General features: G+C 55.8%; 47 protein-coding genes and 5 pseudogenes (1 of these 52 running past the window's edge). 24 read left to right on the top strand and 28 right to left on the bottom strand.

The genetic code is table 11. The annotated features are described in order from the left end of the window. From gorA to AC1RJ3_RS02895, 13 genes and pseudogenes are all read right to left on the bottom strand, one after another. On the bottom strand, positions 1-1,071 hold the 5' portion of the coding sequence (gene gorA, locus AC1RJ3_RS02955; RefSeq protein WP_493077379.1) for a glutathione-disulfide reductase. It extends 288 nt beyond the left edge of the window; 1,071 of the gene's 1,359 nt are visible here — the first part of the coding sequence; the start codon lies at positions 1,069-1,071; its stop codon lies beyond the left edge, outside the window. A gap of 337 nt (positions 1,072-1,408) precedes the next feature. Then, positions 1,409-2,161 (bottom strand): alpha/beta hydrolase family protein, encoded by a 753-nt coding sequence (locus AC1RJ3_RS02950; RefSeq protein WP_493077377.1) that lies wholly within the window; start codon positions 2,159-2,161, stop codon positions 1,409-1,411. Between the two features lie 285 nt (positions 2,162-2,446). Then, on the bottom strand, positions 2,447-2,779 hold the full coding sequence (locus AC1RJ3_RS02945; protein WP_493077375.1) for a carboxymuconolactone decarboxylase family protein: 333 nt from the start codon (positions 2,777-2,779) through the stop codon (positions 2,447-2,449). Positions 2,780-3,027: 248 nt separating this feature from the next. Then, positions 3,028-3,183, bottom strand: a complete 156-nt coding sequence (locus AC1RJ3_RS02940; RefSeq protein ID WP_493077842.1) for a DUF7693 family protein — start codon at positions 3,181-3,183, stop codon at positions 3,028-3,030. Between the two features lie 103 nt (positions 3,184-3,286). Beyond that, positions 3,287-3,646: a hypothetical protein gene (locus AC1RJ3_RS02935; protein WP_493077373.1), complete on the bottom strand. Its 360-nt coding sequence runs from the start codon at positions 3,644-3,646 to the stop codon at positions 3,287-3,289. A 42-nt stretch (positions 3,647-3,688) separates the two neighbouring features. Further along, positions 3,689-3,883, bottom strand: coding sequence for a hypothetical protein (locus AC1RJ3_RS02930; protein WP_493077371.1), 195 nt, complete (start codon positions 3,881-3,883; stop codon positions 3,689-3,691). Between the two features lie 34 nt (positions 3,884-3,917). Further along, entirely contained in the window at positions 3,918-4,109 is a 192-nt protein-coding gene (locus AC1RJ3_RS02925; RefSeq protein WP_493077369.1) for an antitoxin Xre/MbcA/ParS toxin-binding domain-containing protein, read from the bottom strand. Between the two features lie 33 nt (positions 4,110-4,142). Continuing rightward, positions 4,143-4,589 (bottom strand): hypothetical protein, encoded by a 447-nt coding sequence (locus tag AC1RJ3_RS02920; protein ID WP_493077367.1) that lies wholly within the window; start codon positions 4,587-4,589, stop codon positions 4,143-4,145. 20 nt (positions 4,590-4,609) lie between these two features. Continuing rightward, positions 4,610-6,616, bottom strand: a complete 2,007-nt coding sequence (locus tag AC1RJ3_RS02915; RefSeq protein WP_493077365.1) for a hypothetical protein — start codon at positions 6,614-6,616, stop codon at positions 4,610-4,612. Further along, positions 6,613-8,520 carry a hypothetical protein gene (locus AC1RJ3_RS02910; RefSeq protein WP_493077363.1) on the bottom strand — a complete coding sequence of 636 codons (1,908 nt, stop codon included), beginning with the start codon at positions 8,518-8,520 and terminating at the stop codon, positions 6,613-6,615. The genes AC1RJ3_RS02915 and AC1RJ3_RS02910 overlap by 4 nt, the downstream gene beginning before the upstream one ends. Before the next feature lie 2 nt (positions 8,521-8,522). Further along, on the bottom strand, positions 8,523-9,950 hold the full coding sequence (locus AC1RJ3_RS02905) for a tyrosine-type recombinase/integrase (protein WP_493077361.1): 1,428 nt from the start codon (positions 9,948-9,950) through the stop codon (positions 8,523-8,525). Positions 9,951-10,403: 453 nt separating this feature from the next. Further along, positions 10,404-10,980: pseudogene (locus AC1RJ3_RS02900) on the bottom strand (DDE-type integrase/transposase/recombinase); the annotation flags it as partial. A 161-nt stretch (positions 10,981-11,141) separates the two neighbouring features. After that, positions 11,142-11,846, bottom strand: a pseudogene (locus AC1RJ3_RS02895) (mechanosensitive ion channel domain-containing protein); the annotation flags it as partial. Between the two features lie 193 nt (positions 11,847-12,039). Between AC1RJ3_RS02895 and AC1RJ3_RS02890 the strand changes: the two are divergent. The 7 genes and pseudogenes from AC1RJ3_RS02890 to AC1RJ3_RS02860 form a co-directional block, all read left to right on the top strand. Continuing rightward, complete coding sequence (locus tag AC1RJ3_RS02890; protein WP_019692457.1) at positions 12,040-13,386, top strand: DEAD/DEAH box helicase; 1,347 nt, start codon at positions 12,040-12,042, stop codon at positions 13,384-13,386. 209 nt (positions 13,387-13,595) lie between these two features. After that, on the top strand, positions 13,596-15,314 hold the full coding sequence (locus AC1RJ3_RS02885; protein ID WP_347929276.1) for a ShlB/FhaC/HecB family hemolysin secretion/activation protein: 1,719 nt from the start codon (positions 13,596-13,598) through the stop codon (positions 15,312-15,314). 25 nt (positions 15,315-15,339) lie between these two features. Then, positions 15,340-25,068 (top strand): two-partner secretion domain-containing protein, encoded by a 9,729-nt coding sequence (locus tag AC1RJ3_RS02880; RefSeq protein WP_493077358.1) that lies wholly within the window; start codon positions 15,340-15,342, stop codon positions 25,066-25,068. After that, the gene (locus AC1RJ3_RS02875) at positions 25,065-25,565 is read left to right on the top strand and encodes an Imm70 family immunity protein (protein WP_493077356.1); all 501 of its coding nucleotides are present in this window, start codon (positions 25,065-25,067) and stop codon (positions 25,563-25,565) included. Before AC1RJ3_RS02880 ends, AC1RJ3_RS02875 begins: the two co-directional genes overlap by 4 nt. Before the next feature lie 60 nt (positions 25,566-25,625). Next, on the top strand, positions 25,626-25,793 hold the full coding sequence (locus tag AC1RJ3_RS02870) for a CHC2 zinc finger domain-containing protein (RefSeq protein ID WP_493077354.1): 168 nt from the start codon (positions 25,626-25,628) through the stop codon (positions 25,791-25,793). A gap of 136 nt (positions 25,794-25,929) precedes the next feature. Further along, positions 25,930-26,319 (top strand): annotated as a pseudogene (locus tag AC1RJ3_RS02865) (IS4 family transposase); the annotation flags it as partial. Then, positions 26,270-26,527, top strand: a pseudogene (locus AC1RJ3_RS02860) (DEAD/DEAH box helicase); the annotation flags it as partial. The pseudogenes AC1RJ3_RS02865 and AC1RJ3_RS02860, both read left to right, overlap by 50 nt. A gap of 68 nt (positions 26,528-26,595) precedes the next feature. Here AC1RJ3_RS02860 and AC1RJ3_RS02855 read toward each other — a convergent pair. Next, the gene (locus tag AC1RJ3_RS02855) at positions 26,596-28,035 is read right to left on the bottom strand and encodes a HEAT repeat domain-containing protein (protein ID WP_347929277.1); all 1,440 of its coding nucleotides are present in this window, start codon (positions 28,033-28,035) and stop codon (positions 26,596-26,598) included. A gap of 221 nt (positions 28,036-28,256) precedes the next feature. On the opposite strand from AC1RJ3_RS02855, the gene AC1RJ3_RS02850 reads away from it, so the two are divergent. The 9 genes from AC1RJ3_RS02850 (at position 28,257) to AC1RJ3_RS02810 (ending at position 33,944) form a co-directional block, all read left to right on the top strand. Continuing rightward, positions 28,257-28,838, top strand: coding sequence for a hypothetical protein (locus AC1RJ3_RS02850; protein ID WP_347929278.1), 582 nt, complete (start codon positions 28,257-28,259; stop codon positions 28,836-28,838). A gap of 140 nt (positions 28,839-28,978) precedes the next feature. Further along, the gene (locus tag AC1RJ3_RS02845; protein WP_493077351.1) at positions 28,979-29,422 is read left to right on the top strand and encodes an RDD family protein; all 444 of its coding nucleotides are present in this window, start codon (positions 28,979-28,981) and stop codon (positions 29,420-29,422) included. Positions 29,423-29,540: 118 nt separating this feature from the next. Next, complete coding sequence (locus AC1RJ3_RS02840) at positions 29,541-29,759, top strand: EndoU domain-containing protein (RefSeq protein WP_367576146.1); 219 nt, start codon at positions 29,541-29,543, stop codon at positions 29,757-29,759. A gap of 1 nt (position 29,760) precedes the next feature. Then, positions 29,761-30,135, top strand: coding sequence for a hypothetical protein (locus AC1RJ3_RS02835; protein WP_493077348.1), 375 nt, complete (start codon positions 29,761-29,763; stop codon positions 30,133-30,135). A gap of 178 nt (positions 30,136-30,313) precedes the next feature. Continuing rightward, positions 30,314-30,763 (top strand): SMI1/KNR4 family protein, encoded by a 450-nt coding sequence (locus tag AC1RJ3_RS02830; protein WP_493077346.1) that lies wholly within the window; start codon positions 30,314-30,316, stop codon positions 30,761-30,763. A gap of 170 nt (positions 30,764-30,933) precedes the next feature. After that, positions 30,934-31,641, top strand: a complete 708-nt coding sequence (locus AC1RJ3_RS02825) for a transposase (protein ID WP_103316264.1) — start codon at positions 30,934-30,936, stop codon at positions 31,639-31,641. Between the two features lie 99 nt (positions 31,642-31,740). Then, positions 31,741-31,995 carry a DUF8617 domain-containing protein gene (locus AC1RJ3_RS02820; protein ID WP_493077343.1) on the top strand — a complete coding sequence of 85 codons (255 nt, stop codon included), beginning with the start codon at positions 31,741-31,743 and terminating at the stop codon, positions 31,993-31,995. A 557-nt stretch (positions 31,996-32,552) separates the two neighbouring features. Beyond that, positions 32,553-33,731, top strand: coding sequence for a hypothetical protein (locus tag AC1RJ3_RS02815; protein ID WP_347929282.1), 1,179 nt, complete (start codon positions 32,553-32,555; stop codon positions 33,729-33,731). 9 nt (positions 33,732-33,740) lie between these two features. After that, entirely contained in the window at positions 33,741-33,944 is a 204-nt protein-coding gene (locus AC1RJ3_RS02810) for a hypothetical protein (RefSeq protein ID WP_347929283.1), read from the top strand. A gap of 315 nt (positions 33,945-34,259) precedes the next feature. On the opposite strand, the gene AC1RJ3_RS02805 is transcribed toward AC1RJ3_RS02810, so the two are convergent. The 5 genes from AC1RJ3_RS02805 to AC1RJ3_RS02785 form a co-directional block, all read right to left on the bottom strand. Next, positions 34,260-34,526 carry a short-chain dehydrogenase gene (locus tag AC1RJ3_RS02805; protein WP_103316269.1) on the bottom strand — a complete coding sequence of 89 codons (267 nt, stop codon included), beginning with the start codon at positions 34,524-34,526 and terminating at the stop codon, positions 34,260-34,262. After that, positions 34,523-34,807 (bottom strand): DUF3077 domain-containing protein, encoded by a 285-nt coding sequence (locus tag AC1RJ3_RS02800; RefSeq protein ID WP_493077341.1) that lies wholly within the window; start codon positions 34,805-34,807, stop codon positions 34,523-34,525. Before AC1RJ3_RS02800 ends, AC1RJ3_RS02805 begins: the two co-directional genes overlap by 4 nt. Before the next feature lie 670 nt (positions 34,808-35,477). Further along, a complete protein-coding gene (locus AC1RJ3_RS02795) occupies positions 35,478-36,086 on the bottom strand; it encodes a hypothetical protein (RefSeq protein WP_493077339.1) in 609 nt (202 codons plus the stop codon). A gap of 9 nt (positions 36,087-36,095) precedes the next feature. Continuing rightward, the gene (locus AC1RJ3_RS02790; RefSeq protein WP_493077337.1) at positions 36,096-36,695 is read right to left on the bottom strand and encodes a papain-like cysteine protease family protein; all 600 of its coding nucleotides are present in this window, start codon (positions 36,693-36,695) and stop codon (positions 36,096-36,098) included. Positions 36,696-36,962: 267 nt separating this feature from the next. Beyond that, entirely contained in the window at positions 36,963-37,700 is a 738-nt protein-coding gene (locus tag AC1RJ3_RS02785; RefSeq protein ID WP_493077335.1) for a DUF899 domain-containing protein, read from the bottom strand. A 192-nt stretch (positions 37,701-37,892) separates the two neighbouring features. On the opposite strand from AC1RJ3_RS02785, the gene AC1RJ3_RS02780 reads away from it, so the two are divergent. Then, positions 37,893-38,285, top strand: coding sequence for a hypothetical protein (locus tag AC1RJ3_RS02780; protein ID WP_054596229.1), 393 nt, complete (start codon positions 37,893-37,895; stop codon positions 38,283-38,285). Here AC1RJ3_RS02780 and AC1RJ3_RS02775 read toward each other — a convergent pair. Together AC1RJ3_RS02775 and AC1RJ3_RS02770 are read right to left on the bottom strand one after the other, a co-directional pair. Then, positions 38,282-39,151 carry a DUF6279 family lipoprotein gene (locus AC1RJ3_RS02775; protein ID WP_493077331.1) on the bottom strand — a complete coding sequence of 290 codons (870 nt, stop codon included), beginning with the start codon at positions 39,149-39,151 and terminating at the stop codon, positions 38,282-38,284. The genes AC1RJ3_RS02780 and AC1RJ3_RS02775 overlap by 4 nt on opposite strands. Positions 39,152-39,327: 176 nt before the next feature. After that, on the bottom strand, positions 39,328-39,516 hold the full coding sequence (locus tag AC1RJ3_RS02770) for a PFL_1563 family small protein (protein WP_017337097.1): 189 nt from the start codon (positions 39,514-39,516) through the stop codon (positions 39,328-39,330). A gap of 352 nt (positions 39,517-39,868) precedes the next feature. Between AC1RJ3_RS02770 and AC1RJ3_RS02765 the strand changes: the two genes are divergently transcribed. Then, positions 39,869-40,705: a CvfB family protein gene (locus tag AC1RJ3_RS02765; RefSeq protein ID WP_019692453.1), complete on the top strand. Its 837-nt coding sequence runs from the start codon at positions 39,869-39,871 to the stop codon at positions 40,703-40,705. A 102-nt stretch (positions 40,706-40,807) separates the two neighbouring features. Then, entirely contained in the window at positions 40,808-41,737 is a 930-nt protein-coding gene (locus AC1RJ3_RS02760; RefSeq protein WP_493077839.1) for a DMT family transporter, read from the top strand. Here AC1RJ3_RS02760 and AC1RJ3_RS02755 read toward each other — a convergent pair. Continuing rightward, the gene (locus AC1RJ3_RS02755; RefSeq protein ID WP_493077329.1) at positions 41,685-42,863 is read right to left on the bottom strand and encodes an MFS transporter; all 1,179 of its coding nucleotides are present in this window, start codon (positions 42,861-42,863) and stop codon (positions 41,685-41,687) included. The genes AC1RJ3_RS02760 and AC1RJ3_RS02755 overlap by 53 nt on opposite strands. Positions 42,864-42,966: 103 nt before the next feature. On the opposite strand from AC1RJ3_RS02755, the gene ptrR reads away from it, so the two are divergent. Beyond that, positions 42,967-43,893, top strand: coding sequence for a putrescine utilization regulator PtrR (ptrR, locus tag AC1RJ3_RS02750; protein ID WP_489111735.1), 927 nt, complete (start codon positions 42,967-42,969; stop codon positions 43,891-43,893). A 205-nt stretch (positions 43,894-44,098) separates the two neighbouring features. Then, positions 44,099-44,227 carry a PA1414 family protein gene (locus tag AC1RJ3_RS02745; RefSeq protein WP_009042667.1) on the top strand — a complete coding sequence of 43 codons (129 nt, stop codon included), beginning with the start codon at positions 44,099-44,101 and terminating at the stop codon, positions 44,225-44,227. A gap of 73 nt (positions 44,228-44,300) precedes the next feature. Here AC1RJ3_RS02745 and AC1RJ3_RS02740 read toward each other — a convergent pair whose 3' ends face one another. From AC1RJ3_RS02740 to speB, 3 genes are all read right to left on the bottom strand, one after another. Then, positions 44,301-45,026: an MBL fold metallo-hydrolase gene (locus tag AC1RJ3_RS02740; protein WP_103315559.1), complete on the bottom strand. Its 726-nt coding sequence runs from the start codon at positions 45,024-45,026 to the stop codon at positions 44,301-44,303. Positions 45,027-45,113: 87 nt separating this feature from the next. Next, positions 45,114-46,493: a sodium:solute symporter family protein gene (locus tag AC1RJ3_RS02735; RefSeq protein WP_493077326.1), complete on the bottom strand. Its 1,380-nt coding sequence runs from the start codon at positions 46,491-46,493 to the stop codon at positions 45,114-45,116. A 385-nt stretch (positions 46,494-46,878) separates the two neighbouring features. Continuing rightward, positions 46,879-47,829 carry an agmatinase gene (speB, locus tag AC1RJ3_RS02730; protein WP_054596236.1) on the bottom strand — a complete coding sequence of 317 codons (951 nt, stop codon included), beginning with the start codon at positions 47,827-47,829 and terminating at the stop codon, positions 46,879-46,881. A 198-nt stretch (positions 47,830-48,027) separates the two neighbouring features. On the opposite strand from speB, the gene AC1RJ3_RS02725 reads away from it, so the two are divergent. Continuing rightward, complete coding sequence (locus tag AC1RJ3_RS02725; protein WP_054596237.1) at positions 48,028-48,921, top strand: LysR family transcriptional regulator; 894 nt, start codon at positions 48,028-48,030, stop codon at positions 48,919-48,921. A 12-nt stretch (positions 48,922-48,933) separates the two neighbouring features. Beyond that, on the top strand, positions 48,934-49,536 hold the full coding sequence (locus AC1RJ3_RS02720) for a tRNA-uridine aminocarboxypropyltransferase (protein WP_347929291.1): 603 nt from the start codon (positions 48,934-48,936) through the stop codon (positions 49,534-49,536). 83 nt (positions 49,537-49,619) lie between these two features. On the opposite strand, the gene AC1RJ3_RS02715 is transcribed toward AC1RJ3_RS02720, so the two are convergent. The 3 genes and pseudogenes from AC1RJ3_RS02715 to AC1RJ3_RS02705 form a co-directional block, all read right to left on the bottom strand. Next, positions 49,620-50,975 (bottom strand): HlyD family type I secretion periplasmic adaptor subunit, encoded by a 1,356-nt coding sequence (locus AC1RJ3_RS02715; protein WP_493077323.1) that lies wholly within the window; start codon positions 50,973-50,975, stop codon positions 49,620-49,622. Between the two features lie 9 nt (positions 50,976-50,984). Further along, positions 50,985-53,144, bottom strand: coding sequence for a type I secretion system permease/ATPase (locus AC1RJ3_RS02710; RefSeq protein ID WP_347929293.1), 2,160 nt, complete (start codon positions 53,142-53,144; stop codon positions 50,985-50,987). A gap of 18 nt (positions 53,145-53,162) precedes the next feature. Further along, a pseudogene (locus tag AC1RJ3_RS02705) lies at positions 53,163-53,423 on the bottom strand (TolC family outer membrane protein); the annotation flags it as partial. 1,291 nt (positions 53,424-54,714) lie between these two features. Here AC1RJ3_RS02705 and AC1RJ3_RS02700 point away from each other — a divergent pair. Next, positions 54,715-57,671 (top strand): cadherin-like domain-containing protein (locus AC1RJ3_RS02700; RefSeq protein ID WP_493077320.1); only part of this gene is annotated, 2,957 nt, incomplete at its 3' end.

Raw genomic sequence — 57,671 nt, 5'->3', positions numbered from 1 at the left:
CTCTTCCTCGCTCAAGCCGACCGTGCCGATGTTCGGCAAGCTGAACACGGCGGTCGGGATCATTTTGTAATCCACCGGGCGATATTGCTCAGGCTTGAACAAACGGCGCGCCACGGCCATGCCTTCAGCCAGAGCAACCGGCGTCAGTTGTACTCGACCGATCACATCGCCAAGCGCCAGGATCGACGGCTCTGCGGTCTGATACTGATCATCGACCTCGACGAAACCTTTCTTGTCGAGTTTGACGCCGGTATTTTCCAGCCCGAGATTATCGAGCATCGGACGGCGACCGGTGGCGTAGAACACGCAATCCGCCTCCAGCTCGCGGCCATCCTTGAGCGTCACCTTCAGGCTACCATCGGACTGTTTGTCGATGCGCTCGATGTCGGCGTTGAATTGCAGGTTCATGCCGCGCTTGGTCAGCTCTTCCTGCAAGTGCTTGCGCACCGCACCGTCAAAACCGCGCAGGAACAAATCGCCGCGATATAGCAACGTGGTCTCGGCGCCCAACCCGTGGAAGATCCCGGCGAATTCGACTGCGATGTAACCACCACCCACCACCAGAACACGTTTTGGCAGCTCTTTGAGGAAGAATGCCTGATTGGAACTGATCGCGTACTCATGACCCGGAATCTCCGGGATCTGCGGCCAGCCACCGGTAGTGATCAGGATGTTCTTGGCGGTGTGACGCTCACCATTGATCTCGACCGTGTGCGGGTCGACGATCTTGGCGTGGCCTTCATGCAAGGTCACGCCGCTGTTGACCAGCAGATCGCGATAGATGCCGTTCAGTCGATTGATCTCGCGATCCTTGTTGGCAATCAGCGTCGCCCAGTCAAACTTCGCCTCGCCCGGCGTCCAGCCAAAACCTTGCGACTGCTCGAAGTCTTCGGCGAAGTGCGCTCCGTAGACCAGCAGTTTTTTTGGCACGCAGCCAACGTTCACACACGTACCACCCAAGTAGCGACTCTCGGCCACAGCCACTTTCGCGCCAAAACCGGCGGAAAAACGCGCAGCCCGCACACCACCGGAACCGGCACCAATCACATAAAGGTCAAAATCGTAGGTCATTCTCAATTTCCTCTGCAGGCAACCAGCATAACGACGCGGTTGGCTAATAGCGTGCTGGACAGGTCGTAGGATGTGAGCAGCTTATTCATGAAATATCTTGCAGTTGATTGGCTGGACGGAGGGCTAGTCAGCCATTTGTACTGATGCTCCCGCAGTGCCCTGTATTAAGTTCTGTCGAACGCATCCCAAACTTGAGTGCTGTAAACAATTGCAGCACCGACGTTTTATAATCGTGACGCTTTCTCTCTTTTCCAAGCTCTTTTCAGAGCCAATATTGAGCAGTACCGCATATGAGTAGAACTTATAATGGTAGTTTTGGCTGGAGGCAGAATCTAGGTTATAGGTACCTAGAGCTCCAGGCGGTAATGCATGACGCTACATAATCCGCATCCTGATTGTTAGTAAGCAAGTGGTCAGCTGAATCGAGCGAAATGAAGCTCTTGGGGTGTTTAGCTGTTAGGTAAATTTTCTGGGCTTGCTCTATTGATACAACGCTGTCTCCTGGCGAATGAAAAACAAGCAGTGCGCGTCGTAGGTTAGCGATATTTGTATCCTGCTGTTGGGCTTCAATATCATCGAGAAACTGTCTTTTGATATTAAATTCTCTTCCTGCCAGCATTACTTTATGTTCACCAATGTCTCTGATCGTTTCTACGTGCCCTTTGAACTGCTTCAGGACATGGGTTGCATCAGCAGGGGCACCGATTGTTACCACGCCTTTTGCCTCCGGGATATGCTTCGCCGCTGCTATGACTGCGGCTCCACCCAAGCTATGGCCAATCAAGATGGATGGAGCCTGATATGTATCACGCAAAAACTCCGCCGCAGCTACCAAGTCGGCAACGTTGGAGGAAAAATTGCTGTTGGAGAAGTCGCCATCACTGCTGCCTAGACCTGTGAAATCAAATCGGAGTACAGCGATGTTATTATCGACTAACGCCTTAGCAATTCTCGCGGCAGCTTTAATATCCTTCCCACAGGTGAAGCAGTGGGCGAACAATGCATAGGCTCTGGGCGCCCCCGGCGTCTCAAGCAGACCTGACAGGCTTATACCCAGGGCGTTTCGGAACGTTATCTTTTGTTTGCTCATGATGAGTTTTCCTTGAACGACTCTGCTACCTGGTCTCGTGCGAACCGGTAGGCGCGCAGATTGCTTCTACCAGATACTTGTGCTCAAACCTGCTCAGGGGCTGCTTCAAAAGCGGCGCTTAGCAATCCAGCATCAAGGGCAGACGTAATCTGACCACACATGAACTTGAATCGGCTTTTGCGACTTTCTCATATCAGCCACTCTCGATCGTGGCAGCCAATCCTCAGAATTAATCAGTGGACGGACTGCCTCAGTAAGAGCCTATCTTCAGATAAGCGCTCCCAATTACCCTTTGTCGAAGGCGTCCAGCACGTGAGTGCTGTAAACCAGAGCGGCGCCCGCATTCATGTTGATTGCTACGCCTAACGCTTCTGCAACTTCCTCCGTTGTGACCCCAAGCTTTTTGGCCTCAGCAGCGTGGAAAGCGATGCAGCCATCACAGCGGGTGGTCACCGCTACTGCGAGCGAAATCAGTTCACGAGTTTTGGCGTCGAGGTGGTTTGTTTTCGCTCCGGCACTTCCCAACGAAGCCACACCTTTCATGGTCTCTGGCGACAGGCCATTCAGTTGCACCAAGCGGGTGGTGATGTCTTTACGAGTTTGCTTCCAATCTTGCATGGGATACTCGCTTAGGCGCAAAGCCCTGTAGGTTTACGGGAGGTGCTATAAATTCCAATAAACCATACCATCTAGTTGGTAGGCTTGCAATGGGCGCGGTAACCAGCTTGATCGTATGTGGAGCGAGGGCGTTGCTGCGTATCTCTGCTTATACGTAGGCGGTGATCTGCGACGGATCAAGGAGTGAAGCAGCCAGTCGCGTGAACGTCCTTCGCCAAGGTGTCGGAGTCATTGAAAAGCGTGAGGTATCAGCCGTCAATCTCAACAGTTATGAGACCGTTGTAAATCTCATTCCAAGTCTGCTGAGAGGCCCGATGCATGGTGCGTGTGCCCAGCGCGACGTCCTTCAGTACCTGGTAGACCTCGCGGGCGGTGAGAGCAGATTTTGTGTTCGAATTTTCCATCGTCTTGATTGCCGATACTCGTCTTGAGGTGTCCAAAATCATTAGGCCAGTTCAATGGCACTCGCTGAAGCGCGCTTCAGACACAAAGAGGCGCAAAATAGAATCACAACCCAAGATCGAGTTGCATACGCCACTCAAGTAAGTTTTCTGGCAACACATCGGGAGGCAAAGTTTGGACGATGCCTCGCAAAAGGTGACCGGAATGACAGTGGAGTATCGCGACTTTACTCGGGTCATCCCCAAAAAATGCTAGCTCTGCTCCTGCCCGGCGCTGACCGTTGCGCAGGGCTTCTAATGCCTCCTGACCGAGCCATTCGAGGCGTAGAAATCCATACATGTTCACCGCGCGTGCCCTCACATGACTCTTTAGCAGTTCAGCCACCAACTGCTCCAAGCCTTGCGCGCCGAGCGTGGCCACAGCCAATTGCCAAAGCTGCCCTTCGAGAGGGGTCGTGATCTTCATACGCACGCCAGGATGATGATGTGCTTGAGCTCCCGTTTCGACCTAAATCCGTCGCTCTGGTTTAGGGGTAGCTGGAGTGCTGGTGTCTTCCAAATGCGACACCAAAGCTTCTTTCAATTCCAACAACGCTTCTTGCAGTCGAGCGTCCTCGCGCCGGTCGCCCGAACTCGGCTTGAATTCTTCGACGTGTCTGAGCAAGGCTTCGGCATCGTTTGTGTTGAGATCAAATGTGATCATGTTGAGTCCGGGACTTGGAGGTGGGGAGCTCGCACTAGCAGGCGAATCCGTGACTGAGTTTTTCAAGCTCAGCCTTTACCAGCTCGTATCCGGCTTCAGTGTGAACGAGCTCCAATGGTGTGCTGCCACCGAAGGTGTTTTTCGGTTGGGACAGCCAAGTGTCGGCTTTTTCTTTGTTGCCAAAGACCTGCTCGGCTTGGCGTTGGATCAGCTCAACGTAATTCAATTTCGGGCCCCCGTGAGGATTGCTGGCATTCGTTCACTCCTCACTAAGATCGTACCTGACATTTTTCGGTGGAAACGGGTATACATTCTCATCATTTCGCAAGAGATGTTCCGCTTCGTCTAATTGGTGCAAAAGCATCACTTCTCGTGCCAATGACTGATGGTAGAGCATCTTCCAACGCTCCGCTTCTTCCTTCCTACGTCGAATGGATTCATTTACCAGCTTCTTCGGTTGAGCACGCAGCTTCTGTTCGGCGGCAAATCGCATTACCTCTTTGATAAGCTCGCCATAGACGGGGCGTTGTTTTTTGATACTCCCGGCACTTTTTCCCGCCTCTAAAGCAACAGCATTGAGGGTGATTGCTGTTCCAATCGGAACGCGGGAAGGTCTTCCTTCCACCAGCCGCTGCAACGCCTCGAAATACTGAAAAACGCTGTCTGAACGGGTACCGCCGTCTTTAGTCATATTGTTGTTTGTCATATCACGCTCGAAATGTTTAATCAGCTCGCTTTCGCAACCAAGCGGTCGCGCATTTTTTCCAAGTCCTGGAGGTTTTGTGCATCCATACGATATTCAAAAGATCCGGGGTCAAGCGTTTCTAGATCCAAGCGCAGTACTTCAATTACGTAGTCGAGCTTGCTAAGTTTTATTACTGACTCGCTGCATCCGTCACAAGTAGAGAAATCGGCATGTGCTCGCTTCTCGCATGGCAGTATCGAAAGGCACAATCCCACAGGCGTCGTCGTGCAAGCGATCAATCCCTTCTTCTTTCGGATGAGCAGTTGATCAATCGTTTCCTCTAGGACGATCGCCTGTTTATCTTTATCGTTTTGAATCCTCCGACCTTCAACTCCGTGCAGCTTTTCTTCGGAATAGAGTATATCTCTGATATAAATAGCGTTGCTTGCATCAAGAGCAGCTTCTTTGAATTCAGCTACCATTTCAGGTGACCACTCACTCATTTTCATCAGCCCAGCTGAACACCCTTTTTGGTAGTGTTCAGAGGTTGTTGCTGACAAATGACCCAGCACCCTTTTGAGAGGGGCTATGTCCATAAGGTCGTCTTCGGCGCAGTAGACTGTCATAGTGCGTCGAAACTGGTGAGTAGTGAAACTCCAAGGTTTACCGATCTGAAATTTTTTTTCGGAGCGCCAGTCTCGACTAGGGTCGATTAGCTCTAGGCAGAAAAGATCTTCCTCTTCGATGGGAATCGGAGGTAGGCGAGTCTCATAGTTAAAAGAAACACATTTATTGAATAAGCCAGGCTGCTTTTGCCTGGTAATCGGGATATGAGTTGGATTAATAAAAAAATTTTTTATGCCTTTATGCTCGATTGGCAAGTAAGGGTGGATGATCTCATAGATGTCAACGAGGGTCTGAAGAGGGGTCTGAATATGTTCAGTTGTGATCCATCTGGTGTCAACGGCTCTTCCAGTCGCCTTAGTTGAAATTCCAACTACATAAACACCTTCTTCGCACCAGCCGGTAGCTTTTTCAAGGCATTCATGCTCAAGCAACAATGCCTCGCCGCTGCGCATAAATGTCAATATATGAACTAAAGCTTTGGCGCAATATTGTGCAACACCCAAAAAATTTGGGGCAGACGCTACATCCAGAATTTTATATTTCCGGAATAAATGATCGAGACCATGCATACTCGTAGCTTCATTGAAGTCAGGTTCGCCTGCCGCATCTTGGCTAACCTCATTACTCATCTTGATCATGTACTGAGAATGTGTGCTTCTTGCGTAGAGGCGATTGCTCGCGGCTCGTTGGAGAAACTCAGTCAGCTGGGTGCGGTGTTGTTTAAAGTCTTCTAGGACTTCATGATAGTGACCCCAACGAAAGTTCAAAATTCGAGGTGGGATTACTGGGTGTTGTTTTTTACTCTTATGCGACGAGCCCCTGAAAACATTTTTCAGCGCCTTCATGAAGGCGTTTGGTATCAAAAACCAGTGTTTTGGGCACTTGGTGATATTGAATATCCTTAAAATTTGCCACAAAACGCTCGCGCGCGCATGAGCCATGCTTGCCAGCATAGGTTTGTATAGATCCGGTTTGTGTACAAGATCGCGGATCAGAATGTCATGATCATCGGCATATCTGCATAGATATAATAGTGAGTAAAACCCACCAAACTGGCTGCTAGCACGAAGTGTCTTGGTCGCTCCTTTGTTAGAGAACATACGCATCAGGAAAAAAATCTGAACCAGAAGGATGTTTTCACTGTTTGTAGGCTTATTGCACTTCAATCCGGCAAAAGAATATGTGATGTTATCGGTGATGACGAGTTTGAATTGGGTCATCTCCCAAATAAGATCACTTAGCTTCGACAAAGGCTGTCCGTGCTCATCAATCGATAGAATCAAGTCTTTAGATATATTGTTGAAAGACATCCCATAATAAACCTGAGGTTTGGCAACTTCCGGTTTTGTCAGTGAAGAGGCTTCGTCCTTCATAATAGGAAGTCGTGGGTTGGCCATTACAGTGTCTTTTGTTGATGTCATCGGATGGCTCCAATTTTGATGAAACGCTCAAGGTATTTCGTCCAGTACTCGGTGAGTTCACGCTCTTCATAAACTCGCTTCCGGATGATTTTCGAGCCAGCTATAGCTGTTGGGTTAAGTTCGTGAATTCTGTTCAAAAGTTTCTCGATGATTTCTAGCGCAGGCTGATGTATAAGGTTGAAATGATCAAGGTCGTTACAGGTTCCTAGGAATTTCTTGATGACATATTCCAGGCTGTAAAGTTTGTGGATACTTTCAGGCTCAGTTGTCACGCGGAATTCATTGCAAAAAAGGCATCCTCGGCTGTTTTTGCAGTCTGGTTCATAGCCTGATGGGATTGAAACTGCGCTTGTTGGTTTTGCGCCGCTGCATAAACCTGATGGGACTCTGAGATCCTCTGCGCTATCGAGCATTTTGACAATTTTTCTGACTGCCTCAACTATTCGGTCTATGGCCTCTTTTTCTTCAACGTTTGTGTAGTTTGCTCGCTGAGTTTTGTCTGAATGATGTAAAAGAGCAGCTGCAGTATCTTGGTCGTAGTTTTTTACCAGCCATGAATCCTTATACGCCCGAAGCTTTTTATAGCTCAACATCGGAAATGCTGGGTCAACCATAGCCTGCATTTGCACACAAAGATTTCTAAGCAGGTTTTCATCGAGTTGACGGAACTCGGAGATCGTTCGGTAATCGAATCCTATAAATAATTTGTCGAATTGGTGCCCATTAAGAATGTGCTTGCGTAGTTCAATGAATTTTTTGAAATGCTTGACGAATGGCGCAGCTACGGTAAAGGTGATGGGTTGCACTCCTCCTCTCTGCTTGATGCTGATAATACGAGTGCCTATGCTCCCCTTCGAAATCTCGTAAACGCCATTCCAAGGAGTGGATATAATAGTTGACTCATTCTCCCCGCTATTGAGTGCGAAAAGTGCTACGAAGCTGTCATGCGCTAACTTGTGCAGTCGAACCATTCTTTGGCAGTACATATCAGAGTTGCCCTCTGCGAGACGGTTAGCAGATTTATAAGCAAAGGATTGATGGTTTTTATAGTTTGCATTCGGATTCTCTTTGTTGACTTCAGACCAAAGCTTGCATTTTCCGGTTTCGTAGTCGACGTATCGACTTATATGCCCGCTGCGAGCTTTGTTCGTTACAACGCTGTCGGTAAGGAATGGATAAGCCTCCGTAGTAAGAACTGCCCGTTCGTTGTCGATCTTTATAGCATGCGGAAAAAGATGTTTGCTTAGAGTGAAATCAGCCAGTTCATTGAACACGCTTGTGAAAACATTGACAAACCGCTTCACCGGAGCCTCTGGCGGCGGCTTTGTAGACGAAGATTTATCAGTGATGGACTGAATTCGTTCGATGCCTGCACTAAAATCAATTTTTGACTCCGGAAAAAGATACGAGCCACACTCTATCGCCACCGATTGAAGTTTCGCTTGTGTAACTTCCTTTCGGTCGCTTTCTTTGAGGTGTGTAGTGAATGCTTGTAATGCACACTGATAGCTTTCAGGTGACTCAAGGAAGCCTATGAGATCACTGTTATTGCAGAAGTTGACAACCAACGCAAAGTCAGCAAGTTTTGAACCGGCTCCGGCAGCAGTCTTATCTGAACATGCCATCGTAATTACTTCACTTACCAAATTTTGGATAGGCTTTGCCCGCTCTGGTCTATGGAGTGATACCTCCACAGTTTTAGGCAAGCGCACGCTTTTTTTACCTGTGAAGCACCAGGCACCAACGTCATGGTGTTTTCGATGCGCCGAGCGAACTACGATGTTCTCTAGAACATTGGACTTCAACAGCGCCTGCAGGTAAACCGAGGTGCGCACACCATATTTTTTTGGCTGTTGTGTATCGATGTGTAAGTCAATGGTTGAAATATTATCTAGGTTGCGCATGTCTAAATCTCGTTGTTGCACATGTCTATGATGTGCTGTTGGTACTCCTTATCTGCTTGGTAAATAATGTCCTTATTTTGCTGGAAGTTTAGGTAACCTTGGGTTGTTTTTGAGTTGCTGTGATTCATACGCTTGCGTACATAATCAATCAATTGCATATAGTTGATCTGCCCTCGGTTAAGCATTTCGCGTCGTTCCTCCACCAAATTCATTCCAAAGGTTGCACGGAGGTCGTGAAAACTAAAGTCCACGTCACACTCCAACTCTTGCATTAAAGGTTTCAAGTATTTTGAAATGAAGCTACGTACATATGAGCCTTTCTCGTTGCTTTCGAATCTGCCTCTATCGCTTTTCGCAACATAGTAAGGGGTGCCAGTCTTGCTCAAAAAAAGATACTGCGCGCCCTCAGGTTGCTCAGGAGCTAACGCTGCTCGATGTAAATAGCGATCGGAATTGATATAAATGCTCAACTTATGGTGTAACCATTTGGGCATCATGATGGTCTGAGGTTTGTCGTGCTTCGCGTCTACCAGTGAACCTCTCCCCGCGCGCACTGGTACAAGATCGAAGCTATTAGATTCGCTTGGTTGAATTGATGAAACTCGAAGCGTTAATATGGTTTGAATGCGCATCCCCGTCACCAAAGCAATCGTAAAAATTAAGAGCATTTCGGGATGCCCGGTTTTTATTAAGGCTTCGAGCAGTGCCAGCTGTTCTTTCTTACTCAGCGGTATCAGCTTTCCACCGTCAATAATGTACTCGCCCGTGGAGTTAGGTCGGGTCGCGGGGAAAGTTAGATCCGTGTACGTAATGTACTTGGTGCGCTCGTATCCATAAGCATCTTCAAATTTTATCGTGGACTTCTTGGTTTTCCATGGGGGCTGTTCAGGAGTGAAGTTTCTATTCTCCATCAAGTCCTTATAGAACGTTATCATTGTCCGTATTTTTGCGTTTGCAGTTGCTTCGGAGATCAAAAGTTTTTTTGTTGGTAGATTGAATTTCTCTTTGTAGATGTAAGTTGGTCGCTCGAAGCGATACCCGCTAAAGTCGAGAAAATGCCGGCCTTCACTAGCTAGCGTGTTCATGAAGTCTGCCAGGTGTCCCGCCATGGCGAGCAGGGTTTCTGGGTCTTTTGAATCATCATCAAGAGCCAAGCGCAACAGGAAAAGTGTTCCCTCCTTCCATATCGAGCCATCAGGACTAAGAATGACAGGCTGGGATTGTAGAACTTGAACTGTATGATCAATGCAAGTCACAGGATAAAGAGTTCCGCCATGCTCACTCGGTTGAATCCAGCCTCGCGCCTCAGACTCGTCGCAACGTTTGAATAGGTCAACGTTGAATAATTTTTGTGCTCTGAATACTGTTGCGATATTTGTGTTATCGCTCTGGCTAACTTTTTCAGTGGCAGCAGGGGGCTTCAAAAGCATTAGCACTTTCCCAAAATTTGGCAAAAAAGGATTTCTCAGTTGGTTTTCATCAGCTGTCTTGAAATGCAACTTGTGTTAGTGGAGATCAAGAATTGAAGGTGGGTGGGGCTCGGTCTTTGTTATTGGCCCCGTTGTCCTTTAGTTGTGTCCATCGTATTCAACTCACCAGCCGCTGTCGCGTCGTCCTGACGAGTGGTAGTTGTTTTTATCATATATTGATGAGCGAATTTTTTTGGTGATTTCGGTTTTTTTCACGTAATTATTTATTTAGGTTCGAGTTTGGTTATTAAATTACAAGGAATACAGGGATCCCGGAGTAATGAGAGTTGACGGGTTTGTCATATATTGATTTTGGTTTGCGGTGGTGAAAACTGACGTATTTCGGAATCGACGGCGTCTCAAGCTTGCATGTTTCGTTCTGAATTAGAATAGGATCTGTCAACGCCCGCACAATCAGGCCCGATGACGAAATGGTCTATTGTAGTGGTCAACTAATTCCGACACGACGTTAAGTTTTTGCGCGGCCTGAGCTGGGGCCAGCCCATTGTAGAATTGGTGCGGTCGAATCCAGTTGTATCGGTGCATCAGGTAATGACTGATGTCTCGGTGCGCTTCTTGTGCCGTCATATAGCCCACGGTCGGTATCCATTCAGTTTTCAAGCTACGAAATACGCGCACCATCGGCACATTATCCCAACAGTTTCCACGACGACTCATGCTTTGACGCATTCATTCGGTAACGCCTGAACCGTTGGCGAAACTGGCGACTGACATATTGCGCGGCCTGATCCGCGTGAAACAGCAGTCCTTGAAGCCTGTCACGCTGTACATAAGCCATGTCCAACGCCTTGATCACCACCTCGGCATCTGGCTTGTTCGGCAGCGCCCAAGCCCACAATTCGGCCCACGAAAGATCCAGAACGACAGCCAGGTAATGCCATTTCCCTTGAGGCCAGATGTCTACATATACACAGAGGGGGAGATTGGAGGGAGGGTAGGCGGGGATTGTCAAGGGGTTGGGAATAGGGGGTAATTGCGAATCGAGCGTTGTGTTGACGTCGGTGTCCATGGAGGAGCTGGATTCGAGGTGGGATTGGGAGAACAGGGTGGTAGATTCCTAGGTATCGCACTCCTCGGCTGTCCATTTTTGTTGTGAGGTCACACGATGCGTGTTTTGGGCAAAGGTCACACGTAGTTCTGTACTTTGACCGTGTGCAGGGTGATATCCACCACGTCACCGTCGGCACCCACTTGTGGCATTTCGATCCAGTCGCCAACCCGTAGCATGTCATTGCTGGTCAGCTGCACGCTGGCGACGAACGACAGCAGGGTGTCCTTGTAGACCAACAGAATCACCGCCGACATGGCGCCCAGACCCGACAGCAGCAACAGCGGCGAACGGTCGATCAGGGTCGCGACGATGATGATCGCGCCAAACACGAACAGAACCATTTTCGCCAACTGCACGTAGCCTTTGATCGAGCGCGTGCGGGCATGTTCGGTGCGTGCGTAGATGTCCAGCAAGGCGTTGAGCAGGGCGCTCAGGGCCAGCACCAAGAACAGAATGGTGAAGGACAGGGCGACGTTACCGAGGAAATTCTGAACGGTTTTGCTCAGTTCCGGCACCAGGTTCAAACCGAACTGGATCACCAGCGACGGGGTCATTTGCGCCAGGCGATGGAACACCTTGTTCTGGAACAAATCGTTGAACCACTGCATCGCCGGTTGCCGGCCAAGCAATTTGACGGCGTGCAGCACCACATAACGCGCCACTCGTCCGAGCAGCAAGGCGATCACCAACAACACCATCAGCGCCAGGCTGGAATGCAGAAGCGGGTGCTGGTCGAGAGCGCCCCAAAGGTCTTGGGTATTGAGCCAGAGCTGTTTGAGATCCATGGGTTAAAACGATTCTTCTGTAGGACGAGAGGGGGCGATTAGAGCATTTAAGACGCATCGAGTTACGTTCAGGGACAAATCCGCTAACAAAATCGCCATTGTTTGCGTCCGATTGCATAAAGAAACTCGGCCTTCGCGCTCGAAACCGTTACCCTATGCAGCTGATTTTTTGTATTTCTTCGAGGTAGCACCCGTGTTTTCCCAATTCGCCCTGCACGAACGCCTGCTCAAAGCCGTGGCCGAGCTTAAATTTGTCGAGCCAACGCCAGTGCAAGCAGCGGCTATCCCGCTCGCGCTCCAAGGGCGTGACCTGCGGGTGACTGCGCAAACCGGTAGCGGCAAAACCGCTGCATTCGTATTGCCGATCCTCAACCGTTTGATCGGCCCGGCCAAAGTCCGCGTCAGCATCAAGACCCTGATCCTGCTGCCGACCCGCGAGCTGGCCCAGCAGACCATCAAGGAAGTTGAACGCTTCGCGCAGTTCACGTTCATCAAGTCCGGCCTGATCACCGGCGGTGAAGACTTCAAGGTCCAGGCCGCCATGCTGCGCAAGGTGCCGGATATCCTGATCGGCACCCCGGGCCGGATGATCGAGCAACTGAACGCCGGCAACCTCGACTTGAAAGAAGTTGAAGTGCTGGTGCTCGACGAAGCCGACCGCATGCTCGACATGGGCTTTGCCGAAGACGTACAGCGTCTGGTCGACGAGTGCACCAACCGTCAGCAGACCATGCTGTTCTCTGCCACCACCGGCGGTTCGGGCCTGCGCGAGATGATCGCCAAGGTCCTGAACAACCCTGAGCACTTGCAGCTCAACGCGGTCAGCCAGTTGAACGACACCACCCGTCAGCAAATCATCACCGCTGACCACAACCAGCACAAAGAACAGATCGTTAACTGGTTGCTGGCCAACGAGACCTACCAGAAGGCCATCGTCTTCACCAACACCCGAGCCATGGCCGACCGTATCTACGGCCGTTTGGTGGCGCAGGAGTACAAGGCGTTCGTCTTGCACGGCGAGAAAGACCAGAAGGATCGCAAGCTGGCGATCGACCGTCTGAAGCAGGGCGGGGTCAAGATCCTCGTCGCCACCGACGTTGCCGCTCGCGGCCTGGACGTGGAAGGCCTGGACCTGGTGATCAACTTCGACATGCCGCGCAGCGGCGACGAATACGTTCACCGCATCGGTCGTACCGGCCGTGCCGGCAACGATGGCCTGGCCATCTCGCTGATCTGCCATGGCGACTGGAACCTGATGTCGAGCATCGAGCGCTACCTCAAGCAGAGCTTCGAGCGCCGCACCATCAAGGAAGTCAAAGGCACCTACGGCGGACCGAAAAAGGTCAAGGCCTCGGGCAAAGCCGTTGGCGTGAAGAAGAAAAAGGTCGACGCCAAAGGCGACAAGAAAAAGACCGGAGCCAAGGCTCCGACCAAGCGCAAAATCGCCAACCGCCCGAAGACCGACGCCCTGTCGCTGGTCAGCAAGGACGGCATGGCGCCGCTCAAGCGCCGCAAGCCGCAAGCACCGGCCGCTGAATAACGCGCCTTGGCGATTCCATAAAAAACCCGGACAGTGTCCGGGTTTTTTCATTTTTGGCTTATGGCGATCGTGAGGTCGAGCCTGACGCCAGCGCCGTCAGGAGTCATGTACGAGCCAGTCAAGACATACTCTGCTTGTTGACGTCAGAGGATGCGAACTTAACATCGCGCCGTCATATGGATATCACTTGTCGTTTCGAGGGATCGAACATGTACCTGCACACCCTCGGAAAGAGGTCGTGTGCGGCTTTGCCGTGTCTATTGCTGTGTTTCACCAGCGTAAACCTTGCCCATGCCGCACCCACCCCCGGTGATCAAGATCTGATCCGCGATCGCCAGGATCGCCTGCTCGAAGAGCAGCGCCAACGTCTCGAAGAACTTAAGGAACTGCCCGGCAAAGCGGCCAAGCCGACGGCCCCGACAGCGCCTGCCGATACCCGCTGTTTCCCGATCAAAGACATCGAACTCAAAGGTGCTGACAGCCTTTCGGCCCGTGAGCGCGAGCGTTTGCTCAAGCCTTACATCGACCAGTGCCTGGGCGTCACTCAGCTCAACGAGTTGCTGAAAGTCATCACCGATGACTACCTCGAGAAAGGTCTGGTCACCAGTCGCGCTTACTTGCCGCAGCAGGACTTGTCTGCCGGTCATTTGAAGGTGCTGGTGGTCGAGGGCAAGCTCGAAGGCTTGAAGGGCGCAGATGGCAGCAAGCTGTCAGACCGTGAGTTGGCCATGGCTTTTCCTGGCAAGACCGGTGACCTGGTCAACCTGCGCGAGATTGAGCAACTAGTCGATCAGTTGAACCGTTTGCCCTCCAATCAGGCTCAGATGGAATTGGCACCGGGCAAGGAGGTGGGCGGCAGCGAAGTGCTGGTCAAGAACACCCCGCAAAAGCCCTGGCGCGCCGGCTTGTCGCGCACTAACGAAGGCCAGCGCAGCACCGGCGAACAGCGGTGGGGCACGACCTTTGACTGGGACAGCCCGCTAGGGCTGGCGGACCAGCTGATGTTGCGCGGTGGTCATGATGCGGTGAGCGATCATAACCACACATCGAGCAGCGCCATGCTCGATTACAACCTGCCGTGGGGCTGGTGGAGCTTCAACTACAGCTACAGCCAGAGCGATTACCGCTCGCAGATTGCCGCCAATGGCTACAACTTCAAACAGACTGGCGACAGCAAGACTCACCAGTTCAAGGCCGAGCGAGTGATCTATCGCGATGCCGTCAGCAAGACGTCCTTGAGTGCCGGCGTGTCTCACTCGCGTAACAACAACTTCATCGAAGACAGCAAGCTGGCCCAGAGCAGCAACCATCTGAGCGAAGCACAGTTCGGGATCAACCACGGACGGCGTGTCGGCTCGGCCTTCGTCAACCTCGACCTTGGCATGCAGAAAGGTATCGGCGCCTTCGATGCCCAGAGCAACGGTCATCCGGGCCCGGGCGAGCCGGATGCGCGGTACCGCAAATACACAGGCACCCTGAGCTACTTGCAGCCGTTCAAACTCTGGGGCGAGTCATTGAGCTTCAGCAGCCTGATGACTGGCCAGCGTAGCGAGGACGTGCTGTTCAGCCCGCAACGCACCAGCCTGGGCGGGTTGTCGTCGATCCGTGGTTACAAGGACCAGTCGTTGTCCGGTGACAGTGGTGGCTACTGGCGCAACGACCTGCGTTGGAGTCGTCCGGTGAATTGGGCGTGGCTGCGCCCGGTGTTCGCCGAGTATGGCACTAGCCTGGGTTACGACCAGGGCGTGATCAGTCATGACCGCTACAACGGCGAGCAACATGGGCGGATGTCCAGCAACTCGATCGAGCTGTTTGCCAAAGGGCAGCATGTGTCTGCCAGCGTGACCTTCGCCCATTCTCTGGAACGCCCGGATGCGTTGACCGAGCGCGAAGCCCCGATCTATTTCCGCGTGGATTTCTTCCTCTAACTTTCCGCTTTGTCGAGACCTGAATATGGACGTTCGCCAACTGGCCTTTCTGGCCGGCCAGCCTTCTGCTGCCGTGATTCCCCGTGAACGTTTCATGGGCATGCCTAAGCGCGGCCTGGCGTTCCTGCTGGCCAACGTCATGTTCTGGCAACCGATGTGGGCGCAGGCGGACGGCATAGTGGTCAGCGCGCCGGGTACGACGCTGGACCGTGCGGGTAATGGCGTGCCGATCGTCAACATCGCCGCGCCCAACGGCAGCGGTCTGTCGCACAACCAGTTCCGCGACTACAACGTCGATACCAACGGGGTCATTCTCAACAACGCCACGGCCCGAACGCAGGCCACGCAACTGGGGGGGATTATCCTAGGCAACCCGAATCTACAGGGCGTTTCCGCACAAACCATCCTCAACGAAGTCAACGGCGGCAGCCCCAGCCGGTTGAGCGGTTACACCGAAGTGGCGGGGCAGTCGGCGCGGGTGATCGTCGCCAACCCCTATGGCATCAGCTGCAATGGCTGCGGGTTTATCAACACCCCACGGGTGACCTTGACCACCGGTAAGCCGGTGCTCGACAACGGTCGACTGGACCGCTTTCAGGTCGATCAGGGCAGCGTCTCCATCGACGGCACCGGGATCAACGCCACCAACGTCGACCGTTTCGAAATCATCACCCGCAGCGCGAAGATCAATGCGCAGATCCAGGCGAATAACCTGACCATCGTTGCCGGTCGCAACGACGTCAACGCCGACACTCTCAATGCCACGGCGCGGGCCAACGACGGCAGCTCGCAACCGGCACTGGCTATCGACTCTTCGGCGCTCGGCGGCATGTACGCCGGGGCTATCAAACTGGTCGGCACCGAAGCCGGTGTCGGGGTCAAACTCGACGGCAAACTGATCGCCAGCGGTGGCGACATCCAGCTCGATGCCAACGGCCACCTGAGCCTGGCCGACACCTCGGCGGCCAATGGCGCGGTGAACATCAAAGCCAGCAGCCTCGACGCCCGTGCTCCGGTCTACGCCGGCACCGCCCTCAACGTGCAAACCCAGGGTGATCTGAGCAACCAGCAATCCCTCGCCGCCCGCGACCGCATCAATTTGAGTGCTGGCGGCCAACTGACCAACAACGGCGTTATCGAAGCCGGGGTCAACGCCGACAGCAGCCGCAACGCCAGCGGTGATGTCAGCCTTGGCGCACAGAACCTCGCCAACAGCGGCCACAGCGTGGTCGCCAGTCGCAACCTGACGGTCAACGCCGCGCAAACCCTGAACAATCAGGGCGGTACCTTGAGTGGGCAGCAAAACACCACGGTCAGTGCCGCGACGCTGGACAACCAGAACAAGGGCCGGGTGCTCAGCGCTGATCGTCTGAACCTGGCCGCCTCTCTAGCTCTCAATGGTCAGGGCGGTTTGATCAACAGCAGCGGTGCCCTCACGGCCAAGGTCGGCCATCTGGTCAACCATGAAGGCCTGCTCAGTGCCAACGGTACGCTCAACCTGACGGCGGACATCGCAGACAACGACGCCGGAACCCTCTCCAGCAAAGGCGACCTCACCGCCGACATCCACACCCTGAACCAGCAAGGTGGAGTGCTGGTCAGCCAAGGCAACCTGAGCCTGACCGGCCACAGCTTCGACAACCGCAACGCCGGTCTGGTCGGTGGGGTAAAGGGTACGACCCTCACGTTCGACAGCATCGATAACCGCGGTGGCGAACTTTCTAGCACCCAGGGCGTGACGCTCACCAGTCAGCATCTGAACAACAGTGACAGCGGCAAAGTCCTGGCCGGTACCGACCTGAAACTGACGGTGGCTGATCTGCTTAACCAGACCGGCGGCCAACTGGTCGGCAAGGTCGGCACCACTACCATCAGCGGCACCCGCCTGGACAACAGCGGCGGCATTCTGAGGGCTCAGTCTGCCTTGGTCATCACCCTCGACAACGCCCTGACCAACCAGCTCAAGGGCCTGATCAGCAGCGAAGGGACTCTGAGCGTTCACGCCGGTAGTCTGGATAACTCGGGTGGCAGCCTGTCGAGCGCCGGCCAACTGAGTCTCACCAGCAGCGGTGCGCTCATCAACCAGGGGGGGCGCCTGGTCACCGACAGTGGCCTCGACCTGCGCAGCGCCAGCCTCGATAACCGCCAAAAGGGCACGATCAGTGGCCAGTCGGCGGTGCTGATCAACACCGGTCATTTCGACAACAGCCACGGCGGGTTCCTGAGCAGCGGCGATAGCCTGAACCTGACCACCGCGCAACTGACCAACCAGGATGGCGGCCGCATTGGCGCGGCCAAGGCCCTGACCGCCAGCGTTACCGGCCTGGATCAGCAGGGCGGCGAACTGAAAGGCGAAACCGCGCTGACCCTGGACCTCAATCACGGCCAACTGAACAACCAGGGCGGCATGATCAACGCCCCGATTCTGGTGCTGAGCAACCTCAAGGGTGTGAACAACCAGGGCGGCGAAATCTCCAGCGCCCAGGCCCTGACCATCGCCGCCGAAAGCCTGGATAACGGCAACGGCAAATTGCTGAGCAACCAGGCCCTGACCCTGCGCATCGAGCAGGCCTTGAGCAGCATCAAAGGGATGATCGCCGCGGCCGCGGTCGACGTTCATACCGGTAGCCTGGATAACTCGGGCGGCACCCTGACCAGCCGTGCCAAATTGGGCCTGACCATCGACGGCCAGCTCACCAATCAGAACCAGGGGCTGATCAACGCCACCACCGCGTTGACCATCAACAGCGCCGGGCTGAACAACCAGAGCGGCAGTCTGCAGGGCAGTGCGATTGCCATCGACTTCGGCAGTGCGACCGGTGACCTGAACAACGCTGCCGGCCATATCGTCACCGCCGGCAACCTGAGCATCGATCACCTGCGCGACCTGAATAACCAGGGCGGCGAACTCAGCAGCGTCCAGAGCATCAACCTGACGGCTCGCACCCTGGACAACAGCAATGCCGGCAAGCTGATCAGCAACACTCTGCTGAACCTGACCGCCGGCAGCCTGATCAACCAGAACGGCGGCCTGTTCTCCGGCTGGCAGGGGCTGAGCCTCAATGGCAGCAGCCTCGACAACCGCAACAACGGCACCGTTTCCAGCCGTAGCGGCAACGTCGATGTGACCATCGGCGGTGCACTGCTCAATAGCGGCGCCGGTGCGCTGGTCAGCCAGAATGTCCTGACCGTCAACGCGGGGAGCCTCGACAACAGCAACCAAGGCGCCCTCTCCAGCGTGGGTGGGCAATCCATTACCGTCAGCGGTCTGCTGAACAACGCTCAGGGGGGGGTGATCGGCAGTGGCGCGGCCCTGACCTTGAACGCCATGACCCTCGGCAACACCGGCGGCACCGTCAACGCTCAACAAACGTTGAGTTTTACCGGCAGCCAGATCAACAACCAGGGCGGCGAACTGTCCAGCCAGGGCCAGATGATCCTGCTCACCGGCGGCCTGGATAACAGCAACCACGGCACCGTCGGGGCCACCGACAGCCTTAAGCTCACGGCGACGGGGGCGGTACAAAACACGGCCGGCGGCCTGATCGCCAGCCGAAATGCGGATCTGCAACTCACCGCGGCCAGCCTCGGTAACGCCAGGGGCTCGCTGCAAGGCAAGGGTGCGGTCAACCTCGACGTCGCCGGCGATATCGACAACCAGAGCGGCAAGATCATCGCCCAGGACGGCGACCTGACCCTCAAGGCGGCCAACACCGACAGCCGTGGCGGCGTGCTATCCAGCGTCAAGGGCGCCCTTGAGGCGCGGGTCGGTATCCTGAAAAACGGCTACGACCTGACCAACAACCGTCAGGGCGGCACACTTCAGGCCCAGCGCCTCAACCTGCAAGCCTGGGGCGGGATCGACAACTATGGTGGTCGCATTGCGGCGCAAAACGGCGACGCCGTCATCGCTACGGGCGCGGGCAACTTTGACAACCGCAATGGCGGCCTCTATGCCAAAGGCCAGGTCAATGTCACCGGCAACAACTTCGACAACAGCGGCGACAACGACGGCCAGATCGCCGGCAACCAGATCACCCTGAACCTCAATGGCGCACTGAACAATCGCCTGGGCATCATCGAGAGCGACAGCACCCTGGCGATCAAAGCCGCCAGCCTCGACAACCAGACCGGCCAGCTGCGTGCCCTGGGCACCAGCGGCAAAACCAACTTCCAGATCGGTGGCCTGTTCGACAACCGCAACGGTACTCTGGAAAGCGCCAACACCGACCTGACCCTCGGCGCCGGTAGCTTTCTCAATACCGGCGGCAGCCTGCTGCACGTCGGCACCGGCACCTTCGACATCTCCACCGCGAACGTCATGGGGGCCGGTGGCACCCTGGTCACCCGAGGTGGCCTGACCCTCAATGCCGACACCTGGACCAACAGCAGCGTCATCCAGGCCGGGCGCCTGAACGTCAACGTCAACAGCCTCACCCAAACCGCCAGCGGCCAACTGTTGGCCACCGACAGTTTCATCGGTAGCGGTGTCAACTGGTTCAACGAAGGGTTGATTGCCAGTGACGGCAGCCTGAACTTGGGCCTGGGCGGTGCTTACTGGGGCGCTGGTCGTCTCAGCAGCCAAGGGGCCCTTGGCCTGAGCGCCGCGCAAGTGAACCTCAATAGCGTGACTTCCAGCATCGCTGGCGGTAGCGACACCAGGCTCAATGTCAGCGGCCAACTGGATAATGCCGGTCGGCTGACTTCCGGCGCCGGGATGACGGTCATGGCGGGCGGGGTGAGGAACTTCGGGACATTGGGAACCGGAGGGGACCTGACGCTCACGACCGGCGCATTGTCCAACAACGGCGGTTTGATTTTCAGCGGCGGCAATATGTCGTTGCGCGTTGCGGACCTCAACAACACCAATGCCAACGTCTACAGCCTGGGCAACCTGAGCATCGACCGTGATGGGCAGGGAGGCCTGGCCAACAGCATCGTCAACAGCTCCGCCACGCTCCAGAGCGATGGCAGCATGAGCCTGGCGGCGAGCACGATTCAGAATGTTCGGACTGTGTTGAATGTTGACAATAAGGGCATCTACACCGCCTCCATTACTAACACCGACTGCACGATCATGCCCAAAGCCGACTGCGACGGGGGCAAGGAGCACTACGCCTGGAAAATCCTCCAGCGGGAAAAGCTCGAGGCCAGCGGCAGCAGCGCATCCAGCATTGCAGCCGGCAACAACTTATCCATCAGTGGCGGGCAATTGCTCAACCAGAGCAGTAGTATCTCCTCTGGCGGTAATTTGAGCGCCACGCTGAGCAGTCTGACCAACAGCGGACTTGAGACGGGAGAGACCGAAACTTCTCGGATTTACCGCTCCGAGCGCACCAGAGATCCGGACGGTTGGTTCAATGCTGCCAGGGCTTTTACCAACCAGTATTGGTATCAAAGCAGCGGTTACACGGGCGACATCAGCGGTCTGAATGCTGCGATGGCTAGTTTCATTGGCAGTACCGAAACCGAGTTGCCTGCACTGCGTCAAGTCACCAAGCTGGCTTCCGGTGATCAACGTTTCGCGGCGATTATCCAGGCCGCCGGCGCCATCAACATCAATGCGCAAAACACAATAGACAACAGCGTCATACGGCCAGGCTATACCTATATTGGCAGCGGTGCTCGAACCGACACCGGCGCTGCCGCCAGCCCGTACTCGACCCGTATCACCCTGAACCAACAGCTGCCACCGAACCTCGCTCAGCAACAGGTCAACCCCTTGGCGCTCCCGGGCTTTAGCCTGCCGAGTGGCCAGAACGGTCTATTCCGTCTGAGCAGCCAAGGCAGCAGCACCGTGGCCAACACCGCGCCGCAGAGCTGGACCATGGGCGGCGCGAACCTGGGCACCGCCCAGCGCCAGCTGGCGCCGGGAGACCTTTCGCCGAGCAGCCTCACCGTGGCAGCGGCGGACCGTTCCCTGGTCACCCAGCCTATCAGCGTCGCGCGGGTGCAGGGCCTGCCCGACACCTCGGGCAAATCCAACCCAAACAAATACCTGATCGAAACCAACCCGGTGCTCACCGACCTCAAGCAATTCATGAGCTCGGATTACCTGTTGGCGAACCTCGGTTTCGACCCGGACAAAAGCGCCAAGCGTCTGGGCGATGGCCTCTACGAGCAAAAGCTGATTCAACAAGCCGTAGTCGCCCGTACCGGCCAGCGCTTCATTGACGGCCAGACCTCGGACGCAGCACTGTTCAAGTACCTGATGAACAACGCCGTCACCAGCAAGCAGCAACTCAACCTGTCACTGGGCGTGAGCCTGACCTCCGAGCAGGTCGCGGCCCTGACCCACGACATCGTCTGGATGGAAAATGCCACGGTCAATGGCGAGCAAGTGTTGGTGCCGGTGCTGTACCTGGCCAACGCCAACAACCGGTTGGCCGCCAACGGCGCGCTGATCCAGGGCAGCGACGTGACGCTGATCGCCGGCAAGGACCTGAACAACGCCGGCACCCTGCGCGCCAGCAGCAACCTCTCGGCTGCCGCCGGCAACGACCTGGTCAACAGCGGCCTGGTGGAAGCCGGTAATCGTCTGGACCTGTTGGTGGGCAACAACCTCGTCAACAAGGCCGGCGGCATCATCGCCGGGCGTGACGTCAGCCTGACCGCAATCAAGGGCGATGTGATCAACGAACGCACGGTCACCACCCATGAAAGCGCCAGCGACTCCCGCAGCGAGCAACGGAGTTTCGTCGACAGCGCGGCCCGCATCGAAGCGGCCAACAACCTGACCATCAACGCCGGGCGCGATTTCAACAACACCGGCGGCGTACTGAAAAGCGGCGCCGACACCACGATCAGCGCCGGTCGCGATGTCAACATCGCCTCCGCCGAGCAGATCGACAGCAACGAGGCCGGCCCCAACCACCGCAATCAAACCATCACCCAGTACGGCTCCAGCGTTGACGTTGGGCGTGATCTGAAAGTCGACGCCGGGCGTGACCTCACGGCTATCGCCAGCCAGATCGACGCCAAGCGCGACATCGCCATGGCTGCCACCGAAAACCTGACCCTGGCCTCGGCCGCGAACGAGCAGCACTCGTACAGCAAAACCAAGGAAGTGAAGAGCCAGGAAGACCATGTTCACCAGGTGTCCACCAGCCTCACCGCCGGCGGCAATGTTGCGCTGAACGCGGGCAAGGACATGACGCTGATTTCCAGCCGCATCAGCGCTGGCGACGAAGCGTACCTGGTGGCGGGCGACAAGCTTGAACTGCTGGCCGCACAAGACAGCGACTACTCGCTGTACGACATGAAGAAAAAAGGCAGTTGGGGCAGCAAGGAAACCCAGCGCGATGAAGTGACCAAGGTCACTAATGTGGGCAGTGAAATCAAGACCGGCGGGGACCTGACACTGGCCAGCGGTGGGGATCAAAAGTATCAGGTGGCCAAGCTTGAAAGCGGTAAGGACATCACGCTGCAAAGCGGTGGGGCCATCACCTTTGAAGGGGTGAAGGATCTGCATGATGAAAGCCATACCAAGAGCGATAACAATGCTTTCTGGACCTCATCGAAAGGCAAGGGCAATACAGACGAAACGTTGCGTCAGAGCAGCCTGATTGCCGCTGGCAATCTCACGATCAAAGCTGTTGATGGTCTGAAGATCGACATCAAACACATCGACCAGAAGAGCGTCAGCCAGACCATCGATGCGATGGTCCAGGCGGACCCTCAGCTTGCATGGTTGAAGCAAGCTGAAGCGCGTGGTGATGTGGACTGGAGGCAGGTCAAGGAGATTCATGAGTCGTTCAAGTACAGCAACTCAGGATTGGGGCCCGCTTCGCAGTTGATCATTGCGATTGCATTGGCAGCAGTCATGGGGCCGATGATGGCCGGCATGAATTCAATGTTGCAGGCTGCGTCTCTCAGTGTCGCAACCAAGGCAACTGTCAGCACTATTAACAACCGAGGTGATCTTGGGAAGGTCGTCAAAGACGTTACTTCTAAAGACAGTATCAAAGGCTATGTCGTAAGCGCCGCAACGGCGGGTGTCGCTAAGGGGCTCAATTACAGTCCGGGTAGTGTTGGTTTTGATGTCAAGAGCCTGCAAACCGTTGCAATGAAAGTAGCGGCTGATGCGGTGATCAAAACGGCAGTTTATGGCGGCAGCTTCAAGGACAATCTTGCCAGCTCGGCTGCTGGTACGGCTGCAAGTATCGGTGGTGCTGTGGGAGCCGGGAAAATTGGAGACCTGGGCCTGGCAGAGGGGGACTTAACGAAAATTGCCTTGCATGCCGGTCTCGGTGGTTTGCTAGCTGAAGCGATGGGTGGTGATTTCCGTACCGGAGCAATCGCTGGTGGCGCCAACGAAGTGTTGGTCGGATTGCTGGGGGACAAACTCTTACCCTCAAATCTTGTTCCGGGCTCCCCGGAGTACAACCGGGCTCAAGCCAACCTAATGGCTCTCTCGCAAGTAGTGGGTGTGCTTGGAGCGGCGGCTTCGGGTGGGGATAGTGACATCGCTGCTGCAGTGGCGGCGAATGCAACCCAGTACAACTTCTTGGGCTATCACTCCCAAGCAGAGCGAGACAGAGCCCTCAAGGAGTATGAGGAAACCAAGAGCTTGGACGCCGCGAAAAAGATGATGGTGCTCCAAGGCGCGGACCAACGTAGTGATGGGCTGTTGGAGCGTTTTCATGCCGATCCTGCGTCCCTATCTTCCTCAGAAAAAACCGAGTTGGCCGCCTACCTTCAGGTGTATGGCTATGAGCAAAGCCTCAAGTACGGGGAAGAGGCTGCTCGGACCAGCATCGACAACTTGCTTAAGAACGGGCCCGTTCCTTATCGGGATTACCCGTTTGCGGGCGGTACTACGCAGGAGCGAATTGCTTACGCCGATGGCTTGAGAGCTCAGGATGGTGTGTCGGTTGCCAATATCTTTTGGTCCAGAGACCAGAGCGCTAGCGAAATGTTATATCGCGATGCCCAAGGTTACCTGCGCATCAATCGCGAAATGCAGGCGATGAGTGACGTGGGGTCACCAGCTCTCTATTTTCTGACCGGTAACCTCGGCACTACGATTCGGGTCGCCGCTGCGGCGAATGGTGGGCTTCAGGCTGGCCACGGTGCGGGCCAAGTCTATGACGGTGATACATGGAATGGCATCGGCAATCTTGTGATAGGACTCATGAATGTTGCGAGCCTTGGGATTCCAAAGATCGGCTCCTTGGGAAGGGGCAGTGCTAGCATCGGTGCAAAAGAAGTAAGTGTTGCAAAAGGACCTGCGACCGATTTACTGTCTGGTGAAACAAAAGTAGTAGGTGATGGGGCACCAGCGGCTAATGATGCGAGCTTTACAGGTGCAAAAGCTACTGGTGGCGCTGCTGGAAAGGTAGATGATCTTGCCTCTACTGGGACACCTGTTCGTCCCACACCCCAAAAATCTGAAATTGATGTCGGCGCTGATCTTGGTGCTGGAGCTCGCCCACAAGTCAGTTATAAAAATGGACAAGAAGTTCCTTACGGCACTTCGGGTAGTGTTCGTCCAGACTGGTGTGTAGGTAACGTATGCAGTGTTGAAGTGAAAAACTACAACATCGCAAAAAATCAAAGCGGATTGATTAGTAATGTTTCCAAGCAAGCCCTCCAGCGAGCTGAAAATTTACCGCAAGGAATGCAGCAGCAAGTCGTTATTGATATTCGAGGGCAAGCTGTTACGCCTGCGCAGCGTGCGCAAATCGTTCGTGGAATAGTTGATAAGTCAAATGGGGCAATATCTCCCTCATCCATCAGGTTTAAAGCAGAATGAAAAATGTAGGTGTTCTTGCCGCAATGACAATATCTGTCTTAGGTCCAGCCTCTGACGTTGACTGTTTTTTTAAGTCAGTTGTGTTTTTTCTTGAGGGCGGCAAAAGAGGAAGCAAGTATCCCTTGGTTACAGAGAAGCTTTATTGCCGCTCTTTAAGCAAAAACGAACTGGCTGAGTTAAAGATAGATTTAGAGAGTGTAAGGGCTGAGTTTAATAGCATTCCTGCGGATAGCTTTGATATAAGCGCTTTCGGGGTAGACGAGGAAAATACTCGTTTGCTTTTGAGTGGTAATACTCTGGCTGACATCTTTGCTCGCTTCTTCAAAATTATTTTTGATGCTGTCGAATGTTCAGATGTTTTTTATAAAGAGTTTAATGAGTACGTCCCTTTAAGAATCGGCTTTACCGACGCGCCTGACTATATTTTTGATGTGAATCGTTCCGAAGACTTGTATAACTCTCTTGCTTCTGACGAGTTACCGTTCTGGCGTCGCTGATCTGTAGAAATTCTATTTTTTATTTAGCACCGGCTTAACGCCGGTGTTTTTGCATCCGATTTGCAGCCCTTTTGCTATCTATTTGCTTCCCTTTTGCTCCCAGGTTGCATCCCCAGCCTGTCGGTCTCCGAGGAGAAAAATCTCTATCACTGCTTTGGCTGCGGGGCCGCAGGTTCTGTGATCGATTGGGTGATCGAAAAGGGGACAGATTTATTTATTGATGAATGATCTTGGTCGTCGAAAATAAATCTGTCCCTGAGAAATCCCCGCTTTTTCTTACGACAAATCAAAAACCTAGGAATTGAAGAGACCTGCACGGGGCGGCAGCTTGTATTGCACCACACAAAAACAAGATCCCGATCCCATGCAGGCCATCCGATTTTTACACAGCGCGCTCGCTCAAGCACTTCCCACTGTCCATTCTCGCCGTCTGAAAACGTTGATGTGTTGTGTCAGCGCATTGCTCCGAGGTCGTCGGCTCACTCTGACAGGACTTGGGCGTTTCATGCCGGGCCGGGCCTACCCCAAACATGCCATCAAACGAGTGGATCGGCTGTTGGGCAATCATCATCTACAGACGGAGCGCTCGCTGTTTTACTGGGTCATGTTGCGAGCCTTGCTGGGGTCGCTGAAACATCCGTTGATCCTGGTGGATTGGTCACCGATCGATGGACCGAAAAGGGGACAGATTTATTTATTGATAGCAGAGCTTCGAGTGCCACACCATCAAGGAAGTCAAAGGCACCTACGGCGGACCGAAAAAGGTCAAGGCCTCGGGCAAAGCCGTTGGCGTGAAGAAGAAAAAAGTCGACGCCAAAGGCGACAAGAAAAAGACCGGCGCCAAGGCCCCGACCAAACGCAAGATCGCCAACCGCCCGAAGACCGACGCCCTGTCGCTGGTCAGCAAGGACGGCATGGCGCCGCTCAAGCGCCGCAAGCCGCAAGCACCGGCCGCTGAATAACGCGCCTTGGCGATCCCATAAAAAACCCGGACAGTGTCCGGGTTTTTTATGTTCGATGTACGCCGGGTTCAACGCAAACTGGCGACGGTTCCACCTGCTACTTTGCCCTGACTCTCGAGTTCACCCAGTGCGTGCAGCAATTGCAGGCGCAGGGCTTTGGGTGTCGTGTAGTCGGACGTCTTGTGGCGTGTCTCACACCATCGATTGATTTCAGCCAACCAGTCGCCGTTATCGGTGTCGGCCTGACTCAAACCGCGCATCCAGTAATTGAGTTGTTCCCAGCTTGCCTTGATGCTGACCAGTGCTCGGCGATGCTCATGACTGAGCGTTCGTGAGCCGGACTCGAGCAGATCCGAGACCGGACCATCAACCGCGGTACTGGATTGTTTTCTCAACAGGTCAACTGCAACACGGAACACACGAGGCGAGGGGTCGCCCAGTGCGCGGATCAGTGCAGGCAACGAAGCTTCGCCACACACTTGTTCGAATGTCTCCAAAGCCTGCGCACGAACTCGTGGTGCGGAATATTCGACGGCTGACTCGAGCATCTCTCTGGCCTGCGGTTCGTTCAGCTCCCGAACCAACCCGATCAGGCCAATCCATTCACGTTGGGTAGTCGGTAACGGCGCTTGCAGGTGTTGCAGCAGCACCTCTCGACTGTCGAGTTGCCACTTCGACGACGCCCAACGTGCAAGGGAACGCACCGAGGTCGAAGTGTCGAACAATGCTCTTTTCAAAACGCAGTGAATCTGGTCCGGGGTGTTCGCCAGATTCAGCCAAGCGCGCAGCGCATTCACCCGAAGGTTTGCGGCGTGACTGCTCAATGCTCCGAGCAATAGAGCCTGTACCTGTGCGTCGGGCAACTGCAGGCTTGCCTGTAATGCCAGGCGTTGGACCGATGGGTCCTGATGGTTCAGGGCTATTTCCAGCATGTGGGCGAGGTCATGCGCAAACGCCTTTTCTAATACCTCCAGCAGTAGGCGTGCTGGTTTACCATGCGTTGCCTTAAACGCTTCAAGGGTGGTATCTCGCACCGAAGGCGTCGCCAAAATACGAATGACGTTTGTCAGCGTTGATTGGTGATCGATACGGTTTTTCTGGGCCAGGGAGATGAATGAGTCCAGTACCTGAATCAGCATTACTGCATGTTGTGGATCGAGAAAGCGCTGCACATGATCGCTGGCCAGTGTACGAATCTGCGGCACGTAGTCATTCAAGCTGTCGATCAACGCTGCCAGTGCATAGCGGCCCTCAATCTGCATGAGCCGGCGCACGGCCGCCTCGCGGACGAATCCATTACGATGACGACTCAGAGCGCACCAATCGCCAGTGCTCCGAGCCGTGCTGAGCACAGCCATCGCTTGGTCACGGCGAATCTCTTCGTCTGTGCGCAGGTCCTCATTGCGCACCTCTCTTGGAAGCGGAGTCTCGTCGCGTAGCGCAATGGTGGAAGTAGTATGAGCGGCGCGATTAAAAATGCGTTTGAGCCATCCCTGGAAGGCGTTCATGGTTTGTCCTTGTGGCCGGAGGCTGTCGGACAGGACTCGCAGCGTGTATGTATTGGGTGAGGCAAGGATATCGTTACGAGGGGATGATGGCTATCTGGTATCATCAATTGGGTCGCGCAAAGACCGATCAGGGCGTTTGTCGCCGTAAACAAATCAGTCCCTTCTGTGTTTGTAAAATCTCGCTCTTAAACTAACGTGAAACTCCTCAAGGACGAATCGACATGCGTGTGTTGGCTTTACTGTTGGCGATCTTATTTTTGTCGGGCTGCGCCTCGAAACCTGCTTACTACATCTCCCCCACGCCAGTTCAGATCCCGGCGACCGCTACCTACTGGATCGACAACTTCGACCTTGAACTGGTCGGCAAGAATGAGCGGTTTATGCCGCAAGACGCGTTGCGCGAGCAGCTCAGCGTTGAGCTGATCAATCAATTGTCGAGCGCTAATCGCTATGCGACGAGCAAGGAAAGTGCCGATTACCTGTTGGATGTGAACACCGTCTACAAGCGTCGGATCGGTAACTCCAATGGTGGATTGGTGTCGGTCATCGTCGACGACAATACGATCCTCGCCAGTGTTGATTTCAGTTATCAGGTCAAGGTCAAAAAGGCCGGTACCGAAGTGTTGCATTTCTCCCAAACTCGCGAGGGGCTGCAGCCTGCCGGTGCATTTGGTCAGCTTCGCAATATGAAGACGATGGTGGCGGCGCTGACTCACAAAGATAATGCTGATGTGGAGCCTTTCTATATTCGTACCTTGCCGACATTTATCGTGTCCGACATCAGGGATATTCCTTCGCGCTAGTTGCTGAGCGAGAAAAGAGCGTTATTTATCGAAAAAGGGGGGCAGGTTTATTTAATGACAAACAATTTTGGTCGTTGAGATTAAAACTGTCTCCTTTTGGTCAGGTTTTTTTGTGTTTTTTTCAGATGGTGGAGAGTTTGATGCGTAATACTGAATCCGAAGCATTGAAGTCGTTATACGATTTGGCCAGTCCGGGCAAACGCTTGGCTGGATATTTTATTGATCTGTCTATTGTGTTTGTTCTGATATTTTTGAAAGGATTGATTGGTTATATGCTCATGGCGAGTAGCTCCTACGGCGTCGCGCTTTTTTACAGCGTGATAAGTAATATTCTGCTGGTGTTTGCGATCAGCTATTTTCTATTTTGTGATGCTCTACCGAACGGTCAGAGTGTGGGTAAACGGTTGTTGAAGATGTCCGTAGTAGGGTTTCCAGTGAATACGAAGTGCACGATTTTTCAGTCGCTTTTACGAAATGTTCCGAAAGCGATGTTTAGTATTTTAGACGCAGTCTTTGTGTTTTTCGGGTTTAGGCGACGTCTTGGCGATATGCTTGCCATGACCATGGTGGTCAATGTCAAATAAATTGATTTATGTATGGCTGTTATGAGAGAAGGTCCGGATTTATTTATGGAAAGCCGATTTTTGTTGTCGTAAATGAATCTGTCCCCTTTCTGTTTTTTCTAAGATTAAAACGAGCACCTTGTTCCCAGAGGGGTGGAGTGATTCTCAGGCAATTAGCGCAATTAGATCAGCGGGGGGTACTAAGCCAATCGCAACCCGAGTGTCAGATGGTGCATCGCTTTATCAGTCAACAGTGAATGGCATTAAGGTTGAGGTGGTTAAAGTTGGCGATGTAGTGACCGCCGGGTATCCATGTGGCAAGGGTTGCTTAACAGTGCAGCAATTTCTGGGGCAGTAAAATGTATAACGAATTTGATAAATGTATAAGTTTGTTTTCAGTTGAAATGGAAGCGCCTGACTATTGGCATGACGTTGGAGTCATTCATGCTTCATCTTTACTTGAAGAGTTTACTGGTGACGACTGGTTAAAGATGTTGGGTGCTGTAGTTGACAAAAGTGATGCCTGGCTTGTACGCCTTTGCGAGGCTATAGGTGGATTTCCTAGTGATGATGCTTTGTTGGTACTTTTGAAAGTGATTGGCAGTAACAATAGAGAAGTGTTTTTTGCTGCTTTAGAGTCAATTAGATCAATGGTTTTCGTAGGTACAGATGTCTCAAAGTACCTCCGGGAAATTGAGTTGGCTGTTGTGAGTGGTAAGGAGATCGCTGATTAAGAGCGAAAAGGGGACAGATTTATTTATGGACCGAAAAGGGGACGGATTTATTTATGGATGATCGGGTTTTGTCGTTGTAAATAAATCTGTCCCCTTTTTTTCTAATGAGAGGCGTGGAGCACCAAGGTGGTATTCACAGGGCCCAAGGGCCAGCGGAAAAAATATTTGGTAAATGATTATGAAAAATAAAGAAGAGTTAAAGTCGTTGGTTGACGCTGTGATGTCCTCAGAGGACTATGAGGGTAATTACGGCTACCGCATAACAAACACGAGTGCGACGTTAAGCAATGTTGATGAATCAGATCGGCAGCAGGCTCCAGCTGACTATCTGGAATTTCTCACCGAGTTTGGTTTCGGTGAATTAGACGCGGCATTTCATCTTGATGATGGTCCGGAGAAATATTCGACTATATGCGGCCGGGAAATTGAGGGCTATGAGGGCGTTTACGTATTCGGTGGAAATTCGAGCGATGTACTATATGCTTTCGACGCAAAAAATAATTGGCAAGTCGTAGAGATTAGTTCTGAGCTGGATGGGGTTGATGTGTTGGCGTCAAGCTTTTCTGATTTTATCTTGGAACGGCTGAAGTACATCAAGTCTTTAGTTGAACGGCGTGCGGCGGGCTGATTGTTAGCGTTGCGTTTTAAGAGGTGCAAAAGGCGCAGTAGATGATCTTGCTTCAAGTAAGGTCAAGTGGGTCGATGAGAATGCACGAGGAAAAGGGGACCAAGGAAAAGGGGACAGATTTATTTTTCGCTGATTTGCTAGGCTGAAAGCTCCATGGAAGGAGGTTGCTCATGCCCAGGATGGGACGCATTGTTTTGCCGAACTACCCGCATCACGTTGTCCAACGCGGTCATAACCGTCAGGTGGTGTTTGCTGCTGCTGAGGACTATCAGCGTTATCTTGCCGACCTTCGAGAGCTTAAGGAGGCATTTGGGGTAAGGGTGTACGCCTACTGCCTGATGACCAATCATGTCCATTTGTTGTTGGCGCCAAGCGAATCGGTGGCAGGCCTCGGGCAGCTAATGAAGGCGCTGGCGGCGCGTGCCACTCGCTACCGTAACCGGTTGGAAGGCCGTACCGGTACGCTATGGGAGAGTCGGTATAAGTCCAGTGTGGTGCAATCCGATACTTATCTGTTGGCATGCTGCCGCTATATTGAACTGAATCCGGTACGTGCATGCATGGTGGTCGATGCGGCGGATTACCCTTGGTCGAGTTACCGGGCACGTGTAGGCGATCTGCCTGATAGCGATTGGCTAGATACTGAAGCCTGTTTCGATGTGTTGGGTGATACCAGCCTGGAGCGGTACAAAAATTATGAGGGTTTTGTACGACAAGCTGTTTCCAGCGAAGAAGTAAGGCTTATTCGTGAAGCTCTACAGCGTGGGCAGCTAACCGGGACGGGGCGTTTTATCGATGAAGTAGAACAGATTGCGGGGATTCGAATAGAGCGTCGAGGTCAAGGCCGACCAAGGGAAAAGTCTGTGGTTGGAAAATAAATCTGTCCCCTTTTTGATACAGAATATAAAGACTATATTCTTCCAAGGTTCTGATGGGGCAGTTTTCCGATTTGATCGGCCTTCTGGAGGGGGCTAACAGTGCCAAAGTATTCTTGTGTATGCGGTTACGTTATGAACCTTTCCCAAGGGTGGTCAGACTATGAGCTGACTCTAATTCCTGAGTCGGCGATAGAGAGGTTGGGGGAAAAATTGGATAATGGAGATGAGCTTTCTTCTGATCAGCTATATGAGGCTCTTGATGAAAGAGCTATCACGGTATATCGATGCCCAAATTGTAGAAGATTGCACTTAGAAGAGGAGCAAAATAAATTCACTACGTATGTAGTTGAGTAAGTGCTCTCTAAAAATCCCCGGCATCTGCCGGGGATTTTCATTTCACTATCTGACTGCCCCCATCCTCTGCTTATGATCGGCCTGATACCTAACGGCCTGTAGTGAAAAGGGGACAGATTCTGAGAAATCCCCGCTTTTTCTTACGACAAATCAAGAACCTAGGAATTGAAGAGACCTGCACGGGGCGGCAGCTTGTATTGCACCACACAAAAACAAGATCCCGATCCCATGCAGGCCATCCGATTTTTACACAGCGCGCTCGCTCAAGCACTTCCCACTGTCCATTCTCGCCGTCTGAAAACGTTGATGTGTTGTGTCAGCGCATTGCTCCGAGGTCGTCGGCTCACTCTGACAGGACTTGGGCGTTTCATGCCGGGCCGTGAAAAGGGGTCAGATTTATTTATTGATAAACGATTTTAGTCGTCGTCCTATCCTGTATAAGGTTTACACCTGTTTCAGGAGTAGACATTGCCGGGTTTTGTTGTCGTAAATAAATCTGTCCCCTTTTTGCTGCTGCCGGTGCCTTGGGTGGCTCGGCCAGCAGCGTACTGGCCGGTTTGTTCAACGAGACCAGTCCAAACGAAACCAGCGAAGAGCGCGAGGCCAAACGCAACATCATCACCAGTCTGGTGACCGGTATTGCGGCCATGAGCAATCCGAACGGTGCCGCGACGGCGAACAACGCGGCGACGGCGAACGTTGATAACAACTGGTTGGCGACGCAGCAAATAGTTCAAGCAACAAAAGAGCTGAAGGCTGCTAAAAACCCTGCGGAAGAATTACTGATTGCTGTGAAATGGGCGGGGATCTCCGGGCGTCAGGATTTGTTGACCGGGTCGGGTATTCTCAAAGGGTTTACTGACGGGATGGCCGGGGCAGGGCTTGGCTCGCTTGATAGTGCTGCCCAGTTGATGGCTCATCCGATTGAAAGTGTGGCTGCCATGAAAGAGTTTGCAGCCACCGCCGATGGGAAAAAGCTGCTCGGTGCCGCCTCTGAAGCGTTTGACTCTCAGTTGACTCAGATTTCTGATGCGCTTGAGCACGGAGGCGATGCCAACGCGGAGAACCTAGGCAATCAAATGGGTCAAGCCGTGGCCTTGGTTGTCAGCCTTGTGGCTGGCGGTGGGACCGACGCTGCCAAGGGCGCATTGGCGCTCTCCAAAATGGGGGTTGATGTTACAAGCAGCGCGTTTCAAAGGGCTGCGGCAATCGCCAAGGCGGGAGGGCTTGAAGGAAAACTGGCCAAGCTCGAGAGGATTGGTCCTGATCTGGATGTGCCGGTTATTGAGCCGAAGCCGGTTGAAATTTCGGTGAAAACGGCTGATGGTGCAAAACCTACTACGACACCGCGCATTCCGCTGGCTGGTCCAACTGAGAATTGGAAAATCTTTGTTAATGCTGAGAATCAGATCCAGCTAGACGCAGGCGCTATCCAACGCGTAGATCAAGTTATCAATGAAACGCTATCTGGTAAGAAAAACTTCACGAGCTCTATGACGCTAACAACCGATGAGGCACTATCAGCAGGGCAAAAATATCTCGGTTCTCAGTACAGAGAGATAGGTAAGCCTGGCTCTGGTGTGTTCCATAGCGCGGATGGCACCAAGGAGTTTCGCATCGACTCCGGATCTTTATCGGGAGCTCATGCTCCTGGAATTCCGCATGTGCACTTTGGAGTGAAAGACCCTATGACGGGAAGTTATATATCTAACAATCATGTCCCCTATGCGGACTAGGATGTCGTTATGTCTATAATTCGAGAGGGTATAGTCGTTGAAGGCGAGTATTTTGGATGGAGAGTGCTTATTGATGATGATCGTGACGGAGACACCGGTGGGTATTATCTATACCTAAAAAAAAGTGATGGTCAAGGATTTGACTATTGGTTCGAACATGAAGCAGGCCTTCAAATCCAATTGGCCGATTTTAATGTTGACTGGATAGATTAGTCTATGTGGGGTAGTAAGGAAGGTCTGAAGTACCCACCGATTTTTCACGAAAAGGGGACACACATTAGCCTTAGAACGAAAAGGGGACAGATTTGAATGACACTTACTTAACCTTCTTCGGGTGCCCATTCCTCCGTACCTCAGCCCTTGCCGATCGACGTGTTTGCATCAACAAATAAATCGCACCCCGCGATGAGATACATAGTTATCGCGGGGTACGGCGTTGAACATCATCGCTTTGCAAGATATTGCGCGCACGACCTGAGGCTCATCAGCTCCTCCCCCGCAACGTGCGGGAACAGCCTATGCGTTACCTCAGTGCTGCGCCCGAATCTGGCGCCCCAACACATCCATCACATCACAACCGTCCCGCAGCAACATCGCCGCTGCGTGGGCGATTTGCTGCACGTCTGCGCCTTTGGCATGGGCAATGTCGAGGCTGGCCAGGCTTTCCATCATCTGCGTGACCGCCAGAAACCGTGCAGCGGCGTTGCTGTGCAGCACATCCAGCGGCGCTTGGGTGGCGACCAGTAGCACCGGGATATCGCAATCGTTGTTGGTCATCGGCATATGCGGGTTCATGCGTCATCCTCCGGTTGGCTGGCGTGCAGTCCGTCGATCGACGCCTGGAGCAATGATCGGGCGGTGCCGAGCATTTGCTGGCTGGCCCAGCGTAAGGAGACGATGTGTTCCGGGGTGGTGGCGGTGGGGGCTTGATGGGCGAGGGCTTCGGCGCAGCTCAGGTAGATCGAGGCGTGTTCGAGTGCGTCGAGTAACGGGATGTCGGGTTGGACGGCGAACAGGTAATGGTCGACGTGGTCGCAGCGGGCGAAGGGGATGGATTTTGTGGTTGGATCGGTCATGGGTGTAGCTCCTTGGAAGTCAGAGAGCTGCCACTGAGTCGCCGTCAAACGAATGGGTGGCAACTGTGCGCAGGTTGACGGACCGGTCCAAGATACCCGGCGCACTCGAAAGTGCCCCGCACACAGTTACCATTAAGCTGTGCAGCGGGCACACAAGTGCACGAGCAAAGTTGAGGAACCATGCGCATCTTGGAATTGCCGAGCCGTCAAACCCGATCACGAATGAGTCGTGACAGGCGCGAGGATAGGGAGTGGGGTGAGGTCAGTCAATCGGCGTAAGGTCTGACGCAGGTGGTTTGTTTGTAGGTTTGTTCCGAAGCTGACAGTTGCCGTGTGCGCAGATACCGATATGGAAAAGGGGACACCCATTCGCCGGTCCCGTCCTGAATAAGGCTTACACCAGTTTCAGGACCAGACACTCACCAAAAAGCCCGGACACGTGTCCGCAATGCTGTTCACTTACGCCGATGTTTCAGGCATATCCGCAGTTGTGGCGAGGGAGCTTGCTCCCGCTGGGGCGCGAAGCGGCCCTGAATTGGGCCTGCTACGCAGTCCAGCGGGAGCAAGCTCCCTCGCCACAGATACTTCTCAGGCCTCCAGACTTCCTTAAGTGAACAGCATTGGGAGCACTGTCCGGGCTTTTTTACATTTCAGCTCACCAACAGCTGATTCAACTCCCCAACAATCCCGTAGTGTCCGCATCAAACAGTTTTTTGGTCTGGTTGGCGGCAGGCGTCAGCAGGGCAAGTAGTTTGGCCTCGTTATACAACTGCGTACTGGCCAGGCTCTTGGGTGTCGGCTCAATCGGGATAATGACGTCCTCATTACCCGCGTCATTCGCATGCAGCCAGATCGCCACAAAGTGCAGTGCCGAGACAAACAACACTCTGAGTTCATAGGATTTCCCCTGCAAACTCGCCGAGTTTTCTGCCAGGTTCAGCGCACTGACGGTGGCGGGGGCCATCGCACCATGGTTCAGCGATGAGAACTCAACATGGCCGTGTACTTCGGCCAGTTCTGCATCGGCAATGGTCGTTCCATCGGAAAAGACCAGGTAGTGCCAGTTACCTTGGGTGGCCGCTTTCAAGCCTTTGTCTTGGGTCAGGTCTTCCAGGCTCAGTGAATAACCGCGGTAAGGCTCGGAGAGGCTAATTTTGCTCGGGACGGCATTTGCAAACTGGCGGTTGATGCCAAAACCTTGTGTCTGCAAGGCTGCTTGAAGAGCAGGGCGCAGTGTTTGTACGCCGTTGGAAGGCGCCATTGGGTAAGAAAGTTTCATGCTGCCCTCCTAGTTTTTCCGGGTGAAGTAAGTGTTGGTCCAGTTGCCGCCGCCGTTGTATGAGCCGGGGAACGTATTTAATGCGCGCGTGGAATAGCCATAGATGGAATCTGCAACCAATACATAGTTGCCGTTGGTCCCATAAAACGTCAGGAAGTGAGCGCCACCGCCATACCAGGCAACGCGTATGCCGATGGGTCTTCCCATGTTGATCTGGTTTTCAATGGCGCTCATTTGAATCGAACCCTGGCTCATGCCGGCAAAGCTTCTTGTGGTCTTGAGAGCCGAATCCAGATAGCCATAAACGTTGCAAGGGCCAGGCTGGTTGCAGCAGGAGTTCCTGTCGAGTTCATAGTTGGCGACGACGCATTGGGCCCAGGACCCGGTGCCGTAATAGTTGCCAATAGACGCCGAAACCGCTGCCCAGCACCAATTGGTTTGGGTTTGCCGCTGCATGCTGAAGCTGAGACTGGCAGCGGCCAACGCTGCTTGCTCTGCCGATGTTTCGATATCGGCCAGTTCAGGGTTGATAAGGTGTTGGGACAGGCATTTGGGAAGTGTTTCGCCGGTGGCCGAACTTTTAAGCTGTGTCTCTTCAGTCAGTAACATGATTCATCCTCCATGAATGAACGTAAGCGTCCAGCTTGGGTATATGTACCTAATTGAAATAAAACTGCTTTTTAGCGGGTGAGGTATCGGCTTGCGCTATTTGCCATCTTCGATGGCCGGCTCCGATCGGGTCTCGCTGTAACCTTAGGGCGCAATATGCGTTAGCGCAAATTTATAATGCGTTAATGCATTTTTTGTGGCGGACGTCTTCGAGTGGAGAGGGCGCTTGCACTCCCTCGCCCCCACTGGGGCGAGGGGCCGGCAGCATTACTCGCAGCCACAGTCTTTGGCGCCTGGTGCGGTCTCGTAACGATCGTGATAGCGCACCCATTCCATGCCGTGCTCTTCGTTGCGGCCCTTGGGCGTCAGGTCGAGGAAGTTATAGGCTCCGACCAGCAAGTCCAGGCCGCGCGCGTAGGTGGAATAGGTGTGGAAGATTTCCCCGGCGTCATTGCGATAAAACACACTCAGCCCCGGCAGTTCGCCTTCAGTGCTGGTGCTTTTTTCGTAGTTATAGGTCGCGGTGCCGTCCGCGAGTTCCTGATCGCTGATGGTCACCTTGTAGTCGGCGTTGAAGTCGCTGCCGGCCGATGAGACCCATTTGAACTTCCAGCCCATGCGTTTGCGGAACGCCTGGAATTCTGCCAATGGCGCGTGGGAAACCACCACCAGTGAAACGTCGTGGTGGGACAGGTGCAGGTTGGCGCCGTCGAAGTGGTCGGACAGAAACGAGCAGCCATGACAGCCTTCTTTCCAGCCCTTGGCAAACATGAAGTGATAGATGATCAACTGGCTGTTGCCACCGAAAAGGTCGGCGAGGTTTTGCCGCCCATCGGGGCCTTCGAACACATAGTTCTTGTCGACTTTTACCCAGGGCAGTCCGCGACGTTCGGCGCTGAGTTTGTCGCGTTCCCGGGTAAAGGCTTTTTCGTGAATCAGATGTTGTTTACGGGCCGCGAGCCATTCTTCTCGGGACACGACCTTGTGCTGTTGCACGCTGTTCATGACTTCCCCTCCTGCGAGGTTGGCGTGTTGTGGCTTACACAGCCTAGTCGTTTGGCCGACGCTGTAATCGACAAGCCGCTGATCGGCTGTCGCCGTCATCTGCCCGCATGACAACCTGGCTGAACGGCTGCCGATGGCGCCGGTCACAACCTATGAGAGGCCTCTCACTGTTTGGCTGGAGGTTGATATCGGATGACGGCTTATAACTGGGATTTGCTTGAACGAATGCTGCACGAAGTGCAGAACAGCGCCGACCACAGCTTTGCTCCGCGCGTCTATGCCGAGCAGCATGCTGCGGAGAAGGCGGCAGAGGGTGAGCCCATCGGCAATCTGGATGAGCTGAAAGTGACCGCCACCGAATATGAAAAGCTCCTGCTGGACCGTGGCTATATCGAGTCCCGCCCCGAGGACGAAGGTGGTAACGGCGAGAACTTCATCCTGACACCGCGCGGTTCGAGCCTGCTGTACATGATCGACAGCAGCAGTGCGGGCAATGATCATTCACGGCAGGTGCTCGACGAGCAGGTGGATGCATTGGACCCGGCGACCTTTGATGAGGTGGCGTCTAAAGCGCAGATCGCTTAAGAGGCTCCTGCGACCTTCAAGCACTTCAATGCGCTGAAATCGCTGCGCATCTTGTCGATTTTTTTCAGTAAGTGCTGGCGTTGATCAACGGTACTGTCGGCCATCAGGTCGACAATCAGGCTGCGTGCCTGGGCTTCGGTGTTGCTGTAAGCCTGGCGATAGGCCGGGGTCCATAAGGTCTCGCGATCGACCAGCAGGGTTTCGATGCGTTGCGCAAAGTCGCTGCTGTGGCGTTGTTCCACTGCTGCGCTGAACAGTGCCTGCCAATGAGCGCGATTGGCGATCCATTGCTGATTTTGCTCGCCCAGCGCGTTGGCCCAGGCAACAACGCGCTGCGCTTGAATAGTGTTGAGCGGGCCAAGCCAGTCGCCCAGGCGTTTATCCATCCGCTCGATGCGATGTTTGACCTGTTGTGCCAGCGGTGCTTTGAGGTATTTCTCCTGATGCACGCGCTGGTCTTTGGCGAAGGCCTGTTTCATCTCGTTGACCTGCTGGTCATTCAAGCCTTGCAACAACTCGACCGCCGACGGGGTGATTTCCCGGGCGGTCTGGGCAATGGCTTGCTTGGCTTCGAGGATGCGGGTTTGCAGCGCGGCGTCCGTGACTTGATTGGTTTCGACCATCTGCTGCAAACGGTCGAGCCAGTCGACGTAGCCGGGTATTTGTGTGGAGCAATGCCAACTGAGGTGTTCCTTGAGACGTTCGCTGAGCCAGCCTTTCTGCTCGCTGTTCATGTCCAGGTAGTCGTTGAGCGTCCAGGGAATGATGATGTCGAGATTGCGATAGGCCAGGCTCACTCGGTTGCAGGCCGGTAGCGAGAGGCACAGGGTCAGGAACAGGGCGAGGTGTTTCAACCAGCGCGACATGAGCCAATCCTTGCAAGGGCGTAGTTCTGGTATCTGAATGCAGGATGGACCCGGCTGTTCAGCTGATCAAATCGAACGCACGTTTGGTCTTGAAGGGTGTAGCAGGGGAGGAGGGTTCCAGTCCTAGCGCTTCGAAGCTCAAAGCGCTTAGGGACCAGGGTGACGCGAGGGGGGTATTACTTTTTGCCCAGGGTGATCTGTTTGGACGGGCCGAATGTCTGGCCGCTGACGCCTTTGGCAATTTGCTGGATCTCGCCGCCGGACTTGAGGAAAGCAGCAATCTGGTTGTTGATCGATTCGCTGGTTTCAACGGCTGGAGCTGGCTTTGCTTTGCTGTTGGATGCTTTTACACGCATGGCGGCCATTAACCTGTAGAAAATTAACTTGGCCAGGCATCGTACAGGAAATACTTGACAATTGCTTGGTAAATATCTGCCTGAAATAACCGGGGGCAGGTGTCGATTATTCATAAGTTACTGTTCGCAATAATCACCTAAGCTGCTGTTTTGAATAAGAACGCAGGCCTGAAAAGTACCGTGTATGGCTTACCGATATCGGCAAAAAGGTCTCCGGACGGTCTGACGAGCGGGCTCTGCTCTGGTGCAAAACCCAGGAAAAATGAGCCTTGCAGCGGATTTTTCTTCGCAAGCCGGCCAGTCACCCAACAGCGCCAGCAAAACCGGGTAGAATGGCGCCCAAGCAATGAGGGTATTGGAAATGGCTTTAGTCGGGCGCTACAACAGCTTGCAAGTGGTTAAACACACTAACTTCGGTTTATATCTGGACGGTGGCGCGGATGGCGAAATCCTTCTGCCGAATCGTTATATCCCCAAAGATATTCCCAGCGAAGATGAAGACTGGCTGAACGTTTTTGTTTATCTGGACAGCGATGACAAACTCATCGCAACTACCGAAAAACCGAAAGTTCAGGTCGGTGATTTCGCCAGTCTTAAAGTCGTTGAAGTCAACAGCATCGGTGTGTTTCTCGACTGGGGTCTGCCCAAGGACCTGCTGCTGCCGTATTCCGAAGAAAAGCGTCAGATGACCGCGGGCGAATACTGCGTGGTGCATGTCTACCTCGACAAGCACACCCGGCGTATTACCGCGACCGCGCGTCTGGATCGCTACCTGGACAAAACCCCGGCCAACTACAAACCCGGCCAGGAAGTTGACTTGCTGGTAGCCGAAGCGACCGACATGGGTTTCAAGGCGATCATCAACAACAAGCATTGGGGTTTGATCCACAAGAACGAAATCTTCAAGTTCATGCGTGCCGGCAAGGAAGAGAAGGGGTTCATCAAGGAGATCCGCGCCGACGGCAAGATCAGCCTGAGCCTGCAGCCCGTGGGCGAAGAAGCCGCCACCAGCCTGAACTCGAAGATTCTCGCCAAGCTGCGCGACAACAACGGCACCTTGCCGGTCAGCGACAAGAGCGACCCGGCGCTGATCAGCAGCCTGTTCGGCGTCAGCAAAGGCAACTTCAAGAAGGCCATCGGCGCGCTCTACAAGAACGGCCAGATCGTCATTCATGCGGATCGCATTGAACTCAGCTGAGCCGAGCTGACTTGACCTGACCTGACTGCCCCGGCCAAGTACCGGGGCATTTTGTTTTTAATGAGTAACTGCCATGTCGTTAACCGTTCGCGAGGTTTCGCGGTGATTGCCACTCGGCGCAACGCCGATGGTTTTGCCCTGCAAGTGATGCTCGGGTTGTGTCTGATCTGGGGTATCCAGCAGGTTATGATCAAATGGGCGGCGGCGGACATCGCACCCGTAATGCAGGCCGCCGCACGTTCCGGAATTTCCGCATTGCTGGTGGGTTTGCTGATCTGCTGGAAGGGCGGCTGGAATCAGGTTGGCAGCACCTGGCGCGGCGGTTTGCTGGCGGGCGGTCTGTTTGCCACCGAGTTTCTGTTCATCGCCGAAGGCCTGAAACTGACCACGGCGGCGCACATGTCGGTGTTCCTCTATACCGCGCCGATCTTCACCGCATTGGGCGTGCACTGGCTGCTGCCGAGCGAGCGTTTGCGACGGTTGCAATGGCTGGGGATTTTGCTGGCGTTTGTCGGTATTGCCGTGGCTTTTGCCGGGGGTGTGTCCTGGGACAATCTGGACCGGCGGATGCTGCTCGGCGATGCGTTCGGCGTTCTGGCGGGGGCCGCCTGGGGCGCGACGACTGTCGTGGTGCGCGCCTCGCGGTTGTCGGAAGCACCGGCGACCTTGACCCTGTTTTATCAACTGATCGTCGGCTTTCTCGGCCTGCTGCTGATTGCCGCGCTAAGCGGGCAGATCACCCACGTCCACCTGACTAACGTGGCGGTGGCCAGCGTGCTGTTCCAGGGGCTGGTGGTGTCGTTTTTCAGCTACCTGACGTGGTTCTGGCTGCTGCGCCGTTACCTGGCATCGAACCTCGCGGTGTTCTCTTTCATGACGCCGCTGTTCGGTGTCACCTTCGGGGTGTTGCTGCTCGGTGAGCCGTTGAGTGTCAACTTTGTCGTCGGTGCCGTGCTGGTGTTGCTCGGCATCACCTTTGTCAGCGCAGAACAGTGGGTGCGCCGTCGTTTGCGCACAATGCTGGAGCGTTGAGTGGACGCAGCAGCAAACCACCGGCTACCAGCAGGCCGCTGCCCGCCACCATCAACGCCGGTTGCAAGCCACCACTGAAGTGGCTGCTCAGCGCTGCCAGCAATGGCCCGCTGAGCTGACCCACGGCAAAACACGCGGTCAGCAGGCCGGCATTGCGCTGGGTGGCCTGCGGCGCCAGTTCTCGCGAGCGCTGCATCACCAATTGCATGCAGGCCAGAAACGGCGTGCCACACAGAATCACCCCCAGAGCCAGACCGAGACCGCTGCCCAGCAGGCAAGCGAAGACCCCGGCGGCTTGCAGCCACAATGTCGCGATCAGCCAGTGACGCGTGGCGTTGGGGTTATGCCGGCGCAAACTCACCAGCAGCACACCGATGGCGGACGCCAGGCCAAAACACGGCCAGAACAAATCGGCCTGCCATTGACCGTGAAAACGGGCACTGGCCATCTGCGACAGGAAGGTCGCCGGAATGATGTAGCCCAGGCCGTACAGCGCGTAGATCAAACCGAGTCGCGGGATACCGGCACTCTTTGAGGAGACGGCCGTGGCTGTGGCTGCCGAGCTCGCAGTCGGTTGCGGCAGGATCGGCAGAATCACCAACAGCATCGCCAGGCCTACGCCGGCATACACCAGCCACAAGGTTGCGGAGCTTTGTCCCAACAGGTTCGAGCCAAGTGCGAGCAAACCTGTCAGAAAAATCCCCAGGCCCGGTCCGGCGAATACCAGTGCACCAAGCCGTGGACGTCCGGCGGCCATCGCTAATGGCTGACTCAACGCGGTGATCATCACCAGCACCCAGGCACTGGCTACACCAGTACCGAAGCGCAAAACCAGATGCGGCCAGAAGCCCTTGGCCCAGAACGAGGCGAGGGTCAGTAGCACGCACAGCCACAAACCGCCGAGCAAGCGTCGACGGACTTGCTCGGGGCGATGGGCGAACATCGCGTCCACTGCACCGATGAAGTAGCCCAGGTAATTGGCTGCCGCAATCAGACCCGCGGCAGTCAGGTCGATCTGACCTTCGCTGAGCAAATGCGGCAGCTGCGGAGTGAGCGCAAAGCGCCCAATGCCCATGGCCATCATCAAGGCAATGAAGCTGGCGAGTAAGCGTATAAGCGGCGACATGGTCGGGATTCCTGCGACGGAGCAATGACCGTCAGGCTAGGACTGATTGACTTTCTTTAAAAATGAATAATAGTGAGCAACTTGTTCTTATTTGGAGAAAGGTGTGGAATTCAGCCAATTGCGCATCTTCCAGGCGGTGGCCGAGGAAGGTTCCATCACCCGCGCCGCCGAACGCTTGCATCGGGTGCCGTCCAATCTGTCGACCCGGCTCAAGCAGCTTGAAGATCAGCTGGGTGTAGAACTGTTCTTGCGTGAGCGTCAGCGTTTGCAGTTGTCGCCCGCAGGCAAAGTGCTGTTGGACTACACCGCCAAGCTGTTTGCCCTGCATGACGAAGCCCACGCAGCCGTGCAGGGCGGGCAACCGGCCGGCGATTTCGTGCTGGGCACCATGTACAGCACCGCGGCGATTCATCTGCCGGGTTTGCTGGCGCGCTATCACCGCACTTATCCGGCGGTGAACCTGCAAGTGCAGTCGGCGCCCAGCGGTGAATTGCTCGAAGGCCTGCTCACCGGGCGTCTTGACGCCGCGCTGGTCGATGGCCCGCTGCAACTGGCCGGGCTCGACGGTGTGCCGCTGTGTGACGAAAAACTGGTGCTGATCAGCGAAGCCGATCACCCGCCGGTGCGCAGCGCGCTGGATGTGCAGGGGCGTTCGGTGTTCACCTTTCGCCAGGGCTGTTCCTACCGGATGCGCCTGGAGGCCTGGTTCGCCCATGATCATGCGGCGATGGGCCGGGCGATGGAAATCGAGTCCTATCAGGGGATGCTGGCGTGTGTGATTGCCGGTTCCGGCGTGGCGCTGATGTCCGAGTCGATGCTGGCCAGTCTGCCGGGACGCGAGAGTGTGGCCGTGCATCCATTGGCCGAGCCTTTCGCCAGTGCCACCACCTGGCTGATGTGGCGAAAGGGTATGCTCGGCGCCAATCTCAATGCCTGGATCGAGGTGCAACAAGCGGTGTATGGGGTCTCATCTTCGGCGAACGATTGTGGCGAGGGAGCTTGCTCCCGCTCGGCTGCGCAGCAGTCGTAAGGCGTTTGGCGGGTTCAGCCCTAAGGGGGTTTTAGGGCCGCTTCGCGTTCCAGCGGGAGCAAGCTCCCTCGCCACAGTGATTTTGATGAATTCGGTAACAGATCTTTGCCTTTTGAGGCGAGCATTGCGTAAGACTTCGGACTACTATCTGTATGAAGCGTCTATAGAACCCGGTCGCTCAGCACTACCCTGAAGGGGGGGCACCATGAAAGAGAAACTGCAAAACTGGCTCCATGACCTCGGTGTCGCGCTTGGTTTGATCGAACCACCTCTGCAACCCGTGCCAATCCGCACCGATGATGAGCAACGCCGCCGTCAGCAACGCCGCCGGTAAACGAGGTAAGGCGTGAAAGGATCGCAGCCTTCGACCACCGCGTCGGAGGCGCGGCTGCGCTAGCTCACTTGCCTCAAGCGTGCTGTTGCAGCCACTGGTCAATCATCGTGTGCAACTTCTCCCCGGAAAAACTCCCGAAATGTCCGCCATGCACAGTGCGAATCGGCAACGAGCGCAAGCGTTGCAGGCTGCGGGCGTAATCCTCAAGGTTGGAATGATAGGCGTCTTCGACCAGCGGTCCGTCGTAGATGATGTCGCCGCTGAACAGTGTGCCGGTGGCAACTTCAAAAAGGCTGATACCACCCGGTGAATGACCGGGAGTGTGCAGCACCTGCAAGGTTCGATTTCCCAGATCCAGCACGTCACCTTCTTCGATCAGCCCGGTGGCGGGTGCGGCTTTGACCCGGTATTCGGCGTAGCACAGTGGGCAATCGGGGTGGGCTTCGAACATCTCGTCGCCGACAAACGCCCTGGAAAGGGTGTTGTCGCCGTCGGGTTCGGCGAGGATCTGCGCTTCGGCCGGATGCACCAGCCGCTCGGGGAATTCGTGATGACCGGCGATATGGTCGAAATGGCAATGACTGGCCACGGCCACCAGCGGCCGGTCGGTCAGCCAGGGCAGTTGCTCGCGCAGGCTGACCAGGCCCGAGCCGCTATCGAGCAGCAGGTCTTTGTCGCGGCCCTGAATGTGCCACAGGTTGCAGCGGTAGAACGGTCGAATGTACGGCTCGTGAATCAGCCGAATACCGTCGCTCAGGTGTTTGACTTCGAACCATTGGTCGCGACTGACGATTTTCATCGTGCTTTCCTCCAGGCGAAAAAAACGGGTGCAGCAACCGACGCTGCACCCGCCGAAGAAAAGGTTCAAGCCATTATTGGTTTCAGTTTATATCGCGTTCGCCACGGCAACCGGGCGAGGGGACAGCAGGCTGACCACGACGAAACTCACCAGGCCGACGGCCAGGCTGTAGTAGATCGGGGTGTTGGCATCCAGGCCATCCTTGAACATGAACACCAGGGCAGTCACAAAGCCCAGGCCCATGCTGGCGATAGCGCCGGAGGTGGTTGCCCGTTTCCAGAAAATGGCCCCGATCAGCGGAACCAGCATGCCGCCCACCAACAGGTTGTAGGCCAGGGTCAGGGCACTGATCACGTCACTCACCACCAACGCGATACCCAGCACGACAATACCGGTCAGCAGGGTGAACAGCCGGTTGATGCTCAGGCTCGACTGTTTGCCACCGCGCAGTTTTGGCAGCAGGTCTTCGGTCAGGGTGGTTGATGCGGCGAGCAGGCCGGCGCTGGCGGTGGACATCATGGCGGCCAGGGCTGCAGCGATCACCAGACCACGGATACCGTCAGGCAAGGACAGTTTGACGATTGCGGCGAAGGCGTTGTTGACGTTGTCCAGGTCCGGGATCAACACGTGCGCAGCCATACCGATCAGCGCACAGGCCAGGCCGTAGAGGATGCAATAGAAGCCGGAAATGGTGCCTGCATACTGAGCGACTTTTTCGTTCTTGGCGGTGAACACCCGTTGCCAGATGTCCTGGCCGATCAGGATGCCGAAGAAGTAGATCATGAAGTAGGTGATGATGGTGTCCCAGCCGATGGTGGTGAAGCTGAAGCTGGACGCTGGCAGTTTCAGCACCAGCTCCTCCCAGCCGCCCACGCGGTACAGGCAGATCGGCAACAGGATGAACATCAGGCCAACGGTCTTGATCACGAACTGAACGATGTCGGTCAGGGTCAGCGACCACATGCCGCCGATGGTCGAATACACCACCACCACGCCACCGCCGAGTACCACTGAAATCCAGAAGGGCAGGCCGAACAGCACTTGCAGCACGGTGCCGATCGCCAGGATCGAGGTCACGCCGATCATCAACGCGTAGGCCAGCATGATCACCGCACTGGCCTGGCGGGCCATTGGGTTGTAACGCTTTTCGAGGATCTGGGTGACGGTGAAGATCTTCAGTTTGAGCAGCGGCTTGGCCAGGAACAGGTTCAGCGCAATGATCCCGCAACCCAGCGCGGCGCAGAGCCAGAAGCCGGAAATACCGTGGACGTAGCCCAGGCGAACGGTGCCGACGGTCGATGCGCCGCCCAGTACGGTAGCGGCCATGGTGCCCATGTACAGGGTTGGACCGAGGTTACGACCGGCCACGAGGTAGTCTTCGTGGGTCTTGGCCTTGCGCATGCCGTAATAGCCCAGCACGAGCATGCCGGCGGCATAGATGAGTACAACGAATAAATCCAAAGCCATGAAGCGTGTCTCCGATTGTCTTTCTTATAAGAGTCTCGTAGGAGCAAGGCTTGCTGTGGCGAGGGAGCTTGCTCCCGCTGGGCTGCGTAGCGGCCCCAAAAATGCGACTGCTGCACAGTCGAGCGGGAGCAAGCTCCCTCGCCACAAACGTCCTGTCCCTACGAGTAATGCTTGAATCTGGTGGTTTGCACATGACCGCTTTAGCGAGCGAATCCGTGCCCGTACTGCCCGTGCTGCCCGAACACCGCCACTGGTGCTGGGAACAGGCTCGACAACGTCGGCAGTCGCACAACGCCTGATTGGCATTGCGCGATAGCTGCGGTTGTCCGGGGTGCAGAAAGCGAAACCGTTAGCGGTGCTGAAGCAGCAGGCTGGGGGCGCTGCCTCAGCGGTGCGCCACGCCCGGCAATACGCAGAGCATTTCGTACAGCAGGTTGGCGCCCAGCAACGAGGTGTTGCCGGTGGTGTCGTACGGCGGCGAGACTTCTACCAGGTCGCAGCCAACCAGGTCGAGGCCTTGGCAGCCACGAACGATTTCAATCGCCTGAATGGTCGTCAGACCGCCGATTTCCGGGGTCCCGGTGCCGGGTGCCCAGGCCGGGTCGATGCCATCGATGTCGAAGCTCAGGTACACCGGGCCACCGCCGACTTTTTCACGGACTTCAGCCATCAGCGGTTCCAGCGACTTGTGCCAGCACTCCTCGGCCTGAACCACGCGGAAGCCCTGTTTGCGGCTCCAGTTGAAGTCTTCGGCGGTGTAGCCCTGCGCGCGCAGACCAATTTGCACGACGCGGTCGCAATCCAGAAGGCCTTCTTCGACGGCGCGACGGAAGGTGGTGCCGTGGGCGATCTTCTCGCCGAACATGTGATCGTTCACATCGGCATGGGCATCGATGTGCACCAGGCCGACCTTGCCGTGCTTTTTGTGGATGGCACGCAGGATCGGCAGGGTGATGGTGTGGTCGCCACCGAGGGTCAGCGGGATCACGTCGTGTTCGAGGATCTCGTTGTAGGACTCTTCGATGATCCGCACGGCGTCCAGCAGGTTGAAGGTGTTGATTGCCACGTCACCGATGTCGGCAACCGACAGCGAGTCAAACGGTGCAGCGCCGGTGGCCATGTTGTACGGGCGGATCATTACCGATTCAGCACGGATCTCGCGCGGTCCGAAGCGAGTGCCGGCGCGCAGCGAAGTACCGATGTCCAGCGGGATGCCGATGAAGGCAGCGTCCAGGCCGGCCGCGGTTTGCAAGTGCGGGAGTCGCATCATGGTGGCGATGCCGCCGAAGCGCGGCATTTCATTGCCGCCCAGTGGTTGGTGAAGAATCTTGTCCACGGGTATGGCCTCATCATCATTGTTTTATTTATGGGGTTGCACCGCGCAAAGGGATCGCACGGGCACCTGTTGGACGGATTCTGCGAAATACGCTGCGGGAGAAGAATCGCTACCGGCAAATACTTAGTTCAGGTTTTTCTAAACTAATGGCCCCGGCAGCGATAGACTTCACACTGATCGTGTTTGGAGATCCCCCCCATGGCCAACGCTTTACCCGACCTGAAACTGTTGCGCATCTTCGTCAGCGTGGTGCGGCATCAGGGGTTTGCCAACGCGCAGCAAGAGCTCAACCTCTCGACATCGGCCATCAGCACCTACATGAGCCAGCTCGAAGCGGCGTTGGGTTTGGTGCTCTGTCATCGTGGGCGTGGCGGTTTCAGCCTGACCAGCAAGGGCGAGCTGTTCCATCAGGAAACCTTGCGCCTGTTCGGTGAGCTGGAAGGTTTCGAGCAATACGCCGCGGCGCTCAAGGGCGAGTTGCGCGGCACGCTCAACCTCGGGGTGATCGACTCGACCGTCAGCGACAAGGCCTTGCCGTTCGCCGAAGCCATTGGTGCCTACAGCCAGGAGCACCCGGCGGTGCATTTGCACCTGTCGGTGATGAGCCCTTACGAACTGCAACTCGGCGTGCAGGACAACCGACTCGATCTGGCCATCGGTGCGTTCTCCACGCGCATGAGCGGGCTGGTCTACATGCCGCTGTACCGTGAACAACATTGGCTGTATTGCAGCAATCGTCATCCCTTGTTCAACGAGCGGCGCATTCCCGAACAAGTCATCACCCAGCAGCGCATGGTCGGTCGCGGTTACTGGAGCCAGGCCGAATTGGCCCGCCACGGCTTCAAGCACAGCGCGGCGACTGTGGAGAGTATGGAAGCACAGCTGATTCTGGTGTTGTCCGGCGCCTACATCGGCTACCTGCCGGAGCACTACGCTCAAGCCTGGGCCGACAAGGGCGATTTGCGCGTGCTGCTGCCGGCCACTTTCGGCTACCAGGCCCCGTTTTCGATGATCGTGCGTCGTGGGCGCAGTCGCGAGCCATTGATCCAGACCTTCCGCGACTTGCTCAAAGCGCAGCTCAATCAGGTCTGATGGGGAAATCGTATGTCCAGAATCCAATGCGCCCGTTGCCTGCGCCCGCAAACTCACTGCCTGTGCCCGTTGATTCCGAGCCTCGACAGCCGCACCCGGGTGCTGCTGTTGCAGCATCCAAGCGAGGTGAACCATGCGCTGAACACCGCGCGGCTGGCGGCGTTGGGGCTGAACAATGCCGAGCTGATCGTCGGCGAAGTGTTCGAGGATTTACCGCGTCTGCTGAATCAACCGGGTTACCGGGCCCGCTTGTTGTTCCCGGCTGACGATGCACAACCGTTGCAGGCCTATACGCCTGACGATCAACCGTTGCTGCTGGTGGTGCCCGACGGCACCTGGCGCAAGGCGCGCAAGATGCTGCACCTCAATCCATTGCTGGCAGCGTTGCCCCGAGTGACGCTGGCCGAAGGCGCTGTCTCGCGCTATCGGTTGCGCAAGGCTCCGGGGCCGGGAGCGTTGTCGACGGTGGAGGCGATCGTGCAGGCGTTGCAGGTGCTTGAGGCACCGACGACCTTCGAGCCGCTATTGCGACCGTTTGAAGCGCTGATCGAAGGGCAGATTGCGGCGATGGGGGAGGAGACGTACCAGAAAAATCATGGTGGGGCTGATTCATAATCAGCAGGTCTACCAAGTCGCCCCCATCGCGAGCTTGCTCGCGATGGCAATGGACCAATCAAAGCCGATCCCGGTAAAAAAACCTACCTCTCGCGCATCGCTTCGGTGCGGGCCTTGAGCACCGGTTTGAGCAAGTAATCCAGCACGCTTTTCTCGCCGGTGATGAGGTCCACCGTAGCGACCATCCCCGGGATGATCAGCAGCGGCTTAACGTCGCCGCCCAAGTGGTTTTTGTCGGTGCGTACCTGAATCAGGTAGAAGCTGTTGCCCTTGTCGTCGGTGATGGTGTCGGCCCCGAGCAGTTCGAGTTTGGCGCTCAGGCCGCCATAGATCGTGTAGTCGTAGGCGCTGAACTTGACCATGGCTTTCTGGCCAGGATGCAGGAACGCCACGTCTTGCGGGCGGACCTTGGCCTCGATCAGCAGGTTGTCTTCCAGCGGCACGATTTCCACTATGTCGCTGCCCGGCTGAACCACGCCACCGATGGTGTTGACCTTCAGTTGCTTGATCACCCCGTGCACCGGCGACACCACCGTGGTGCGGGTGACCTGGTCATCGATGGCAATGCTCGACGCGGTGATTTTCGACAGGTCGGTGCGTTTCTCGTTGAGCTCCTTGGCGGCGTCCGAGCGAAAGCCTTGCACTGATTCATCGATCTTGCTTTTGATCTCGTTGATCGCCGATTCGGCCCGGGGAATCGCCAGGGTGGTGGCGTCCAGCGAACCACGGATTTCCACAGCGCTGCGTTTGAGACGAAGCATTTCCACTGGTGACACCGCGCCGGTTCCCACCAGCGGTGCCGACATGTTCATTTCCTGTTGCAGCAAACCCAGACTGGAACTGAACTGGCCCTGCTTGGAACGAAACTCTGCCAATTCCTGGGTTTTTTGTCGAAGTTGCTCCGTCAGTGTGCGTTGCTCGCTGGCCAGGCGACGTTGCCGTTGTTCAAACAGCGAGCGCTCGTCTTCAGCCACTTGCGGGGCGTTTGCGATGACCTCGTCAGAAAGCTTGAAAGGCCGACCCTCGGCTTCGGCAGACAGCCGCTCGACCTTTGCGATCAAAGCAAGGCGATCCGCCTCACTCTCGCCCTTGTTAGACAGAAACCGTGTGTCATCAAGGCGCAGCAGGGTATCGCCCTTGTTCACGATTTGCCCTTCCCGCACGAATATCTCGGTGACGATACCGCCCTCCAGGTTCTGGATCACCTGAACCTTGCTGGACGGTATGGCCTTGCCCTCACCCATGGTGACTTCTTGCAGCACGGCGAATTTGGCCCAGACCAGCGCAGTGATGATCAGCGCCGCGGCGATCCATACGGTCATCCGCGACCAGCGCGGCGAATCCTGCAGCGATGCTGCGTAGATGTCGGGCATGAATTCGCTTTCTGCGCTTTTGCTGAAGCTATTGAAATAGCCGCGTGAACCTTGTGACGCAGACATAGGCGACTCCTAAACAGCCACAGAGCCGACACGGCCCTTGCGCAGTGCATCGATGACCGCTTCTTTCGGACCGTCGGCGACGATCCGGCCGTTGTCCAGCACTACCAGACGGTCCACCAGGCTGAGCATCGAGGTACGGTGGGTGACCAGCAGCAAGGTTTTACCCTGAACCCACTTATGCAGGCGTTGGCGCAGAACTTCTTCGCTGCTGTTGTCCATGGCGCTGGTGGGTTCGTCGAGCAACATGATCGGCGGGTCGAGCAATAATGCTCGGGCCAGCAGCACCGCCTGACGCTGGCCGCCGGACAGCAACTGGCCGCGCTCACCAACAGGCCGATCAAAGCCTTGCGGGTGCTGGCGGGCGAGGTCGGTGACACCGGTCAGTTCGGCCACTTCGAGCATCCGCGAGTCGCTGATATAGCGGGCGCCGAGGGTCAGGTTGTCCCGCAGGCTCCCGGCCAGTAGCGGAAGGTCGTGGGCGACATAACCGATTTGCTGGCGCAGGTCGGCGACGTCCAGTTGCCTCAGGTCCAGGCCATCGAGCAGCAGTTGGCCTTCTTCCGGTGCATAGAAACCCATCACCAACCGCGTCAGGGTGCTTTTGCCCGAGCCGCTGCGGCCGATGACACCGATCCGTTCGCCGGGTTTTACACTGAAGCTGACGTTGGACAGCGCCGGGGAGTTTTGCCCGTTGTAGTGGAAGGTTACGCCGCTGACGTCCAGTGCACCCAGCAGCTGCGTGCGTTCAAGTGGCCGCTGTTTGGCATCGCGTTCTTGTGGCAGGGACATCAGCGTATCGGTGCTGCGCATGGTCAACTGGGCTTGTTGGTAGCGGGTGATCAGCCCGGCGATTTGCCCCAACGGTGCGAGGACGCGGCTGCCGAGCATGTAGGTCGCCACCAGGGCGCCGACGCTGAGGTTACTGGCGATGATGCTGTAGACCCCGGCGACGATGGTCGCCATGCCGGAGAACTGCTGGATGAACTGTGTGCCGTTGGTGACCAGCGCCGACAGGTGGCGGGCATGGCTGTCGAGGCGGGTGAGGGCGCCGTGGGTGCTTTCCCATTTGTGCTGGCGTTCGCTTTCGGCACTACAGGCCTTGAGGGTTTCCAGGCTGCCGAGGGTTTCGATCAGCAGTGCCTGGCGTTCGGCGCCAAGCGCCAGACTCTTGCGGACCGTGTCGCGCAGGCGGATCTGGACCATCATCGCGAAGAGGATAGTGATCGGGAACGCCAGCAATGGGATGACCACCAGCCAGCCACCGAGCAGGCCGATCACCACCAGCATCAGCACCGTAAACGGCAGGTCGATCAGGCTGGTCAGGGTCACGGCGGTGAGAAACTCGCGCAGCCCCTGGAAGTCGTGGATGCTTTGGGCAAAACCGCCAATGGTTGCCGGTCGCGCTTTCATCGACATGCCGGTGATACGTTCGAACAAAGTCGCGGAAAGGATCACGTCGGTTGTTTTCCCGGCGGTGTCCAGCAAATGCGCGCGTACGATCCGCAGCACCAGTTCAAAACCGGTACCGATCAACAGCCCAATAGCCAGCACCCACAAGGTCGAGGTGGCCTGGTTCGGCACCACCCGGTCGTAGGTCTGCATTACAAACAGCGGAACCATCAGCCCCAGCAGGTTAATCAGGAGACTCGCCAGAATTGCATCGCTGTAGAGCCAGCGCGACAGCTTCAAGGTGTCGCGAAACCAGGCCTCGACGCGCGGCACCAGCGGTGAGCGCAAGTCTTCGAGCTCATGCCGTGGCCGGGCGAATAACGCCTGGCCACTGTATTCCTCGGCCAGTTCTTCACGGCTGACCCATTGTTCACCGCCCTCGGCCTCGCTAGGCAGAATCAGCGCCTTGCCATCGTCGCCCCAGCGCCGCAAGACCGCGCAGCGGCCATTCTTGAGGATCAGCATCACCGGCAGGTTGAGCGTTGATATCGACGCCAGTTCACGCCGCAGCAATCGCGCCTGCAAACTGGCCCGCGCCGCTGCACGGGGCAGCAGCTCCAGGCTCATGCGTTGCCTGGCCAGTGGCAGCCCGGCACTGAGGCTAGCCCGGCTGACGGTGCAGTCGTGCAGCTTGCAGAGGATCAACAAACCATCCAACAGCGGATCATCAAAGCTCAGACGTGGATCAGCGCCATTGTTGCCGGGTTCCATGCTGGTCAAATCGATCTCTCCAGTGAGCTATCTCATTTCAGGCAAACGGGCTTCGCTCTTCACTTCGGTCTGGGCGATCGCTTCCGCCGGCACCACGACTTTTTCCCTGGTCAATAATTCACCCATGTTCGCCAACACTCGGTACATGGAGAACTCCTTGCTGTAACGCACTTCGGTGTAGCGGCGATTGGCGTTGTACAGCTCGTTTTCACTGTCCAGCAGGTCGAGCAGGGTCCGTTGGCCAAGGCCGAACGGGTCCTGGTAGGCCGTACGTACCCGGGTGGTTGTCCAGTGTGCTTTGAATCGCTTCGCTCAGTGGCATGGCCTGGGTCTGATGTGAACAAGCCGTGGCCAATAAAATCGCGCAGCAGAGGGGTTCGAAACGGCCATAGTCCCTGATCCTGATGGTGCTTATCAGTCGCCAAATAATTGGCGAGATTTATAGGTCAAGCTGTTTCAGGCTTGTAACAGAGAGCTAAGAACATCTTGGAGAGAAACCAAGAGGAATTTCTCATAAGGCCTATGTCAAAAAAAGCTAATGCGCTCTGCTAAATCCAGTACATCGTTCAAACCGAAGACCCTTGGTTTATAAGCTTTAGAGAACTTTGGCGGTCTGAAGGAGCGCTCAATCACTTTTTCAACATAGGGGGGATGGAGCGGCGCGTTTTCTTGAATGGCATTTTTTTTGACACTCTTCTCGAGAAATCTTGACGCTGCTTACGCAGGAGGGGGTGTCCTGACGAGAAGTTGATTTCATTCGGTTTTACCCCGGCAGAAACAACCAGCCTGCGAGGGCCATGTGGGGCGAGAAGATGGAAACGGAGCGCAGTTTGCGCTGAGCCAGGTAACTGCAGTGCGAACAGGCAGAAGAACCTGCGTCGATACAGACTCAGCCAGCCCACACCCCATTTGGGTTTCAGCTCATTTGAGCCGCGCCAGTGTTGAGTGACCATGGCCCTCTCGGCCCTTTTTTTGCCAAAAATAGACCGCCAAAATATCGACGCTTAAGTGTCCGCTTGTCGGAATATTGGCGCTTTTCACCTTTCCCTTCGGGTAGCGCCTTTACAAGGTCTGACCCGACAGCTAGACAAATATCAACCTGATATCAGGAAAGGCCGTCTCCTTGACGCAGTGATATCCCAAGGCACGGCCCCCCACCCAGCCATTATTTCAGGAGTCCCTTCCACATGGGTGCTCTCGGTTTATTGCGTGCCATGCGCAGCGCAGTCCCAGGCTTGGTCCCACGTTCGCCCAACCTGTCTTGCGCGTTCCTCAAGCGCGGCGAGCTTCTCCACCTTCGCGATACCGGCGCCCCTCTGCCGGCAGCGCCCATCCAGTCAGGCCCGGCAGTCGGCTGCCCAGCTGGCCGACGATGTCTGGCGACCGTCTCGTACCGCTCCCGAACAACCTGAGCGGTACAAAAACGGGACTTCGTCCCCATCGCCTCACAGACATCGGATGACGACATCGTGAATGGACAGAACACTGCGCCGGTTTGCTCCAGCAAAGAAGAGTCCGTTTTGTGGCTGTTAGCAGTCCGTAGCGATTTTTAAAGAACTGGCATTCTCGGGAGTAAGACATGGCTACCACCACTACCAGCGGCGGAACCGTTACTTCGTTTTCCAACACCCCGCAGGCGACGGATGACATCTTCACTACTGGTGTTATTGGTACGGGCAGCGCGACCATCACTGAAGATCTGCAGGGGGTCGTATATCTGGACGTCATGTCCAATGATCTGGGCGGCAACGCGAAAACGCTCTGGTCGCTTGATGACGCACTCAGCGCTTCCACTGCGACCAAGATCTATGCCCCCGCCGACCTCCTGACCCAAGACACGAGCAGAATTGAGGCGCTTGATCCACTCAGTGGTGACCACAGTCGCCAGGGTGCCAAGATCTGGATCACCCAGGATGGCAGGGTCGGCTACGATGCCGCTACTTTGTCGGATGCTTTCAAGGTACAACTCCAGGCGCTTGCTGTCGGCGAGTCCCTGACGGACAGCTTTACCTATGCGATTCGTCTCGGCAACGGCACGCTCAGTTGGGCCACTGCGACCGTGCAGTTTGCGGGGCGCAATGACGCTCCGGTGGTGACTGGCACAGTAACCGGTAATGCCGATGAGGACGGGCATGCTGTCACGTTGAACGCTCTAGCACACGCCTCAGACGTCGATCATGGCACTACACTTTCTGTCGTTAACCTCCCGGCTTCCCTACCAGCCGGCGTGAGCTATGACGCGATAACGCATTCTTTCACGCTTGACCCGACGAACGCGGCCTACCAACACCTCGCAGTAGGCGAGCCGATGACGGTGACGGTGAGCTTTGGTGTTACCGACGGCATCGCCGCAACTCCCGGGTCGATGTCATGGTTGATCACCGGCACCAACGACGGTCCGGTGGCGGTGGCCGATACGGCCGCCGGTACGGAAAACCAGACCCTGACCATCAACGTGCTGGCCAACGACACCGATGTTGACGACGGCCACCTGTTCACGTTGAACTCGGCCAGCGCGCCGGCAAACAAAGGCAGTGCCAGCGTGGTCGGCAACCAGCTGGTGTTCACCCCCGGAACTGACTTCGACCACCTGGCGCAAGGCGTGGTCGAGCACGTGACGCTCACTTACCAGATGCAGGACGAACACGGCGCGCTCTCGAGTTCCACGGTGGACGTGACCATCACCGGCACCAACGACGCGCCGGTGGCGGTGGCCGATGTCGCCGCCGGTACGGAAAACCAGACCCTGAGCATCAACGTGCTGGCCAACGACACCGATGTCGATGACGGCCACCTGTTCACGCTGAACTCGGCCAGCGCGCCGGCAAACAAGGGTACAGCCAGCGTGGTCGACAACCAGCTGGTGTTCACCCCGGGAAGTGATTTCGACCATCTGGCGCAGGGTGTGGTCGAACACGTGACGCTCAGTTACCAGATGCAGGACCAGTACGGGGCACTCTCGAGTTCCACGGTGGACGTGACCATCACCGGCACCAACGACGCACCGGTGGCGGTGGCCGATACGGCCGCCGGCACGGAAAACCAGACCCTGAGCATCAACGTGCTGGCCAACGACACCGATGTCGACGACGGTCATGCATTCACCTTGGTCAGCGCCAGTGCGCCAATTGGCCAAGGCAGTGCCAGCGTGGTCGGCAACCAGTTGCAGTTCAACCCGGGGGCTGATTTCGACCACCTGGCGCAGGGTGTGGTCGAACACGTGACGCTCACTTACCAGATGCAGGACCAGTACGGGGCGCTCTCGAGTTCCACGGTGGACGTGACCATCACCGGCACCAACGACGCACCGGTGGCGGTGGCCGATACGTCCGCCGGCACGGAGAACCAGACCCTGACCATCAACGTGCTGGCCAACGACACCGACGTCGACGATGGTCATGCATTCACCTTGGTCAGCGCCAGCGCGCCAATCGGCCAGGCCAGTGCCAGCGTGGTCGGCAACCAGTTGTTGTTCACCCCCGGAACTGACTTCGATCATCTGGCGCAAGGCGCCACGGCCAGTGTCACACTCAGCTACACCATGACCGACGAGCATGGCGCGATCTCGACCAGCAGCGTAGATGTGACCATCACCGGCACCAACGACGCGCCGGTGGCAGTGGCCGATACGGCCGCCGGTACGGAAAACCAGACCCTGAGCATCGACGTGCTGGCCAACGACACCGACGTCGACGACGGTCACGCGTTCACGCTGAACTCGGCCAGTGCGCCGGCAAGCAAGGGCACGGCCAGCGTGGTCGGCAACCAGCTGGTGTTCAATCCGGGGAGCGACTTCGATCATCTGGCACAGGGCGTGGTCGAGCACGTGACGCTCAGTTATCAGATGCAGGACGAACACGGTGCGCTCTCGAGTTCCACGGTGGATGTGACCATCACCGGCACCAACGACGCACCGGTGGCGGTGGCCGATACGGCTGCCGGCACGGAAAACCAGACACTGAGCATAGACGTGCTGGCCAATGACACCGATGTCGACGACGGTCACGCGTTCACGCTGAACTCGGCCAGCGCGCCGGCAAACAAGGGCAGTGCCAGCGTGGTCGACAACCAGCTGCTGTTCACCCCGGGAAGCGATTTTGATCACCTGGCACAAGGGGTGGTCGAGCACGTGACGCTCAGTTATCAGATGCAGGACGAATACGGCGCGCTCTCGAGCTCCACGGTGGACGTGACGATCACCGGCACCAACGACGCGCCGGTGGCAGTGGCCGATACGGCCGCTGGCACGGAAAACCAGACCCTGACCATCAACGTGCTGGCCAACGACACCGATGTCGACGACGGCCACCTGTTCACGCTGAACTCGGCCAGTGCGCCGGCAAACAAGGGTACGGCCAGCGTGGTCGGCAACCAGCTGCTGTTCAGCCCGGGAAGTGATTTCGACCATCTGGCGCAGGGCGTGGTCGAGCACGTGACGCTCACTTACCAGATGCAGGATGAACACGGCGCGCTCTCGAGTTCCACGGTGGACGTGACCATCACCGGTACCAACGACGCGCCGGTAGCGGTGGCCGA

This window comes from Pseudomonas sp. GW822-FHT04C11, assembly GCF_058800905.1.
Note: the sequence above shows the minus strand (reverse complement) of the source record. Positions and strands in the feature narration are given on the sequence as shown.

Coding starts and splice junctions, on each gene's coding strand:
- AC1RJ3_RS02950 (WP_493077377.1), bottom strand. CDS start 2,161: ATGAGCAAACAAAAGATAACGTTCCGAAACGCCCTGGGTATAAGCCTG.
- AC1RJ3_RS02945 (WP_493077375.1), bottom strand. CDS start 2,779: ATGCAAGATTGGAAGCAAACTCGTAAAGACATCACCACCCGCTTGGTG.
- AC1RJ3_RS02940 (WP_493077842.1), bottom strand. CDS start 3,183: ATGGAAAATTCGAACACAAAATCTGCTCTCACCGCCCGCGAGGTCTAC.
- AC1RJ3_RS02935 (WP_493077373.1), bottom strand. CDS start 3,646: ATGAAGATCACGACCCCTCTCGAAGGGCAGCTTTGGCAATTGGCTGTG.
- AC1RJ3_RS02930 (WP_493077371.1), bottom strand. CDS start 3,883: ATGATCACATTTGATCTCAACACAAACGATGCCGAAGCCTTGCTCAGA.
- AC1RJ3_RS02920 (WP_493077367.1), bottom strand. CDS start 4,589: ATGACAAACAACAATATGACTAAAGACGGCGGTACCCGTTCAGACAGC.
- AC1RJ3_RS02915 (WP_493077365.1), bottom strand. CDS start 6,616: ATGACATCAACAAAAGACACTGTAATGGCCAACCCACGACTTCCTATT.
- AC1RJ3_RS02910 (WP_493077363.1), bottom strand. CDS start 8,520: ATGCGCAACCTAGATAATATTTCAACCATTGACTTACACATCGATACA.
- AC1RJ3_RS02905 (WP_493077361.1), bottom strand. CDS start 9,950: ATGCTTTTGAAGCCCCCTGCTGCCACTGAAAAAGTTAGCCAGAGCGAT.
- AC1RJ3_RS02885 (WP_347929276.1), top strand. CDS start 13,596: ATGTACCTGCACACCCTCGGAAAGAGGTCGTGTGCGGCTTTGCCGTGT.
- AC1RJ3_RS02880 (WP_493077358.1), top strand. CDS start 15,340: ATGGACGTTCGCCAACTGGCCTTTCTGGCCGGCCAGCCTTCTGCTGCC.
- AC1RJ3_RS02875 (WP_493077356.1), top strand. CDS start 25,065: ATGAAAAATGTAGGTGTTCTTGCCGCAATGACAATATCTGTCTTAGGT.
- AC1RJ3_RS02855 (WP_347929277.1), bottom strand. CDS start 28,035: ATGAACGCCTTCCAGGGATGGCTCAAACGCATTTTTAATCGCGCCGCT.
- AC1RJ3_RS02850 (WP_347929278.1), top strand. CDS start 28,257: ATGCGTGTGTTGGCTTTACTGTTGGCGATCTTATTTTTGTCGGGCTGC.
- AC1RJ3_RS02845 (WP_493077351.1), top strand. CDS start 28,979: ATGCGTAATACTGAATCCGAAGCATTGAAGTCGTTATACGATTTGGCC.
- AC1RJ3_RS02835 (WP_493077348.1), top strand. CDS start 29,761: ATGTATAACGAATTTGATAAATGTATAAGTTTGTTTTCAGTTGAAATG.
- AC1RJ3_RS02830 (WP_493077346.1), top strand. CDS start 30,314: ATGAAAAATAAAGAAGAGTTAAAGTCGTTGGTTGACGCTGTGATGTCC.
- AC1RJ3_RS02825 (WP_103316264.1), top strand. CDS start 30,934: ATGCCCAGGATGGGACGCATTGTTTTGCCGAACTACCCGCATCACGTT.
- AC1RJ3_RS02810 (WP_347929283.1), top strand. CDS start 33,741: ATGTCTATAATTCGAGAGGGTATAGTCGTTGAAGGCGAGTATTTTGGA.
- AC1RJ3_RS02805 (WP_103316269.1), bottom strand. CDS start 34,526: ATGAACCCGCATATGCCGATGACCAACAACGATTGCGATATCCCGGTG.
- AC1RJ3_RS02800 (WP_493077341.1), bottom strand. CDS start 34,807: ATGACCGATCCAACCACAAAATCCATCCCCTTCGCCCGCTGCGACCAC.
- AC1RJ3_RS02795 (WP_493077339.1), bottom strand. CDS start 36,086: ATGAAACTTTCTTACCCAATGGCGCCTTCCAACGGCGTACAAACACTG.
- AC1RJ3_RS02790 (WP_493077337.1), bottom strand. CDS start 36,695: ATGTTACTGACTGAAGAGACACAGCTTAAAAGTTCGGCCACCGGCGAA.
- AC1RJ3_RS02785 (WP_493077335.1), bottom strand. CDS start 37,700: ATGAACAGCGTGCAACAGCACAAGGTCGTGTCCCGAGAAGAATGGCTC.
- AC1RJ3_RS02780 (WP_054596229.1), top strand. CDS start 37,893: ATGACGGCTTATAACTGGGATTTGCTTGAACGAATGCTGCACGAAGTG.
- AC1RJ3_RS02775 (WP_493077331.1), bottom strand. CDS start 39,151: ATGTCGCGCTGGTTGAAACACCTCGCCCTGTTCCTGACCCTGTGCCTC.
- AC1RJ3_RS02770 (WP_017337097.1), bottom strand. CDS start 39,516: ATGGCCGCCATGCGTGTAAAAGCATCCAACAGCAAAGCAAAGCCAGCT.
- AC1RJ3_RS02765 (WP_019692453.1), top strand. CDS start 39,869: ATGGCTTTAGTCGGGCGCTACAACAGCTTGCAAGTGGTTAAACACACT.
- AC1RJ3_RS02755 (WP_493077329.1), bottom strand. CDS start 42,863: ATGTCGCCGCTTATACGCTTACTCGCCAGCTTCATTGCCTTGATGATG.
- AC1RJ3_RS02745 (WP_009042667.1), top strand. CDS start 44,099: ATGAAAGAGAAACTGCAAAACTGGCTCCATGACCTCGGTGTCGCGCTT.
- AC1RJ3_RS02740 (WP_103315559.1), bottom strand. CDS start 45,026: ATGAAAATCGTCAGTCGCGACCAATGGTTCGAAGTCAAACACCTGAGC.
- AC1RJ3_RS02735 (WP_493077326.1), bottom strand. CDS start 46,493: ATGGCTTTGGATTTATTCGTTGTACTCATCTATGCCGCCGGCATGCTC.
- AC1RJ3_RS02725 (WP_054596237.1), top strand. CDS start 48,028: ATGGCCAACGCTTTACCCGACCTGAAACTGTTGCGCATCTTCGTCAGC.
- AC1RJ3_RS02720 (WP_347929291.1), top strand. CDS start 48,934: ATGTCCAGAATCCAATGCGCCCGTTGCCTGCGCCCGCAAACTCACTGC.
- AC1RJ3_RS02715 (WP_493077323.1), bottom strand. CDS start 50,975: ATGTCTGCGTCACAAGGTTCACGCGGCTATTTCAATAGCTTCAGCAAA.